General features: G+C 64.4%; 52 protein-coding genes and 3 tRNA genes (1 of these 55 cut by a window edge). 25 read left to right on the top strand and 30 right to left on the bottom strand.

Annotation, left to right across the window (positions count from 1 at the left end; translation table 11 throughout):
• From AC56KL_RS18945 to ybiB, 8 genes are all read right to left on the bottom strand, one after another.
• Positions 1–1,328: the 5' portion of a group II intron reverse transcriptase/maturase gene (locus AC56KL_RS18945; RefSeq protein ID WP_497181720.1), read on the bottom strand. 415 nt of this gene lie to the left of the window's left edge; 1,328 of the gene's 1,743 nt are visible here — the first part of the coding sequence; it begins with the start codon at positions 1,326–1,328; its stop codon lies beyond the left edge, outside the window.
• Between the two features lie 216 nt (positions 1,329–1,544).
• Positions 1,545–1,621, bottom strand: a tRNA-Ile gene (locus tag AC56KL_RS18940).
• 713 nt (positions 1,622–2,334) lie between these two features.
• Entirely contained in the window at positions 2,335–4,527 is a 2,193-nt protein-coding gene (rpoD, locus tag AC56KL_RS18935) for an RNA polymerase sigma factor RpoD (protein ID WP_497181719.1), read from the bottom strand.
• Between the two features lie 287 nt (positions 4,528–4,814).
• Positions 4,815–6,611, bottom strand: coding sequence for a DNA primase (gene dnaG / locus AC56KL_RS18930; RefSeq protein WP_497181718.1), 1,797 nt, complete (start codon positions 6,609–6,611; stop codon positions 4,815–4,817).
• Between the two features lie 220 nt (positions 6,612–6,831).
• The gene (locus AC56KL_RS18925) at positions 6,832–7,281 is read right to left on the bottom strand and encodes a GatB/YqeY domain-containing protein (protein WP_497181717.1); all 450 of its coding nucleotides are present in this window, start codon (positions 7,279–7,281) and stop codon (positions 6,832–6,834) included.
• 135 nt (positions 7,282–7,416) lie between these two features.
• Positions 7,417–7,629: a 30S ribosomal protein S21 gene (gene rpsU, locus AC56KL_RS18920; RefSeq protein WP_005665410.1), complete on the bottom strand. Its 213-nt coding sequence runs from the start codon at positions 7,627–7,629 to the stop codon at positions 7,417–7,419.
• Between the two features lie 100 nt (positions 7,630–7,729).
• On the bottom strand, positions 7,730–8,956 hold the full coding sequence (locus tag AC56KL_RS18915) for a BaiN/RdsA family NAD(P)/FAD-dependent oxidoreductase (RefSeq protein WP_497181716.1): 1,227 nt from the start codon (positions 8,954–8,956) through the stop codon (positions 7,730–7,732).
• 130 nt (positions 8,957–9,086) lie between these two features.
• Positions 9,087–10,046, bottom strand: coding sequence for a DNA-binding protein YbiB (ybiB, locus tag AC56KL_RS18910; RefSeq protein WP_497181715.1), 960 nt, complete (start codon positions 10,044–10,046; stop codon positions 9,087–9,089).
• A 119-nt stretch (positions 10,047–10,165) separates the two neighbouring features.
• Here ybiB and AC56KL_RS18905 point away from each other — a divergent pair, with 119 nt between their 5' ends.
• From AC56KL_RS18905 to AC56KL_RS18895, 3 genes are all read left to right on the top strand, one after another.
• On the top strand, positions 10,166–11,227 hold the full coding sequence (locus AC56KL_RS18905; RefSeq protein ID WP_497181714.1) for a 3-deoxy-7-phosphoheptulonate synthase: 1,062 nt from the start codon (positions 10,166–10,168) through the stop codon (positions 11,225–11,227).
• Positions 11,228–11,487: 260 nt separating this feature from the next.
• Positions 11,488–12,528: a tRNA (adenosine(37)-N6)-threonylcarbamoyltransferase complex transferase subunit TsaD gene (tsaD, locus tag AC56KL_RS18900; protein WP_497181713.1), complete on the top strand. Its 1,041-nt coding sequence runs from the start codon at positions 11,488–11,490 to the stop codon at positions 12,526–12,528.
• A 222-nt stretch (positions 12,529–12,750) separates the two neighbouring features.
• A complete protein-coding gene (locus AC56KL_RS18895; protein ID WP_497181712.1) occupies positions 12,751–13,596 on the top strand; it encodes an endonuclease/exonuclease/phosphatase family protein in 846 nt (281 codons plus the stop codon).
• A 6-nt stretch (positions 13,597–13,602) separates the two neighbouring features.
• On the opposite strand, the gene AC56KL_RS18890 is transcribed toward AC56KL_RS18895, so the two are convergent.
• From AC56KL_RS18890 to ybaK, 3 genes are all read right to left on the bottom strand, one after another.
• Complete coding sequence (locus AC56KL_RS18890) at positions 13,603–14,265, bottom strand: DsbA family oxidoreductase (protein ID WP_497181711.1); 663 nt, start codon at positions 14,263–14,265, stop codon at positions 13,603–13,605.
• A gap of 98 nt (positions 14,266–14,363) precedes the next feature.
• Complete coding sequence (plsY, locus tag AC56KL_RS18885) at positions 14,364–14,984, bottom strand: glycerol-3-phosphate 1-O-acyltransferase PlsY (protein WP_497181710.1); 621 nt, start codon at positions 14,982–14,984, stop codon at positions 14,364–14,366.
• Positions 14,985–15,062: 78 nt separating this feature from the next.
• Positions 15,063–15,554, bottom strand: coding sequence for a Cys-tRNA(Pro) deacylase (ybaK, locus tag AC56KL_RS18880; RefSeq protein ID WP_497181760.1), 492 nt, complete (start codon positions 15,552–15,554; stop codon positions 15,063–15,065).
• A gap of 38 nt (positions 15,555–15,592) precedes the next feature.
• Here ybaK and AC56KL_RS18875 point away from each other — a divergent pair, with 38 nt between their 5' ends.
• Both AC56KL_RS18875 and AC56KL_RS18870 read left to right on the top strand, forming a co-directional pair.
• The gene (locus AC56KL_RS18875; protein ID WP_497181709.1) at positions 15,593–16,567 is read left to right on the top strand and encodes an endonuclease/exonuclease/phosphatase family protein; all 975 of its coding nucleotides are present in this window, start codon (positions 15,593–15,595) and stop codon (positions 16,565–16,567) included.
• Positions 16,568–16,656: 89 nt separating this feature from the next.
• Complete coding sequence (locus AC56KL_RS18870; protein ID WP_497181708.1) at positions 16,657–17,058, top strand: hypothetical protein; 402 nt, start codon at positions 16,657–16,659, stop codon at positions 17,056–17,058.
• Between the two features lie 13 nt (positions 17,059–17,071).
• Here AC56KL_RS18870 and AC56KL_RS18865 read toward each other — a convergent pair whose 3' ends face one another.
• The 5 genes from AC56KL_RS18865 to AC56KL_RS18845 form a co-directional block, all read right to left on the bottom strand.
• Positions 17,072–19,309: a putative bifunctional diguanylate cyclase/phosphodiesterase gene (locus AC56KL_RS18865; RefSeq protein ID WP_497181707.1), complete on the bottom strand. Its 2,238-nt coding sequence runs from the start codon at positions 19,307–19,309 to the stop codon at positions 17,072–17,074.
• Positions 19,310–19,595: 286 nt separating this feature from the next.
• Positions 19,596–19,769, bottom strand: coding sequence for a hypothetical protein (locus tag AC56KL_RS18860; protein ID WP_497181706.1), 174 nt, complete (start codon positions 19,767–19,769; stop codon positions 19,596–19,598).
• Positions 19,770–19,851: 82 nt separating this feature from the next.
• On the bottom strand, positions 19,852–20,757 hold the full coding sequence (gene xerD / locus AC56KL_RS18855) for a site-specific tyrosine recombinase XerD (protein WP_497181705.1): 906 nt from the start codon (positions 20,755–20,757) through the stop codon (positions 19,852–19,854).
• Positions 20,730–21,254 carry a methylated-DNA--[protein]-cysteine S-methyltransferase gene (locus AC56KL_RS18850; RefSeq protein ID WP_497181704.1) on the bottom strand — a complete coding sequence of 175 codons (525 nt, stop codon included), beginning with the start codon at positions 21,252–21,254 and terminating at the stop codon, positions 20,730–20,732. The genes xerD and AC56KL_RS18850 overlap by 28 nt, the downstream gene beginning before the upstream one ends.
• A gap of 366 nt (positions 21,255–21,620) precedes the next feature.
• Positions 21,621–22,616 (bottom strand): TRAP transporter substrate-binding protein, encoded by a 996-nt coding sequence (locus AC56KL_RS18845; RefSeq protein ID WP_497181703.1) that lies wholly within the window; start codon positions 22,614–22,616, stop codon positions 21,621–21,623.
• A 118-nt stretch (positions 22,617–22,734) separates the two neighbouring features.
• Here AC56KL_RS18845 and AC56KL_RS18840 point away from each other — a divergent pair, with 118 nt between their 5' ends.
• From AC56KL_RS18840 to AC56KL_RS18830, 3 genes are all read left to right on the top strand, one after another.
• Positions 22,735–24,765, top strand: a complete 2,031-nt coding sequence (locus tag AC56KL_RS18840) for a two-component system sensor histidine kinase NtrB (RefSeq protein WP_497181702.1) — start codon at positions 22,735–22,737, stop codon at positions 24,763–24,765.
• Positions 24,766–24,805: 40 nt separating this feature from the next.
• Positions 24,806–25,396: a response regulator transcription factor gene (locus tag AC56KL_RS18835; protein ID WP_497181701.1), complete on the top strand. Its 591-nt coding sequence runs from the start codon at positions 24,806–24,808 to the stop codon at positions 25,394–25,396.
• Positions 25,397–25,671: 275 nt separating this feature from the next.
• Entirely contained in the window at positions 25,672–26,049 is a 378-nt protein-coding gene (locus AC56KL_RS18830) for a DUF3052 family protein (protein WP_497181700.1), read from the top strand.
• Here AC56KL_RS18830 and queG read toward each other — a convergent pair.
• On the bottom strand, positions 26,026–27,150 hold the full coding sequence (gene queG, locus AC56KL_RS18825; RefSeq protein WP_497181699.1) for a tRNA epoxyqueuosine(34) reductase QueG: 1,125 nt from the start codon (positions 27,148–27,150) through the stop codon (positions 26,026–26,028). The genes AC56KL_RS18830 and queG overlap by 24 nt on opposite strands.
• 52 nt (positions 27,151–27,202) lie before the next feature.
• Between queG and tsaE the strand changes: the two genes are divergently transcribed.
• The 3 genes from tsaE to AC56KL_RS18810 are packed head-to-tail and all read left to right on the top strand — an operon-like array spanning position 27,203 to position 29,897.
• Positions 27,203–27,691 carry a tRNA (adenosine(37)-N6)-threonylcarbamoyltransferase complex ATPase subunit type 1 TsaE gene (gene tsaE / locus AC56KL_RS18820; protein ID WP_497181698.1) on the top strand — a complete coding sequence of 163 codons (489 nt, stop codon included), beginning with the start codon at positions 27,203–27,205 and terminating at the stop codon, positions 27,689–27,691.
• A complete protein-coding gene (locus AC56KL_RS18815) occupies positions 27,652–29,091 on the top strand; it encodes an N-acetylmuramoyl-L-alanine amidase (RefSeq protein ID WP_497181697.1) in 1,440 nt (479 codons plus the stop codon). Before tsaE ends, AC56KL_RS18815 begins: the two co-directional genes overlap by 40 nt.
• Before the next feature lie 11 nt (positions 29,092–29,102).
• On the top strand, positions 29,103–29,897 hold the full coding sequence (locus tag AC56KL_RS18810) for a D-hexose-6-phosphate mutarotase (RefSeq protein WP_497181696.1): 795 nt from the start codon (positions 29,103–29,105) through the stop codon (positions 29,895–29,897).
• 55 nt (positions 29,898–29,952) lie between these two features.
• Here AC56KL_RS18810 and AC56KL_RS18805 read toward each other — a convergent pair whose 3' ends face one another.
• Together AC56KL_RS18805 and AC56KL_RS18800 are read right to left on the bottom strand one after the other, a co-directional pair.
• The gene (locus tag AC56KL_RS18805) at positions 29,953–31,047 is read right to left on the bottom strand and encodes a carbonic anhydrase (protein WP_497181695.1); all 1,095 of its coding nucleotides are present in this window, start codon (positions 31,045–31,047) and stop codon (positions 29,953–29,955) included.
• Between the two features lie 120 nt (positions 31,048–31,167).
• A complete protein-coding gene (locus tag AC56KL_RS18800) occupies positions 31,168–31,812 on the bottom strand; it encodes a VTT domain-containing protein (RefSeq protein WP_497181694.1) in 645 nt (214 codons plus the stop codon).
• 149 nt (positions 31,813–31,961) lie between these two features.
• Between AC56KL_RS18800 and AC56KL_RS18795 the strand changes: the two genes are divergently transcribed.
• The 5 genes from AC56KL_RS18795 to AC56KL_RS18775 all read left to right on the top strand — a co-directional run bounded on the left by AC56KL_RS18795 (position 31,962) and on the right by AC56KL_RS18775 (position 36,301).
• A complete protein-coding gene (locus AC56KL_RS18795; protein ID WP_497181693.1) occupies positions 31,962–32,912 on the top strand; it encodes a peptidylprolyl isomerase in 951 nt (316 codons plus the stop codon).
• Between the two features lie 143 nt (positions 32,913–33,055).
• A complete protein-coding gene (gene mutL / locus AC56KL_RS18790) occupies positions 33,056–35,038 on the top strand; it encodes a DNA mismatch repair endonuclease MutL (RefSeq protein WP_497181692.1) in 1,983 nt (660 codons plus the stop codon).
• 4 nt (positions 35,039–35,042) lie between these two features.
• Positions 35,043–35,993, top strand: coding sequence for a tRNA (adenosine(37)-N6)-dimethylallyltransferase MiaA (gene miaA / locus AC56KL_RS18785; protein WP_497181691.1), 951 nt, complete (start codon positions 35,043–35,045; stop codon positions 35,991–35,993).
• Between the two features lie 82 nt (positions 35,994–36,075).
• Positions 36,076–36,152, top strand: a tRNA-Met gene (locus AC56KL_RS18780).
• 72 nt (positions 36,153–36,224) lie between these two features.
• Positions 36,225–36,301: transfer RNA gene (locus AC56KL_RS18775), tRNA-Met, on the top strand.
• A gap of 45 nt (positions 36,302–36,346) precedes the next feature.
• Here the strand turns inward: AC56KL_RS18775 and AC56KL_RS18770 are convergent.
• The 7 genes from AC56KL_RS18770 to AC56KL_RS18740 form a co-directional block, all read right to left on the bottom strand.
• The gene (locus tag AC56KL_RS18770; protein ID WP_497181690.1) at positions 36,347–37,153 is read right to left on the bottom strand and encodes a hypothetical protein; all 807 of its coding nucleotides are present in this window, start codon (positions 37,151–37,153) and stop codon (positions 36,347–36,349) included.
• 114 nt (positions 37,154–37,267) lie between these two features.
• A complete protein-coding gene (locus AC56KL_RS18765; RefSeq protein ID WP_497181689.1) occupies positions 37,268–37,426 on the bottom strand; it encodes a hypothetical protein in 159 nt (52 codons plus the stop codon).
• Between the two features lie 94 nt (positions 37,427–37,520).
• Positions 37,521–37,835 carry a putative signal transducing protein gene (locus AC56KL_RS18760; RefSeq protein WP_497181688.1) on the bottom strand — a complete coding sequence of 105 codons (315 nt, stop codon included), beginning with the start codon at positions 37,833–37,835 and terminating at the stop codon, positions 37,521–37,523.
• A gap of 38 nt (positions 37,836–37,873) precedes the next feature.
• Positions 37,874–39,139 (bottom strand): DUF445 domain-containing protein, encoded by a 1,266-nt coding sequence (locus AC56KL_RS18755; protein WP_497181687.1) that lies wholly within the window; start codon positions 39,137–39,139, stop codon positions 37,874–37,876.
• Between the two features lie 127 nt (positions 39,140–39,266).
• A complete protein-coding gene (locus tag AC56KL_RS18750) occupies positions 39,267–40,424 on the bottom strand; it encodes a CaiB/BaiF CoA transferase family protein (protein WP_497181686.1) in 1,158 nt (385 codons plus the stop codon).
• A gap of 19 nt (positions 40,425–40,443) precedes the next feature.
• A complete protein-coding gene (locus AC56KL_RS18745) occupies positions 40,444–41,586 on the bottom strand; it encodes an acyl-CoA dehydrogenase family protein (RefSeq protein WP_497181685.1) in 1,143 nt (380 codons plus the stop codon).
• A gap of 10 nt (positions 41,587–41,596) precedes the next feature.
• A complete protein-coding gene (locus tag AC56KL_RS18740; RefSeq protein WP_497181684.1) occupies positions 41,597–42,778 on the bottom strand; it encodes a lipid-transfer protein in 1,182 nt (393 codons plus the stop codon).
• A gap of 95 nt (positions 42,779–42,873) precedes the next feature.
• Between AC56KL_RS18740 and AC56KL_RS18735 the strand changes: the two genes are divergently transcribed.
• From AC56KL_RS18735 to AC56KL_RS18725, 3 genes are all read left to right on the top strand, one after another.
• Positions 42,874–43,533: a TetR/AcrR family transcriptional regulator gene (locus tag AC56KL_RS18735; protein ID WP_497181683.1), complete on the top strand. Its 660-nt coding sequence runs from the start codon at positions 42,874–42,876 to the stop codon at positions 43,531–43,533.
• Between the two features lie 82 nt (positions 43,534–43,615).
• Positions 43,616–45,310: a cation:proton antiporter domain-containing protein gene (locus tag AC56KL_RS18730; protein WP_497181682.1), complete on the top strand. Its 1,695-nt coding sequence runs from the start codon at positions 43,616–43,618 to the stop codon at positions 45,308–45,310.
• A gap of 180 nt (positions 45,311–45,490) precedes the next feature.
• Complete coding sequence (locus AC56KL_RS18725) at positions 45,491–46,384, top strand: choice-of-anchor L domain-containing protein (RefSeq protein ID WP_497181681.1); 894 nt, start codon at positions 45,491–45,493, stop codon at positions 46,382–46,384.
• Between the two features lie 107 nt (positions 46,385–46,491).
• Here AC56KL_RS18725 and AC56KL_RS18720 read toward each other — a convergent pair whose 3' ends face one another.
• A complete protein-coding gene (locus AC56KL_RS18720; protein ID WP_497181680.1) occupies positions 46,492–48,459 on the bottom strand; it encodes an AAA family ATPase in 1,968 nt (655 codons plus the stop codon).
• Between the two features lie 593 nt (positions 48,460–49,052).
• On the opposite strand from AC56KL_RS18720, the gene AC56KL_RS18715 reads away from it, so the two are divergent.
• A complete protein-coding gene (locus tag AC56KL_RS18715; protein WP_497181679.1) occupies positions 49,053–49,322 on the top strand; it encodes a hypothetical protein in 270 nt (89 codons plus the stop codon).
• An 83-nt stretch (positions 49,323–49,405) separates the two neighbouring features.
• On the opposite strand, the gene AC56KL_RS18710 is transcribed toward AC56KL_RS18715, so the two are convergent.
• Both AC56KL_RS18710 and gstA read right to left on the bottom strand, forming a co-directional pair.
• Positions 49,406–49,951, bottom strand: coding sequence for a DUF1697 domain-containing protein (locus AC56KL_RS18710; RefSeq protein ID WP_497181678.1), 546 nt, complete (start codon positions 49,949–49,951; stop codon positions 49,406–49,408).
• A 58-nt stretch (positions 49,952–50,009) separates the two neighbouring features.
• Positions 50,010–50,615 (bottom strand): glutathione transferase GstA, encoded by a 606-nt coding sequence (gene gstA / locus AC56KL_RS18705; RefSeq protein WP_497181677.1) that lies wholly within the window; start codon positions 50,613–50,615, stop codon positions 50,010–50,012.
• Between the two features lie 174 nt (positions 50,616–50,789).
• On the opposite strand from gstA, the gene AC56KL_RS18700 reads away from it, so the two are divergent.
• Positions 50,790–51,119: a hypothetical protein gene (locus tag AC56KL_RS18700; protein WP_497181676.1), complete on the top strand. Its 330-nt coding sequence runs from the start codon at positions 50,790–50,792 to the stop codon at positions 51,117–51,119.
• Positions 51,116–51,955: an HDOD domain-containing protein gene (locus AC56KL_RS18695; RefSeq protein WP_497181675.1), complete on the top strand. Its 840-nt coding sequence runs from the start codon at positions 51,116–51,118 to the stop codon at positions 51,953–51,955. The genes AC56KL_RS18700 and AC56KL_RS18695 overlap by 4 nt, the downstream gene beginning before the upstream one ends.
• Positions 51,956–52,103: 148 nt before the next feature.
• Here the strand turns inward: AC56KL_RS18695 and AC56KL_RS18690 are convergent, their stop codons facing one another.
• Positions 52,104–52,505 carry a hypothetical protein gene (locus tag AC56KL_RS18690; RefSeq protein WP_497181674.1) on the bottom strand — a complete coding sequence of 134 codons (402 nt, stop codon included), beginning with the start codon at positions 52,503–52,505 and terminating at the stop codon, positions 52,104–52,106.
• A gap of 611 nt (positions 52,506–53,116) precedes the next feature.
• Here AC56KL_RS18690 and miaB point away from each other — a divergent pair.
• From miaB to ybeY, 3 genes are read left to right on the top strand one after another with little or no spacing between them, the layout of a single operon-like run.
• Positions 53,117–54,493 (top strand): tRNA (N6-isopentenyl adenosine(37)-C2)-methylthiotransferase MiaB, encoded by a 1,377-nt coding sequence (gene miaB, locus AC56KL_RS18685; RefSeq protein WP_497181673.1) that lies wholly within the window; start codon positions 53,117–53,119, stop codon positions 54,491–54,493.
• Positions 54,490–55,593 carry a PhoH family protein gene (locus AC56KL_RS18680; protein ID WP_497181672.1) on the top strand — a complete coding sequence of 368 codons (1,104 nt, stop codon included), beginning with the start codon at positions 54,490–54,492 and terminating at the stop codon, positions 55,591–55,593. The genes miaB and AC56KL_RS18680 overlap by 4 nt, the downstream gene beginning before the upstream one ends.
• The gene (gene ybeY / locus AC56KL_RS18675; RefSeq protein WP_497181671.1) at positions 55,574–56,041 is read left to right on the top strand and encodes an rRNA maturation RNase YbeY; all 468 of its coding nucleotides are present in this window, start codon (positions 55,574–55,576) and stop codon (positions 56,039–56,041) included. The genes AC56KL_RS18680 and ybeY overlap by 20 nt, the downstream gene beginning before the upstream one ends.
• Positions 56,042–56,158: the final 117 nt, after the last annotated feature.

The raw sequence follows: 56,158 nt of genomic DNA, 5'->3' as shown, positions 1-56,158 counted from the left end.
TTTCGTACCGAGGTCCTATGTTTCTCCGCTAGGGTCACCGCGGCTGAGAACTTCAGCACATATTGAATCCTGGTAAGCTTGGCATAGTTGTCTGCGAAGCTGTAGTAATTCAGTAGTCCGCGGAGAACTGAGCCGTACATCTGGATGATTTGGTCATCGTCGAGAGGGACCCAGCTCTTCTTTGGCAGTGGATTGCCTTGCATCGTACAGAAACCTTTGGAGCATAACTTGGCAACCAGCTTCGGTACTGGTGCCCATAGTTGAGGTAGCCACCCTGTGACTCGCTTGTCGAACCGTTTCCCGTTACGGACTACGCTTACGACTTTCTGCTGCGAGGACCCAATTTTGATGCGCGTACCGAGGAAAAACGCCTCCTCTGTCTTAGCATGTCTAATGTGAGTCTTTTCGAGGTTTAGCGTTAGACCAAGTTTGTCCGCCATGAAGTCACCTACCTCCCTGCGGATTCGCTCAGCCACTTCCTTAGGGCCATTGATGCCCACACACCAGTCGTCTGCATATCGAACGTACTTAATCCGCACGAACTCCCCGTCGACACTGCTCGAGGGTATGGCTAATTTCGCTTGTTTGACAGCTCTGACTTCTCTGGCTTTCTCAGACCGCTCAGTCGACATGAGAGGTAGCAACTCGATTTCTCGGCGGCATTTCTCAAGGCGCTTCGTAGCCCTGATGTATTCCAGGTTGAGCTTCCTCTTCTCACCTTTGTCCGTCCGCTTAATCAACTCGGCCATGTACTCGTCGAGTTCATGGAGGAAGATGTTGCAAAGGATTGGCGATACGATTGAGCCTTGTGGTGTGCCTATATCACTGTCAACCGGTCTTTTGAACTCGTAGTATCCAGCGGTAAGAGCTTTCCTGATTAGATTGAGGAATCGCTCATCGCTAATCCTTTTTCTAAGACATCCAATCAGAAGGTCATGGTCAATGTTGTCGAAGGCGGCTTTAACGTCTCCCTCTACAATCCATGACACTCCACTCCATTCCGAACGAATGGACTTGAGCGCCGTGTGGCACCCTCTATCAGGTCTGAAACCATGACTGTCGCTGCTGAACGTCGCACCATAGGGGCTCTCGTAGATGCACTCGAGTATTAGTCGAATGACCTCTTGAACAACCTTATCCCTTGGTGGTGCAATGCCTAGCGGGCGAGTTTTACCGTTTGCTTTCGGGATGTGCACTCTGCGGGCTCTCGAAAAGCTGTATTTCTCGGACCGCATTTCGCAAATAGTTCGCTCAATGAGGGCCATTGAGAACTCGTCGAGTGTTGAGCCGTCTGCGCCTGGTGTCATGTTCCCCGGTTTGCTCTTCAATCGCTCGTATGCAACGACGTACAACTCAGGCCGATACATTAGGCGATAAAGGTCACCGTTTACCCAATTTGGGTCGGCGTTTTTAGTACGTAGTATTTCTAGTCTCTCGAGGTTCTTGTAACTCATCCGAGTCAACCCAACTTTTGAATAGAAATCACTTTGCCTGTAGTGCTTCCCTTTATCTTTTCACATTACTGAAAACGTATATAGCGTGTTTGGTAGGCCCGGCAGGATTTGAACCTGCGACCAATCGATTATGAGTCGACTGCTACTGACCCCTGAGCTACGGGCCCATCATCCACACTAACAGGTACTACCACTACTCCGTTGCCGGTCCGATTACTTGTGTTACCACTCGCTTTCGTCCCCGACTGTCATCGACCTTCTGACAACAGACTTCTTAGGAATTGCTTCCCTTAGGCAATCCCTTGGTTAACACACAATCGTGCTCTAGGGTTAGGTGCCCATTTCGTTCATTACTCTCATCTTGAGAGCCCGTACAGACAAGGAACTTTAAGGTATTCATAATCGCTACCATTAACTGTCTGTTCTGGACGTAAATCAGCGTGTCCAGAAGTTGCGAAGATACCCCGGTAGAACTTGGGTTCAAACAATACAGTCTTCACCATACCTAGCCTGGCTGACGGGCCTATTGGAGATGCTGATTACCCCTTACCCGCCTTTTAACAACATGCTGCTTTCCCCTTGGAGCTTTCCCCCTCAGGTGTCCCAGAAGGCTGCATGTTAACACATCGCCTCCCTCCGGTAAGTTGCTGCCTTATCCACGTAGTTCCAGTGGAGTATTTCTAAAATACAACGATTGTGCACCCTATCCAAGGCGCACTTATGAGTCCGCTGCTCTAACCAGGCATGAGCTAGAGGCCCAGAAATCGGGACAGTGGCTAGAAGAACACTCGCCACCTGCTTCAGCGGCGCGGTACCGTGAAGCAGAGTGGCGAGAGGATATTGCTTTTACTGCAGGTCCGTCAAGGGCAGACTACAACAATCAGCTGCTACCCTCGAGGAAGCTCTTCAGCTTGTCCGAACGCGACGGGTGACGCAGCTTGCGCAGCGCCTTCGCCTCGATCTGGCGGATACGCTCGCGGGTCACGTCGAACTGCTTGCCCACCTCTTCCAGCGTGTGGTCGGTCGACATCTCGATGCCGAAGCGCATGCGCAGCACCTTGGCTTCGCGTGGGGTCAGCGAATCGAGCACGTCCTTCACCACGCCGCGCATCGAGGCGTGCAGCGCGGCGTCCGACGGCGCCAGCGTGTTGTTGTCCTCGATGAAGTCGCCCAGGTGTGAATCGTCGTCGTCGCCGATCGGCGTCTCCATCGAAATCGGTTCCTTCGCGATCTTCATGATTTTGCGGATTTTGTCTTCCGGCATCTCCATCTTGATGGCGAGGGTGGCCGGATCAGGCTCAGCGCCGGTCTCCTGCAGGATCTGGCGCGAGATCCGGTTCATCTTGTTGATCGTCTCGATCATGTGCACCGGAATACGGATGGTGCGCGCCTGGTCCGCGATCGAACGGGTAATGGCCTGGCGGATCCACCACGTCGCATACGTGGAGAACTTATAGCCGCGGCGGTACTCGAACTTGTCCACGGCCTTCATCAGGCCGATGTTGCCTTCCTGGATCAGGTCGAGGAACTGCAGGCCGCGGTTGGTGTACTTCTTGGCGATCGAAATCACCAGGCGCAAGTTGGCCTCGGTCATCTCGCGCTTGGCCTTACGGGCCTTCATCTCGCCGGCCGCCATCTGCCGGTTGATGTTGCGCAGGTCCGGCAGCGGCAGCACGACGCGGGCTTGCAGGTCGATCAAACGTTGCTGCAGTTCCTTGATGGTCGGGATGTTACGGCCCAGGATGGCGCTGTAGGCGTGGCCGGCGTTTACTTCGCCGTCCACCCATTCCAGGTTCGTCTCGTTGCCCGGGAAGACCTTGATGAAGTGGGCGCGCGGCATGCCGCAGCGGTTCACGGCCACGTCCAGGATCTGCTTCTCGATGTGGCGCACTTCGTCCACCTGGCCGCGCAGGGTGTCGCACAGCTTCTCGACCACCTTCGCCGTGAAGCGGATGCCCAGCAGCTCGTCGGAGATCGCATCCTGCGCCTTGACGTAGGCCTTGCTGTTGTAGCCGTCCTTCTCAAAGGCCTTGCGCATCCGGTCGAACTGGTCGGCGATGTTGTTGAACTTCGCCAGGGCAGACTGCTTCAGGGCTTCCAGCTGCTCGGCCGAGTAGCCGGCCGCGCCGGAGGCTGCGCCGCCCTCTTCTTCCTCTTCCTCGGCTTCTTCCTCTTCGTTCTCGTCTTCGTCTTCGTCGTCGGTCGACGTCGGCGCGACGGCAGTCGGCGAGGTGTTCTCGTCTCCTTCCGGGTCGACCATGCCGTCGACGATCTCGTCGATCTTGATCTCGTCGCGCTCGATCCTGGCGGCGGCTTCGATGATCTCGGCGATCGTCACCGGGCAGGCGGAGATGGCCTGGATCATGTCCTTCAGGCCGTCTTCGATGCGCTTGGCGATCTCGATCTCGCCCTCGCGGGTCAGCAGCTCGACCGAACCCATCTCGCGCATGTACATGCGCACCGGGTCGGTGGTGCGGCCGAAGTCGGAGTCGACGGTGGAGAGCGCCGCTTCGGCGGCAGCTTCGGCTTCGTCGTCGCTCGTAACGGTGGCGACATTGTCGGACAGCAGCAGGGTTTCGGCGTCAGGGGCGTGCTCGTAGACGGCAATGCCCATGTCGTTGAAGGTGCCGATAATGCCTTCGATCGCTTCCGGATCGACGATGTTGTCCGGCAGGTGGTCGTTGATCTCGGAGTACGTGAGGAAGCCGCGCTCCTTGCCCGACTTGATCAGGGCCTTGAGCTTGTTGCGGCGGATTTCGAGCTCTTCTTCGCTCGCTTCGGTATCCGACGAGAACGCGTCTTTCAGCAGCGCCTTTTCCTTGGCCTTGCGGTCCTTGGCCTTGGCCTTGTCCGCAGCCTTCAGTTCGGCGCGCTCGACCGCGTTCAGGGCGGCGATCTCATCGTTCTCGGGCGTGAATTCCTTGGGCTTGCGACCACGGCGCCCCGGCACCTTGACGGACGGCAGGACGTAGCCCGACGTATCGATCGCAGCCAGTGCGGCCGCGTCGGTCGTCGCATTGACCGGTGCGGGGCTCGCCGTACGAACCTCGGCCGTGTCTTGACCTTTGTCCACCTTGGCGGACGCTCTCGTGGTTTTTGCAGCCACTTTGGTTTCGGGTTTCTTGGTTGGCACAGGCGCTTTCGAAGTCACGACGACTAACTTTACGATGGTTAAAGATAAAGTTTTGTTACCTTACATCACCCTGCAGGCAATTATCTGTTGCCTCGCTAACCCAAACTCCACGCGCGATTGAAACAAAAAATGGTTTCAATGGTTGCAATAGTTAGCGTTTTATTATAGCACGCACCCCTGTTTTTCCAAGTTGCACAAATGACCACAAGCGTGCTCAGCGTGCTGTATTAACGGGGTGTCATTGCGGCAGCGTCTTCACGGTCCAGGAGGTCCTGCTGGGCAACGATCTCGCGATAGCGAGTGCTTACCTGATCTGGGGACAGTCCGGAAGAAAACAACTGGTTAAGTTCTTGTTTTAATGCGTCCTTCTTGATTTGACGTAGCGCACTGAGCAGCCAGATTCGATCCGCGTCGACGTCCGATTCCGGCTCTGCAGCGATTTCCGAGATCAGGCCGTCGTATTCTCCCGTCACTTCCTTTAACTGTTGTGACAAGGCAGCGAAGGTGCCGTATTCGCCCAGGCTTTGTGCCAGTTGCACCAGGTGGCGCAGCGCGTCGGCGGCGTCCTGGCCAAAGTGGTCGAACGAGGCCTGGGCCGCGTCGTCCAGCAGCTGGGCCAGCTGCGGGTGCGAGACCAGGATGCGCAGTATCTGCAATTCCAGCCCCACCGGCTTCGGCCGGCCCTGGCGCGGCGGGGCGCGCCGCACCACCGATACCGGCTTGGACAGTTCGAACAGCGATTCGATTTCGGCAGGGGTAGATTGGGTCAGGCTGGCCAGCCCGCGCACGATCTGCAGGCGCAGCGAGGTCGGCCCCATCGCCTGCAGCATCGGCTTGGCTTCGTGCTGGGCATGCGCCCTGCCCTCTGGCGTGTCGAGGTCGTGTTCGGCGCTCACTTCGCGCAGCAGGAACTGCGATAGCGGCATGGCATCAATGATTTCCTGTTCGAAGGCTTCCGCGCCGCGCTCGCGCACGAAGCTGTCCGGGTCGTGCTCCTGCGGCAGGAACAGGAACTTGATGGTCTTGTCGTCCGTCACTTGCGGCAGGCAGGCTTCCAGGGCGCGGCGGGCGGCGCGGCGGCCGGCCTTGTCGCCGTCGAAGCTGAAGATCACAGTGTCGGTCTGGCGCAGCAACTTTTGCACGTGGGTGCTGGTGCAGGCAGTGCCGAGCGTGGCGACGGCCTGCGGGAAGCCGAGCTGGGCCAGGGCAACCACGTCCATATAGCCTTCCGTCACCAGCACGTAGCCGGCGTCGCGGATACTTTGGCGCGCCTCGAACAGGCCGTACAGCTCCAGGCCTTTCTGGAACAGCGGCGTTTCCGGCGAGTTCAGGTATTTCGGTTCGCCGCCATCGAGCACGCGGCCGCCGAAGCCGATCACCTGACCCTTGGTGTTGCGGATCGGGAACATCACGCGCTCGCGGAAGCGGTCGTAGCGTTTCTTGTTATTACCGTCCTCATCGACCTTGTCGATCACCAGGCCGGATTCGACCAGGGCCAAGGCCTCGTAGTCGGGAAAGACCGAGCGCAGGTTGTCCCAGCCGCCGGGGGCGTAGCCCATGCCGAAGCGAGCGGCCACTTCGCCGGTGAGGCCGCGGTTCTTCAGGTAGGCGATCGCGTTCGGCGCTTCACGCAGCTGGGCGCGGTAGTAGGCGCAGGCCTGGGTGAGCGCCTCGGTCATCGCCAGCGACTGGGCCTGCTGGGCGGCGCGCTGCTGCGGCGGGATCTTGTCGTCCTGGTCCGGCACCACCATGCCCGCCCCCTGGGCCAGGTCCTTGACGGCGTCGACGAAGCCCATGCCGGAGTATTCGATCAGGAAGCCGATCGAGGTGCCATGGGCGCCGCAGCCGAAGCAATGGTAGAACTGCTTGGTCGGGCTGACGGTGAAGCTGGGGGACTTTTCGTTGTGGAATGGGCACAGGCCCATGTAGTTGGCCCCGCCCTTTTTCAGCTGGACGTAACGGCCGACGATGTCGACGATGTCGACACGATTGAGCAAATCGGTAATGAAGGATTGCGGAATCACTAGGAGTACTCAGTGTTTGTCTCAACGCAGACTATACCGCAGCGGTGATTGCAAATTGATTTACGACAAAGCATCCGTTTGGATGGGGTCGTTTGTGGGCAAGCGTCGCGGCCATTTCACAGCCGGTTGAACGCGCGGTCGGCAGAGCCGACCACCCTACGATAGAGCGGTTTTCGTAGGGTGGGCCAGTCCCTTGCCCACGCGTTCAACTACAAGCTGATCAGCCGCCGGTCAGCGCCTTCTTCACTAGCCCCGACACCACGGTCATGTCCGCACGCCCCGCCAGCTTCGGCTTGAGCACGCCCATCACCTTGCCCATGTCCTGCGGACCGGCCGCACCGCTCGACGCCACGGCGGCAGCCACTTCGGCCGCGATTTCCTCGTCCGACAGGCCGGCCGGCATGTAGCCGGACAGGATCGCCAGTTCGGCTTTCTCGATATCGGCCAGGTCGGCGCGGCCGCCGGCTTCGAACTGGGTGATCGAATCCTTGCGCTGCTTGATCATCTTCTCGACGATGGCCAGCGTCTGGGCGTCGTCCAGTTCGATCTGCTCGTCGACTTCCTTGCGCTTGATGTCGGCAAGGATCAGGCGGATGGTGGCCAGGCGCGCGCTTTCCTTGGCGCGCATCGCGGCTTTCATGTCCTCGGTGATTTGTGCTTTCAGGCTCATGGCTTCAGTCCGATAGAGATAAGTAGGATGGTACAAACGACAAAACCCGCCGCGGCAGAACCGGAGCGGGCTTGCGGACGCTCAGCGACTCGCCGGGACCTGAAGTCGCCGGGGCAAGCCGTCAATGCAGTCTGATTAGTACAGCTTCTTCGGCAGCTGCTGGCTGCGGATGCGCTTGTAGTGACGCTTCACTGCGGCGGCCAGCTTGCGCTTGCGCTCTGCAGTTGGCTTCTCGTAGAACTCGCGAGCGCGCAGTTCGGTCAGCAGACCGGTTTTTTCGATAGTGCGCTTGAAGCGACGCATAGCGACTTCGAACGGCTCGTTTTCTTTAAGGCGGATAGTGGTCATGTAAAAATGAAACCGTTGGATTTAAGGAAGAACGAAAGTTTAGCACTATTTGTGCGTCAGTGGAAGCTTTTATGGAGCTGTTCCTTCATTGCCACACCGATCAGACACTGCTACCAGCTACATACCCTGAAGCCCATGCCCACTGGAAGTTATAGCCGCCCAGCCAGCCGGTGACGTCCACGGTCTCGCCGATAAAGTACAGCCCCGGCGCCTTGTTCGCCATCATGGTCTGCTGCGACAGCTCGCGCGTGTCCACGCCACCCAGCGTCACCTCGGCCTTTTTGTAGCCTTCCGACCCGGTCGGGACAATGGCCCAGCGGTTGATGGCGTCGCCCAGCGTGCGCAGCCTGGCGTCGGCCATGTCGGCCAGGCGCGCGTCCGGGGCGAAACCGTTGGCCACCAGCAGGCCGTCGGCCAGGCGCGCCGGCATCCACCCGGCCAGTACGTTGCCGAGCTGCTTCCTGACCGTGGTTTTCATGCCGATGAGTTCCTCGGCCACGTCCATCTCCGGCAGCAGGTCGAGCACGATTGGGGCGCCGGGTTGCCAGTAACTCGAGATCTGCAGGATCGCCGGGCCCGACAGCCCGCGGTGGGTGAACAGCAGGTCTTCACGGAAATGGCCGCGCGGGGTCTTGTCCTTGCCCTTCCCGCTTTTACCTTTTCCTTCGCCGGTGCTCACCTCCACTTCCAGCGCAATGCCGGCCAGCGGCGCGAAGGCTTCCCAGCTGGGGCCGTCGAAGGTCAGCGGCACCAGGCCCGGACGCGGTTCGACGATCTGCAAATCGAACTGCTTCGCGATACGGTAGCCGAGGTCGGTGGCGCCGATCTTCGGGATCGACAGGCCGCCGGTGGCGATCACCAGGCTGTCGCAGGCGATGTCGCCACCTTCCGCGGCGACCAGGAAGCCGGCATCAAGTTTCTCGATCGCGCCGACTTTGCACGGCATGCGCCAGCTGACCTTGCCGAGCTCGCATTCGGCACGCAGCATCTGAATGATCTGTTCGGACGAGTCGTCGCAGAACAGCTGCCCCTTGTGCTTCTCGTGGTAGGCGATGCGGTATTTCTTGACCAGGGCGAGGAAGTCCTGCACGGTATAGCGCGACAGCGCGCTGCGGCAGAAGTGCGGGTTCTGCGACACGAAGTTGGCCGGACCGGCGCCGATGTTGGTGAAATTGCAGCGTCCGCCGCCGGAAATGCGGATCTTCTCGGCCAGGCGCGTGGCGTGGTCGATCAGCACCACGCGCTTGCCGCGCTGGGCGGCCACGGCCGCGCACATCATGCCGGCGGCGCCTGCGCCGATTACTGCTACATCGTAGTGTTTTGCCATGCCTGGGGTGTTCTGCGGATCGCCAAACCGGCCATTGTATACGGTTCAGGTGGGGCGGGGAAAGGTGGATGAGGTGGTGCGGAGACGAGATTCGGCCCCGGCCTGAACGCAGAACGAGCGGAGCGAGGAGTCAGGCGCGCAGTGCGCGCGCCACACGCAGGCAGTGCGCAAGCTGGGCTGCGATCGGCGGCGGGATCGGCACCTCGCCGCGCAGGGCGGCCGCGATCCAGGCCGCCGTGGTGGCCGCGTCGCGCGCTTCCGGCACCTCGGCCAGCAGGTCGGTGGGCGCGTCGCGCTCGACCAGCAGGGTGCGCTCGCCGCCGTGGAACCAGTCGATCCGCTGGGCGCGGTGGGGGTTGGCCACCGTCTCTCCTTCGGTGCCGCGCATCAGGAAGGCGTCGCCGCGCTGGGCCGGGGCGGCCTTGCCGAAGTACTCGCCCAGCGTCTCCAGGTACTCCGGGTGCGTGTAGGACACCAGCCGCAGCGCCGGCCCCTCGAAGGGTTGCAGGATCTTGACCAGGGTATGCGTGGAATTGCGCACGCCGAGGATGCGGCGCAGCGACAGCATGTGCGCCAGCTGCGGCGCCAGCCGCTCGATCGCGATGAAGGCGGGACGGCCGCTGTCCGCCGCCTCGCGGATGTCGGCGCTGGTGCCGGCTTCGGCCAGGCCGAGTTCGAGCAGGATCTCACTCGTGGTGATGCGGCCGGGGTCGTTGCGCACGCCATGCACCAGGGTCGGCACGCCCTCGCGCGCCAGCAGCAGCGCCAGCAGCGGGGTCAGGTTGGCCAGCTTGCGCGCGCCGTTGTAGCTCGGGATCAGGACCGGGGCGAAGTCGCCCGGCGGCGCCGGCAGCGGCGCGAACGAGCTTTCGGCCGCATCCATGAAGCCGGCCAGCTCTTCCACCGATTCGCCCTTGATGCGCATCGCCAGCAGGATGGCGCCCAGTTCGAGGTCGGACACGCGCCCGTCCAGCATGGCCGCGTACAGGGCACGGGCGTCTTCGCGCGACATGCTGCGCGCGCCTTTCACGCCGCGGCCGATTTCCTTGATAAAGGGTGCAGCAGCAAATCGTTCAGTGGTCTGGTCCATGGTGCAAGCATACAACGATGGCGCACCGCCCGTGGGCGCAGCTTGCATTTTTTGCCTCCCATGTGCAATTGCAGCATTTTCGGTCTACACTGGACGGTCCCCTTAGTCACCACAGTGCCATGATCAACACGCCTGCCATTGAAAATACCAACGTCAGTTCGTTCGCGCAGATGCCCACGCCGAACGAACTCCACGCCACGCTGCCGCTGAGCGACCGCGCCTTCGCCACCGTGATGGGGGGCCGCGAAACCCTGCGCAACATCCTCGACCGCAAGGACAAGCGCCTGTTCGTGGTCGTCGGCCCCTGCTCGATCCACGATCCGGAAGCCGGCCTGGACTATGCGCGCCGCCTCAAGAAGCTGCAGTCCGAGGTCGCGGACACCATGGTGCTGGTGATGCGCGTGTATTTCGAGAAGCCGCGCACGACCACCGGCTGGAAGGGCTATATCAACGACCCGTTCATGGACGATTCCTTCCGCGTCGAGGTCGGCATGGAACGCGCGCGCCGCTTCCTGCTCGACGTATGCGAGCTGGGCCTGCCCACCGCCACCGAAGCGCTGGACCCGATCTCGCCGCAATACCTGGGCGACCTGATCGCCTGGACTGCCATCGGCGCGCGCACCACCGAATCGCAGACCCACCGCGAGATGTCGTCGGGCCTGTCGACCCCGGTCGGCTTCAAGAACGGCACCGACGGCGACGTGTCGATTGCCATCAATGCCGTGCTGTCCTCGGCCAATCCGCACGCCTTCCTGGGCATCAATGGCCAGGGCAGCGTCTCGATCGTGCGCACCAGCGGCAACGCCTATGGCCACGTGGTGCTGCGTGGCGGCGGCGGGCGGCCGAACTACGATTCGGTGTCGGTGGCGATCGCCGAGGGCGCGCTGAAGAAAGCCGGGCTGCCGGCCAACTTGGTGGTGGATTGCTCGCACGCCAACAGCTATAAAAAGCCGGAACTGCAGCCGCTGGTGATGTCGGACGTGATCCAGCAGATCAAACACGGCAACTGCTCGCTGGTAGGCGTCATGATCGAATCGAACATCGTCAGCGGAGCGCAATCGATTCCCGAAGACCTGTCGCAGCTGAAGTATGGCTGTTCGGTGACGGATGGCTGCATCGGGTGGGAAGAGACCGAAGAAATGCTGCGCAGCGCGCATGGAGAACTGCTGCAGCGTCCGTAGGGTGGGCGGGTCTTCCCGCCCACGCGGTGATTGTTATCGGCTCCGCTTTCGCGCCGACTGATCTCGCTGCCAACAATCACCACCGCCCACCCTACGATACTGCAAGGACCGTAATCCGTAGGGTGTTCGGCTATGCCGAACGCGCGCTCGACCAGACTGTGAAATAGCGGTATCGCATTTCATACGTGATTTGAACGCGCGGTCGGCGGAGCCGACCACCCTACTGTAAAATCGCGCTTTTCCTCCCTGCTGTTTCCCCCATGATCGTTCTCGGCGTCGAATCCTCCTGCGATGAAACCGGCCTGGCTCTGTACGACACCGAGCGCGGCCTGCTGTCCCATGCCCTGCATTCACAGGTGGCCATGCACGAAGAGTATGGCGGCGTGGTGCCGGAACTCGCGTCGCGCGACCACATCCGCCGCGCCCTGCCGCTGCTGGAAGAAGTCCTGACGCGCGCCGCCATCCCGGCCTCGGGCATCGACGCGATCGCTTACACCCAGGGCCCCGGCCTGGCCGGCGCGCTGCTGGTCGGCTCCTCGGTGGCCTGCTCGCTGGCCCTCGCCCTCGACAAGCCGGTGCTCGGCGTGCACCACCTGGAAGGCCATTTGCTCTCGCCCCTGCTGGCCAGCGAGCGCCCGGACTTCCCCTTCCTGGCCCTGCTCGTCTCGGGCGGCCACACCCAGCTGATGCGCGTGGACGGCGTCGGCCGCTACACCCTGCTGGGCGAGACCCTCGATGATGCCGCCGGCGAAGCCTTCGACAAGTCCGCCAAGCTGCTGGGCCTGGGCTATCCGGGCGGTCCGGCTATTTCTCGCCTGGCCGAGTTCGGCGACCCGGCGGCCTACACACTGCCGCGCCCGATGCTGCACTCGAAGGATTTCAATTTCAGTTTCTCCGGCCTGAAGACCGCCGTGCTCACCGTGGTGAAGAACCATGAAGAGAAGGTGGTGGCCAACATCTGCGAGCAGGACAAGGCCAACATCGCACGCGGCTTCGTCGATGCGATCGTGGAAGTGCTGACGGCCAAGTGCGTGAACGCCCTGCGCCACACAGGCCTGAACCGCCTGGTGATTGCCGGCGGGGTCGGCGCCAACCGCCAGCTGCGCGCATCGCTCGACGCGGCGGCAGCCAGGCGCAGGTTCAGGGTCTATTATCCGGAGCTGGAATTCTGCACGGACAACGGCGCCATGATCGCTTTCGCGGGCGCCATGCGGCTCGAGCGCAACCCGGCGCTGGCCCAGCGCGACTACGCATTCAACGTGCGCCCACGCTGGCCCTTGGACGAATTGGAAGCTGCATGAGCGTCTGACCAAGCCCCCATGGCGGCGTTGCATCGTCTTGCCGTACCAGCGTACTGTCTGCGCCGATGCGCCTTGCCATGGGTGCTTTCTCAAACGCTCCGCAAGGCTTTTTACACTTCCTTTCAACATTGAACTTGCAAGCCTGACATCGATCCTACCGTGTGACCGCCCCTTGCCAAACGGTGGCAATATCCGGCGGTTAAGTTTTACGGAGGTGTCGTGATGCGTGTTGTATGTTGGAACATTCGTTGGGGTTGTGGCAAGGACGGCAGGATCCGCATTCATGCGATCATTGACGTCCTGCGCCGGCTGAATCCGGATGTGGTGTGCCTGCAAGAAGTAGCGGCCAATCACCCGGAGCTCGAAGGCGGCGCCACCGCCAACCAGTTCAAGCAACTGGGCGGCGCCTTCGGCGGCTACCACATGATGGAGCATGCCCCGAGCGAACTCTACAAGAACAATTCGCCCCGCCTGTTCGGCAACCTGATCCTCTCGAAATACCGCATCTCGCAGGTGCACCGCCACCTGCTGCCCTGGCCGGCCGACCCGGACAATCCCGCCGGCATGCCGCGCGGCCTGATCGAAACGGTGATCGATGCGCCGAGCGGCAAGCTGCGCCTGATGACCACCCACCTCGAATACTATTCGGCCCTGCAGCGCATGGCGCAGGTGCGGCGCATCCGCGAACTGCACCAGGAAGCGAGCAGCCGCGCCCGCATCTTCCAGCCGGAACCGAACCTGGACGCACCCTACCAGCTAGGCTTCCGTCCGGCATCGAGCATCCTGTGCGGCGATTTCAATTTTGCGCCGGACGCGGACGACTACCGCGCCCTGCTGGCGCCGATGGAGGACGGGGCGCCGGCCTTCCTGGACGCCTGGCGCGTCGCCCATGGCGGCGTCGCGCGCGCACCGACCACCGGCCTGCACGGCTATTCCTGGCCGGACAGGCCCGAGTGCTACGACTACTTCTTCGTCACCGAAGACCTGGCGCCGCAGGTCGCGACGGTGGACGTACAGTCCGAGACAGCGGCCTCGGACCATCAGCCGATCGTCCTCGACCTCAACTAAGCCGTTTTACTGCGCGGCCTGTTCGCTGTGCGACGCGATGTCGCGCAGCGCCTGCTCGAACACTTCCGGCGGCTGGCCGCCGGAGATCAGGTGGCGCTGGTTGATGATGACGGCCGGTACCGAATGGATGCCGGCGCGCTGGAAGAACTGTTCGCGCTCGCGCACTTCGTCGGCGTATTCGCTGGAGGCGAGAATGGCTGCGGCCCGTTCGCGGTCCAGGCCGACGCGCTCGACGGCGCGCAGCAGGGCCTGATGCTTGCTCGGGTCTTCGCAGTGGGTGAAGTAGGCTTCGAACAGGGCCATCTTGAGGTCGCGCTGGCGCCCTTCTTCCTCGGCCCAGGACAGCAGGCGGTGGGCGTCGAAGGTGTTGTAGATGCGGCCGCGCCGTTCCATGTCGAAGGTGAAGCCCACGTCCGCGCCGCGCTGGCGGATCATCTCGCGGCTGCTGGCCTGCTGCTCGATCGTCGCGCCGTATTTCTCGGTGATGTGCTCGACGATGTCCTGGCCGTCCGGGCCCATGTTCGGATTCAGCTCGAAGGGCTGGAAATGCAGTTCGGCCTCGACCTGGCCTTTGACGCGCGCCAGCGCCAGTTCCAGCGAACTGAGGCCGATCGCGCACCATGGGCAGGAGACATCGGAGACGAAGTCGATGCGGAGTTGTTGGGTCATGGCGCCACCTTTCAGGTTCGTTGCGGCACGGAGGTGCCTGGTGGCGTCATGGTAACGCGATGTACGCGGGCGCGTAGCTTGCAAGCACGCCTGCAGTCTTACTTCTTGCCCGCCCCCTTCGCCTTGCTCCCGATCCGCGACTCCTTCCCCGCAATCAGGTTGCCGATATTGCTGGCGTGGCGCCACAGCAGCAGCCCGCTCATGACGGCGACGGCGAACAGGATCTCGTCCGCCCCGAACAGCAGCCCGTAATAGAACGGCGCGAAGATCGACGCCACCAGCGCCGCCAGCGACGAGTAGCGGAAGGCATAGGCCACGATCAGCCAGGTCGCCAGCGTCGCCAGGCCCAGCCACACGTTAATGCCGAGCAGCACGCCGAGCGCGGTGGCCACGCCCTTGCCGCCGACGAACTTGAAGAACACCGGCCACAGGTGGCCCAGGAATACCGCAATGGCCACCAGCGCAATGCCGCCGTCGTCGAGGCCGTACTGCGGGCCGTAACGCACCGCCAGCCAGACCGCCAGCCAGCCCTTGGCGGCGTCGCCGACCAGGGTCGCGATCGCGGCCTTCTTGCTGCCGCTGCGCAGCACGTTGGTGGCGCCCGGGTTCTTGGAACCGTAGGTGCGCGGGTCGGACAGGCCGAAGGCGCGGCTCATCACGACGGCGAAGGAAATCGAGCCGAGCAGGTAGGCGGCGATGGTGGCGATCAAGGTGTTCATGTCTCTCTCAGGTCTTGTTCTTGTCGGTAGGTGCTGCAGGCGCTGGGACTATACACCATCGACCATGCATTTTGGCAATCACTCGGCCAGCGCGCACTGCACGGCGCGCGCGCCCAGCACCTCGGTCAGCGCGGTCGGCGCGATCCCGACCAGGTAGCCGCGCCGCCCGCCATTGATATAGATTTTATCCAGCGCCAGGACCGATTCCTCGACGTAGACAGGCATCGCCTTGCGCACGCCGAAGGGCGAGGTGCCGCCCACCAGGAAGCCCGAATGGCGCTGCGCCACCTCGGGCTTGCACGGCTCGACCGACTTGCAGGGGATCGCACGCGCCAGGTTCTTGGTCGAGACCTTGCGGTCGCCGTGCATCAGCACGATCAACGGCCGCGCCGCCTCGTCCTGCATCACCAGGGTCTTCACCACATGGTGTTCGGGAACGCCGAGTTCACGCGAGGAAACGGCGGTGCCGCCGTGCTCTTCGTACTCGTAGGGATGCTCGGTAAAAACCACGCCATGCTTGCGCAGGAACTGCGTCGCGGGTGTCTCGGAAACGTGCTCTTTCTTGGCCATGCGTGTTACGCTAAAGACGAACATAAGGGGTTTCTATTATGCAGCAAGAAATTCGCTTTGCCACTTTCAACACCTACAACCTGGCCCCGCCCGGCGTGCGCTGCTACGAGAACCTGCAGCCGTGTTCGCCCGAGGAATACGAGGCCAAGCTGGACTGGACCGCGCACCAGATCGACCTGCTCAATGCCGACGTCATCGGCTTCCAGGAAATCTTCTCGCAGGCCACGCTGAAGGAAGTGCTGGCGCGTACCCGTCGCTACCGCGACGCGACCCACCTCGGCTTCGACCCGGACCCGGAAGCGCCGCGCCTGACGCCCAGCGTGGCCCTGGTGTCGCGCCTGCCGGTGCTGAGCCATCCGCATGCCATGAGCATGTTCCCCGATAACGTGTCGATGCCGCCGGGCAGCCGCGACCCGGACCGCTTCACCCGCGCCCCGCTGCATGCCGAAGTCGAACTGGCGCCGGGCATCGTGATCGACGTCGTGGTGGTGCACCTGAAGTCGCGCCGCCCCGACTACCGCAGCAGCGACACCGGCGAAGACCCGAACCTGTACGCCCTCGCCTGCCTGCGTTCGCTGATCCGGCGCGGCACCGAGGCCACCGCGCTGCGCGTGCTGCTCACCGACATGGCGCGCGAGAAGCAACGGCCGCGCATCGTGCTGGGCGACTTCAACGACGTGGCCGACTCGGTTACCACCGAGATCGTGCTGGGCGAAGGCGCGCCGCTGGGCGAGCGCATGTTCGACGCGGCGCGGCTGCGTCTGAGCCAGGACAACCAGCGCAATGTCGGCTTTTCGATCGTGCACGAGAGCCGCCACTCGACCATCGACCACATCCTGGTGTCGCAGGAATTCAATCCGATGCTGCCGAATGCGATCGGCGAGGTGGTCGACGTGGTCTACCTGAACGACCACCTGAACCTCGGGCTGCGGGAAGCTTCCGACCATGGCCAGGTGCTGGCGCGCATCCGCCTGTATCCGCAGGACGGGCGCTTCGGCGGCGGGCTGGACTGATTTTGCCGGCGTTACATTCCGCGTATTTATCCGGAACGCCAAGCGGCTAGACTTTCCTCCCAAAGAAATAGCTGAGAGGAAAGCAGGTGTTGTCGAAAGATCAAGCCAACCGCATCGCGGACGAATTGCTGGACCAGGCGCGCGCCGCCAGGTTCGGCTTCACGGATCCGTCCGGAATGCCGGTGCCGCCCTTGTACCAGTGCCGCAGCCTGCGACGCCTGCCGCAGGGACTGCAGCTGGAAATCGTGCGCAAGGCAAGCCAGGAGGTCGGGGCCAGCCGCTGGTTCCTGCTGGTGGTGGCGGCCTGGATCGTGGCGCTCGCGCTGGTCTACGCCATCGAGCCCACCCTGCTCGGCATCCGCCTGGTGCCTTCCGCCTTCATGATCGTCGCGCCGCTCGCGCCCCTGCTGCTGCGCGCGCTGCTGGTGCGGCGGGCGGTCAGGCAGATCGCGGACCGGATCACGCCGTGGCCGGTGCCGGTACGGATGTAGCCGGCATTTCGGGTCAGCGCGCCGCAGGATGGAAATCGGGCCGGGCGCTCGCCCCCGCCGCATAGAAACCCTGGTAGACGTCGCAGCCGTGCTGGCGCAGGAAGCGCAGCTGTTCCTCCGTCTCCACGCCCTCGGCCACCACGCGCAGGCGCAGGCTGCGCGCCACCGCGATGATGGCAGGAATCAGGGCCGCATCGACCAGATCGTGCTCGATGTCGCCCACGAAGCTGCGGTCGATCTTGAGCGTCGACAGCGGGAAGCGCCGTAGCGACGACAGGCTCGACAGGCCGGTGCCGAAGCGGTCAATGGTGAGCTGCACGCCACGCCGGCGCAGGGCGGCGGCCGTGCCGTCGAGCCCCTCGTCGCCGCGCATGATGGCGCCTTCCGTGATTTCCAGATCGAGGCAGGCGGGCGCCAGCCCCGAGCTGGCGAGCGCGTCGTCGACCGTCTCCAGCAGGCGGCCGTGCAGGAACTGCCCATCGGACAGGTTCACCGCCACCGTCACCGCATGCCCGTCGTCGCGCCAGGCGCGCGCCCGGGCACAAGCCTCGCCCAGCACCCACGCGCCGATCGGCACGATCAGGCCGCATTCCTCGGCCACCGGCAGGAATTCGTGCGGCAGCAGCAGCCCGCGTTCCGGATGGCGCCAGCGGATCAGCGCCTCCATGCCGATCACCTTGCCGGAGCCGACCTCGAGTTCGGGCTGGTATTCGAGCACGAACTCTCCTTTCGCGAGCGCCTGGCGCAGGCGCCGTTCGAGCTCGCCGCGCTCGATCACGCGGGCGTTCATCTCGGGACTGAAGAAACGGAAGCTGTCGCGGCCGTGCTGCTTGGCGTGGTACATGGCCACGTCGGCGTGGTGCATCAGGGTATCGACATCGCGTCCGTCGGTGGGACAGATGGCGATGCCGATCGAGGCCGACAGCGCCAGCGTCTGCCCGGCCACGTCGATCGGGCGCGCCACCGCCCCCATCACGGCGGCGGCCACGTGCGCCGCCTGGTCGACCCCGCCGATGTCGGCCAGCAGCACCACGAATTCGTCGCCGCCCAGGCGGCTGATGGTGTCGACCCGGCGCACGCAGCCACGCAGGCGCGCGGCCACCTCGCGCAGCACCGCGTCGCCCGCCTGGTGGCCGTTGTTGTCGTTGATGGACTTGAAGCGGTCGAGGTCGAGGAACATGACGGCGAAACTGTCGCGCTGGCGGCGCCAGGTGGCCAGCGCCTGGTGCATGCGGTCGAGGAACAGGGCGCGGTTCGGCAGGCCGGTGAGCGGGTCGTGCTCGGCCTGGTGCCGGACCTGCGCTTCCACGCGCTTGCGCTCGCTGATGTCGGACAGCATGGCCATGGTGTTGCTGGGCTGGCCGTGCGGGTCGCGGATGGTGGTGAGCGCCACCCAGGCCGTGTAGTGCTCGCCGCTCTTGCGGATGGCAGGCACTTCGCCCTGCCAGCGGTCGCGGCCGTCGAGCTGGGACCAGATGCGCTCGTAGAAACCGCTTCCCTCATCTTCGCCATCTGCGCCGTCGCCCCAGGGCAGGCTGGCCAGGGTGGCGCCGACGATGTCGCGGCCCTCGAAGCCGGTGATAACCGTGAAAGCCTGGTTGACCGCCAGCACCCGGTATTCGGCATCCATCACGATAATGGCCTCGTGCGCGTTCTCGAACACGCGCGCTGCCTGCACCAGGTTGTCTTCGACCTGCTTGCGCGCGGTGATGTCGACTTCCATGCAGAACACCTGCTGGGTGGCGCCGTCCCGCTTCACGGGAAAGTGGTTCGAATGCAGCCACAGGCGCCGGCCCGCGGCGGTTTCGACATGCCAGTCGCGCGGGGCCGGTGCAATGCCGTCCTGCCAGATACCGGCGATGAGCGCCTCGAACTCGGCCTGGCGGTCGAGGTGGAAGACCAGTTCGCGGAAGGGCTGGCCCAGCGCATGGCTGGCCGGGATGCCGAACAGCTGGGTGCAGGCATGGTTCCAGAAACGGACGATGCCGGCACTGTCGACCGAATGGACGGCAACCGCCGGCGCCAGCTCGATGGCGGTGACGAAGCGGTACAGCCAGTCGAGCGCCTGGCGGCCGGGACCGTCGGAATCGATCGGGTCGACTGCCGCGCCCGGCGCCGTCGCCGGAGGCGTCGCAAACTGCGCGGCAGACTGCGCGGCGGCCTCCACGGCGAACGGGCCAGGATCGCCAGGCAAGCCCACGCCGACGGACCCGAGGGGCCAGCCGATCGGATCTTGCGGTGGTTCGCTCACGGGTGGGATCCTTTACATACGGAAAGCGTCATGCGGCCGATGACAATCCACCCATTCTTGCCCGCTTTGCGCCATGCCGTTTGCGGACACGCAAAGGCAGGCGCCGCCTGCATTTCATCGCGTTTTTCCGCATTCCAGCCCTGCCGGCTGACCGCCCGTCGCATTCGGCTGGAGGCGTGGCCCGCGCCCCGCTATATTGACACCGTGCGCAAGGCGCTCCACCCTGTTGCCAGGACGGAGACCGAGCGCGAACACATTCCACGCCGGCGCCGGCGCGGACGCGCCTTCAGGCGACGTCTTGCGGCGCCGGTTCTTCGTCCCCGGCCTGCTCCGGCCCGGCCGACCCGCCTTCGGGCGCCTCGCGTTTGGCTTCCTCCTTGCGCCTGGCCTTTTCTTCCGCCTTGCGCTTCTTCTCGAGTTCACGCTGCCGCTTTTCGTACTGGAAGTTCGTCTTTGCCATTTTCACCTCGTGCCAGTGGATGGGAGCTGCTGCATGGTGCTACCGGGCTATTATGGCCGAACAATCGGCGCAGCGGCTTGAATTAACCCCGCGGGTGGTGCTGGGCGTGCAGGTGCTTGAGGCGCTCGCGCGCAACATGCGTATAGATCTGTGTGGTCGAAATGTCGGCGTGCCCCAGCAGCAGTTGTACCACGCGCAGGTCGGCGCCATGGTTCAGCAGGTGGGTGGCGAAGGCATGCCGCAGCGTGTGCGGCGACAGCGGCCCCTGGATGCCTGCTTTTTGCGCATGTTTCTTGATCAGGATCCAGAACATCTGGCGCGTCATCGCCCCGCCGCGGCCGGTGACGAACAGCGCATCGTCGACCTGGCCGTTCAGGATGATGCCGCGCGCATCCTTCAGGTAGCGCTCCAGCCAGGCGCGCGCTTCCCCGCCGAAGGGTACGAGGCGCGTCTTGCTGCCCTTGCCGGTAATACGCAATACGCCGTCGTTCAGGCTGACTTCGACCAGTTTCAACTCCACCAGTTCCGACACTCGCAGCCCGCTCGCATACATCAGTTCCAGCATGGTGCGTTCGCGCAGGCCGAGCGGCGTGGACACGTCGGGCGCCGCCAGCAGCGCCTCGACCTGGCTTTCGCTGAGCGTATGGACGAAGCGCAGCGGCTGCTTGGCGGACGCCATCTTCAGGCAGGGGTCGCGCGGGATCTGGTTGCGGCGCAGCGCGAGCTGATAGAAGCGCTTGAGCACCGACAGGCGCCGGTTGGCGGAGCTGGGCCGGGTGTCCGCATGGCGTTCGGCGAAATAGGCGGCGATGTCCTCGGGCTGGACGGCGAGCAGGCCGGCGTGCTGCGGGCGCCTGGCGTCCAGCCAGCCGGCGAAGAGCCTGAGGTCGCGGCGGTAGGCGTCGAGCGAATTCCTGGCCAGCCCCTGTTCCAGCCAGAGGGTGTCGCAGAACTCGTCGATCAGTCCCAGATCGATTGCTGCTGCCATGGCGATGCGGTGGCGCCTTCGTGCCGCAGCAGCCAGCGCTTGACCGAGAGGTGGAAGCCGTTTTCGTCGTCCTGGTTCGAGAAGCCGCCCAGGCCGCCTGATGCCGTCACCCGGTGGCAAGGGTTTATCAGCGGGAAAGGGTTGGCGCCGCAGGCCTGGCCGACCGCGCGCGGGGCCGAACCGACCTGCCTGGCCAGCTGGCCGTAGGTCTTGACGCTGCCGCGCGGGATGGCGCCGATCGCGCCCCAGACCCGGCGCTGGAAATCGGTGCCGGCCTCATGCAAGGGCAGCTCGAAACGGAAATCGGGGTCGGCCAGGTAGCGCGCGACCTGCTGTGCGGCCAGGGCGGCCACGTCGTTGTCGGCGGTTTTTTCGTCGAACGCGGGCGGCAGGTAGACCAGTTCGCGCACGCGTTCGTCCGTGGTGCGGATCCCGATGGCGCCGAATGCGCTTGGGACGATGGCGTTGAACAGATCACGTGCCTGGTGGGTCTTCATGTCCGCATCTTAAACCCTGGGATGGCGCCCGGCCAGCCCTGCGGACGAAAAAAAAGCGCACCCAAGGTGCGCTCCAATTCGGGTCACGTCCCCGGCCGTTTAGCTGTGCTAACGGCTTCCGTAAAACGTGTGTCTCCTCGATTGTTCTCCGGTATGAATTACCGTGATTTTCTCTATGCTCCCCAAAACCGTGTGTGTTCTGTTCGCGTACGCACCATGTGGGTGCGAGAAGGCCCCATCATAACGCAAGCTCTTTGCGCAAGCGTATCTTTTTGACCACATTACCGAAAATTATTTTGGTTATGCGGAAAACGCATGAGCCTGCGCAGGCCTGTCACCTTCGTGTCATATGCGGCGCGCATGGGCTCAGCGGTTTACCTCGCGGCGGATGGCCTGCACCACATCCTTGCCGATGCGATCTTCCATCTGCGTATACACCGGCTGCATGGCGCGCCGCCACTCGGCCTGCTGCCGGGGGCTGAGCGTGTGGACGGTGGTGGTGCCGGCGCGGCGGATCGATTCCAGCGCGGCGTCGTTGGTGCGCTGGGCGATGGTCTTCTCGTAGGCCGTGGCCTGCTCCATCGCCCGTTCCAGGGTCCTGCGGATGCCGCCCGGCAGCCCGTCCCAGAACTTCTTGTTGACGATGACGGCATAGCCGAGGTAGCCGTGGTTCGACACCGTCAGGTGCTTCTGCGACAGGTGCATGCGCTGGGTGAACATGTTCGAGGGCGTGTTCTCGGTGCCTTCCACTACACCGTCGCGCAGCGCCGGAGCGGTTTCGGAGAAGGCCAGCGCCAGCGGCTGGGCGCCGAGCGCGCGCATCTGCGCGTCCAGCACCTTCGAGGCCTGGATGCGCACCCGCAGGCCGCGAAAGTCCGACGGCAGCAGCAGCGGCCTGTTGGCCGACATCACCTTGAAACCGTTGTCCCAGTAGGCCAGCCCGGTGATGCCCTTCGGCTCCAGCTTGCGCAGCAGGCCGCGCCCGATGCGGCCCTCGGTGACGGCGTACAGCGCCGCCTTGGACGGGAAGATATACGGCAGGTCGAAGGCTTCGAATTCCTTCACGCCCAGCGGCGAGAACTTGGCCAGCGAGGGCGCCAGCATCTGCACCGCGCCCAGCTGCAGGGCCTCGAGTTCCTCGCGGTCCTTGTAGAGCTGGCTGTTCGGGTAGACTTGCACTTTCACCCGCCCCCCGGTCATCACCTCGGCAAGCTGCTTGAAGCGCTCGGCGGCCCGCCCTTTCGGCGTGTCCGGGGCGACCACGTGGCTGAACTTGATGACGATCGGCGCCTGTGCCCGCGCGCCGCCGGCGCAGGCCAGCAGCGCAGCGAAGAGGACGGCGGACGGGACGTTGATCTGCATGGCGGTTCGGTTCATCCTGAGGGCATGGGGGGGTAGAGCCAGTCTGCGGCGTCGGTGTCCACCGCGCCATCGTGGACTTCCACAATAGCCCGACAGTGTAACGAAGTATGGAGAGTCGATGAAATTTCCGTTCGCCCAGCCACCGGCAGTCCAGCGCGCGCGCTCGTGGCGCTGGCTGGTGCCGGTGCTGCTGGTGCTGCTGTTCCTGGCCGTGCTGATCTGGCTGCCGTGGCAGGCGCGCCAGATGGAGGCGACCGAACGCCAGGAGCAGCTGATCGCCGATACGCTCTGGGTCGAGCAGACCCTGCGCTTCGAGCTGGCGCGCAGCGAGGAAGCGCTGGCCGTGCTCGGCGCCGACCTTCTCACTACGGACCGACTATTGCGTCCGCTCCCGGCGCCGGTGCTGCAGGCCCGCCTCAGGCAGATAGTCGACAACGGCCCCGAGCTGGTGCGCGTGGTCTGGTATGGGCCCGACGGCGCGATACTGGCCAGCCACGGCCTGGAAGCGCCCGCCGCCCTGCCCGCGCCGACCCGGCTCGCCCTCGACGTCGCCAACGCGACGCGGCGCGGCCGCTACAGCGAACCCTATGGCGCATCCGGGACCGCGCCCGGCATGCTCGACTACTACCTGCCCTTGTATGCGAATGGTCCTTCGGGCGCCAAACCGGCCGGCAGCCTGGTCGCCACCTACAACCTGCAGATCCTGCTCGACGAAACCGTGCCCTGGTGGTTCGCGCAGGACAACGCCCTGAGCCTGCTCGACCGCGACGAGCGCAGCGTGGCGCGGCGCGCGGCCGGCGGCCCGGGCCGCGGCGTCTACACGCACCGGCGCGAGCTCGACCTGCCGGGCGCGCTGGTGGTGCTGTCCACCGACAGCGTCAAGGGCGCGCCAAAACTCTTGCCCAACCTGCTGGTGGGCTCGGTCATCGTGCTGGCCCTTGGCCTGGTGCTGAGCCTGGGCGCGCTATGGCGCCACATCTCGCGCACGCTGGCCGCCGAAGCCGCGCTGCGCCAGCAGATGGCCTTCCGCACCGCGATGGAAAATTCCCTCATCACCGGCCTGCGCGCCCGCGACCTGGAAGGGCGCGTGACTTACGTCAACCGGGCGTTCTGCGAGATCGTCGGCCTGCCGCCGGAAGAACTGGTGGGCAAGAAGCCGCCCATGCCCTACTGGGCGCCGGAAGTGATGCGCGAATACGAAGAACGCTTCGCCAGCGTGCTGGCGGGGGCCATCACGCCGCAGTTCGAGACCGTGTTCCAGCGCCCCGACGGCGTGCGGGTGCCGGTGCTGGTCTACGAGGCGCCGCTGGTGGACGCGGACGGACGCCAGACCGGCTGGATGAGTTCGGTCCAGGACATCACCGACCGCAAGCGCGCCGAAGAACTCAACCGCCAGCAGCAGGAAAAACTGGAGACCAGCGCGCGCCTGGCCACCATGGGCGAGATGTCCTCGATGCTGGCGCACGAGCTGAACCAGCCGCTGGCGGCGATCTCGAGCTACACGGCCGGCGCCATCAACGTGCTGGAGCGCGGCGACAAGGCCGGTGGGCCGGTCGAGTCAAGCATGTTGCGGCATGCGCTGGAACAGGCGCGCCAGCAGGCCCAGCGCGCTGGGCAGATCATCCGCAGCGTGCACGAATTCGTCAAGAAGCGCGAGCCGCGCCGCGAACCGGTCACGATCGGCAGCGTGGTCGAGGGCGTGCGCGCCCTGGTCGAGCTGCAGGCGCGCCAGGCCGGCGTGCTGCTGCGCGTCGACCTGCCGCCGCAGCTGCCTTCCGTGCTGGCCGACCGGGTGATGCTGGAACAGGTGCTGCTCAACCTCACCCGCAATGCGGTCGAGGCGATGCACGACACGCCGCCGGAGCGGCGCGTGCTGCGCATCGCCGCCGAACACCGCGACCAGGATGGGGAGAACACCGTGGCGGTGTCGGTGATCGACCGCGGCCACGGCATCGCACCGGAAGTGGCGGCCGGGCTGTTCTCGCCCTTCTACTCGACCAAGCTCGACGGCATGGGCATGGGCCTGTCGATCTGCCGCACGGCGATCGAGTTCCACGGCGGCACGCTCACCCATGCGCCAAACCCGGGCGGCGGCACCGTGTTCAGCTTCGCCTTGCCGGCGCAAGCGGCAGGCGGGACGCTGGGCTAAAATCCGCCCATACCAACATGCATTCCACGGAGACAAACCCATGCTGCACATCGTCGACGACGAAGACGTCATCCGCGACGCGCTCGCCTGGCTGGCGCAATCGCGCGGCCTGGAGGCGCGCGGCTATGCGGGCGGCCAGGCCTTCCTCGACGCCGTCGGCGCGCCGGGCGCCCTGGGCGGCGAGGGCGATTGCGTGCTGCTGGACGTGCGCATGCCCGACATGAACGGCATCGCCGTGTTTGACCAGCTGGTCAAACACGGCCTCAGCGGACGCCTGCCCGTGATCTTCCTCACCGGCCACGGCGACGTGCCGATGGCGGTCGACTCGCTCAAGCGCGGCGCCTTCGATTTCTTCGAGAAGCCGTTCAACGACAACGTGCTGATGGACCGGGTGGACGAGGCCCTTGCCGCTTCGCGCAAGGCGCTCGCCGCGGCCGCCGTGCAGGCGCGCCTGGCGACCCTGTCGGCGCGCGAACGCGAAGTGCTGGACCTGATCCTGGCCGGGATGATGAACAAGGTGGTGGCGGACAAGCTCGGGATCAGCATGCGCACGGTCGAGGTGCACCGGGCGCATATCTTCGACAAGATGCAGGTCAAGACGGCGGTGGAGCTGGCCGGGCTCCTGAAGTAGGGTGGTCGGTTTGTGATTCAGGCCACTGGCCTGAATCACTGCCGACCGCGCGTCCAACAAGAGCATGCGTCGTCGAGATGCAGGCCGGAGTTGAACGCGCGGTCGGCAGAGCCGACCACCCTACTTGCATCTGTCGGCCTCGCCCTCAACTGCCCTCTGTTCTCCTTCTGTTGCAGGCCATCAAACGTTCCTGCCATTCGAAGGAAGCCTTGTAAAATGAACCGGAACGCGCCACGGTGGCCCGCGCCGTAGTGCTCTTGCATTTAGGAATTCCCATGAGCGAAAAGACAGTTGCAGACAAGATGTTCCTGAGGACGGCGAAATCGATGCTGATCCTGAATGGGCAAGCCAACCCGGGCGTGGTGGCGCAGATGCCCGCGGGGCTCGTCAAGGAAGGCGACGGCCCCTTCGACGTGGTCCTGATGTTCGCGCTCAACCGCAAGGAACTCGAGCAAACCCTGCCGGTGGCCAAGGAACGCCTCGGCGACAAGGGCTCGCTCTGGATCGCCTACCTGAAACAGACGGCATCCAAGGCCACCGACATCAACCGTGATTCGATCAATGCCTATGCCAAGGAAAACGGCATCACGGGCGTGGCGATGATCTCGATCGACGGCGACTGGTCCGGGCTACGCCTCAAGCGGATCGAATAACACGCCGTGACGGCCGAGCGCCCAGGCCACGTGCTCGCGTACCAGGGCCGAGGGATGTGCGGCGCGCGCCCACAGGGCCGCGACAATCGCCGGATCGCCCTTGCCGGCCGCGCCGGCGGCGGCATTGCCCAGTCCCACCGCCAGGTTGCGCAGCCAGCGCTCGTGGCCGATGCGCCGGATCGGACTGCCTTCCATGCGGCGGTTGAATTCTTCCTCTTCCCACCCGAACAGTTCGACCATTCCAGTATCGCCGAGGCCGTTCCTCTCGTCGAAATCCGGGAGTGTCGCCCGTTGCGCGAACTTGTTCCACGGGCAGGCCAGCTGGCAGTCGTCGCAGCCGTAGATGCGGTTGCCGATCAAGGGGCGAAGTTCCTCCGGAATGCTGCCCTTGAGCTCGATGGTCAGGTAGGAAATGCAGCGCCGCGCATCCAGGCGCCCGGGCCCGAGGATGGCCTGGGTCGGGCAGACCTCGATGCAGGCCTCGCATTGCCCGCAGTGGGCGCCAGTGGGCGGATCTGGCGGCAAGGGCAGGTCGACCAGGATTTCACCGATGAAGAAGGTCGAGCCGGCCGCGCGCGACAGCAGCAGCGTGTGCTTGCCGCGCCAGCCCAGGCCCGCCTTTTCCGCCAGCGGCAGTTCCATCACCGGGGCCGAATCCGTGAACACCCGGTAGCCGAGTTCGCCCACGGCCGCCTTCACGCGCTCGGCCAGGGCCTGCAGGCGGTTGCGCAGCACCTTGTGGTAGTCGCGGCCGCGCGCATACACCGAGACCACGGCCGCGCCGGGCTCCAGCTGGCGGGTGCGTTCCTCGTCGCGCCAGTCGTCGGCGCGGGACATCGGCAGGTAGTCCATGCGCGCCACGATGGCGCGCACCGTGCCCGGCACCAGTTCGGCGGGCCGCGCACGCTTCATGCCGTGGCTTGCCATATAATCCATCTCGCCATGGCAGCCGGCGTCCAGCCAGGCCTGCAGGCCGGCTTCCGCATGCGCCAGGTCGACGTCCGCGATGCGCACGTCGGCAAAACCGAGCTCCGCGCCCCATCCCTTGATGGTGCGCGCAAGCTCGTGCAGGTCGGTGGAATGGAGGGAAGCGGTCGGCATGGCAGGATGAACAACGCGGCAACAGGTGTCGCCCAACCCGGTATTTTATTCGATGCAGCCCTTCAAAGCCTACTTGCCCGACGAATCCGCCACCACCGCCCTGGGGCAGGCGCTGGCCCGGGCGCTCCAGCCCGGCCTGGTGATCTACCTGCACGGCGACCTGGGCGCGGGCAAGACGGCGCTCACGCGCGCCCTGATCCAGGCGGCGGGCCACCGGGGCACGGTCAAGAGCCCGACCTATACGCTCTCGGAACCCTATCGCGTGGAAGTGGACGGCCAGCCCGTCGACATCATCCACTACGACCTGTACCGCATGTCGAGTCCGGAGGAATTCCTCGACGCCGGTTTTCGCGAGGACTTCGACGGCAGGAACATCTGCATCGTCGAATGGCCCGAAAAGGGCGAGCCGGTGTTGCCGGCGCCCGACGTCCGTGTAGTGCTTGACGTCAGCGGACTCGGGCGTGAGGTAGAATTGCAGCCGTTGTCTCAATTAGGCCTGCTATGCCTCGACCGTCTCGCCTACACTCCGCCGACACCCTGATTCCCACCTCGCCGCGCCGCCGCACCCTGCTCAAGGCCGGCGGCACGCTGCTGCTGTCCGTGGCCGGCACGCAGCCGGCCGGCGCCGCGCAGATCCTGGCCGTCCGTGTCTGGCCGGCGCCGGACTATACCCGCGTGACGCTGGAAAACGACAGCGCGCTCAAGACCCAGCATTTCCTGGTGGCCGACCCGCCGCGGCTGGTCGTCGACATCGACGGGCTGGGCCTGAACAGCACCCTGAAAAGCCTGGTCGCCAAGATCGAGGCGAACGACCCCTACATCAAGCAGGTGCGCGTGGGCCAGAACCGGCCGAACGTGGTGCGCCTGGTCTTCGACCTGAAGGAAGAGATCAAGCCGCAGGTGTTCACGCTGGCGCCGGTGGCCGGCTACCAGCACCGCCTGATCTTCGACCTCTACCCTACCCGTCCGGTGGACCCGATCGCCGCCCTGATCCAGAAGGGCGACTGGATGACCGAAGACACCGCCCAGGCAGCCGCGAACAGCGCCAACCCGGCCTCGCCGCTGCCAGCCACGCCGCCGGCCCAGACCGAAGCGGCGCCGGACGCCATCGCCAAGCTCGAATCCGAAATGGCGGCCCAGGGTGGCACGCCGCCGCCGCACGCGCTGCAGCCGACGCCGTCCAAGGGCGAGGCCCGGAGCCCCGCCCCTGCGCCGGGCGCGCAAAAGGTGGTGCGCATGGTGACCATCGCGCTCGACCCGGGCCATGGCGGCGAAGACCCCGGCGCGATCGGCGCCAACGGCAGCCGCGAGAAGGACATCGTGCTGGCCGTGGCCAAGCGCCTGAAGGCCAGGCTCGAGGGACTGCCCAATACCCGCGTGATGCTCACCCGCGACGGCGACTACTTCGTGCCGCTCGGCCAGCGGGTGCAGAAGGCGCGCAAGGTGCAGGCCGACCTGTTCGTGTCGATCCACGCGGACGCCTGGATTTCGCCGACCGCGCGCGGCTCCTCGGTGTTCGTGCTGTCGGAAAAAGGCGCCAGCTCGAGCGCGGCGCGCTGGCTGGCGAACGACCAGAACAAGGCCGACCTGATCGGCGGCGCCAACTTCGCGGTGCAGGACAAGCAGATCGCCAGCGTGCTGCTCGACCTGTCGACCACGGCCCAGATCAACGACAGCCTCAAGCTCGGCAAGGCCGTGCTCACCGAGATCGGCGGCATCAACCGGCTGCACAAGGCCGCCGTCGAGCAGGCCGGCTTCGCAGTGCTGAAGGCGCCTGACATTCCATCGATTCTGGTGGAAACTGCATTCATCTCGAACCCCGACGAAGAAGCCAGGCTGCGCGACGAGGGCTACCAGAACCAGCTGGCCGAGGCCATCACCAAAGGCATCAAGCGCTACTTCGCCGACAACCCGCCGATGGCCAAGAGCCGTCAGACCTGAGTACACACACCATGACCCTGGCGACCCACACCAGCTTCGGGCAGCTGCCCGCGATCCGTATCCAGGCGCCCGACGGCGCCGAGGCCATCGTCACCCTGTACGGCGCCCACCTGGTGTCGTGGAAGGGCGCGGACGGCGTTGAGCGCATGTTCATGAGCGAGAAATCGGTCCTCGACGGCAGCAAGGCGCTCCGCGGCGGCGTGCCGGTGATCTTCCCGCAGTTCGCCGAGCGCGGCGCCGGCATGCGCCACGGCTTTGCCCGGGTGAGCACCTGGCGCCTGGAGGACAGCGGCCTGGACGGCGATACCGCCTGGGCCAGCTTCGACCTGGCGGCGGGCGACCTGCCCACCAGCGTGGCCGACGCCTGGCCCCACACCTTCGCCTTGTGCCTGCGCGTGGCGCTGCGCGCCAATGAACTCGCCATGGCGCTCACGGTGCGCAACCTGGGCGCGGCGCCTTTCTCCTTCTCGGCCGCACTGCATACCTATCACCTGGTGCCGGATGTGTGCGACGTGCGCATCGAGGGCATCTCGTCGGACGAGATCTCGATCGTCGACAAGCTCGACGAGGTGTATCCGCACGTGTCGGGCCGGGCCCAGCTCGCCACCGGCGCGGGGACCCTGGTGCTGGAGCAGAGCGGATTTACCGATGCGGTGGTGTGGAACCCGGGGGCGGTGGATGCGGCGGCGCTGCCGGACATGGAAAACGGCGAGTACCAGCGCTTCGTGTGCATCGAGCCGGCGCTGCTCGATCCCTTGACGCTTGAAGCGGGCCAATCCTGGACGGGGACTTACCGCATCAGTTAACGAAGAAGCCGGGCGCTGCCCGGCTTTTTTTTCGCTGGTGGTGCGCTACCACCCGTCAGTTCGACTCCTTCACCATCCTCCCATTACTCGGCTGCACCGGCCGCGCATTCAGCGGATACAAGCGCGAGAACAGCGCCATCTGCGCCGGCGAGGCCTGCATCGGCTGCTTCATGACGATCCACAGCACGTCCTCCGTGCACGGCGGCTCGGTCAGCGAACCCATGTAGGTGAAGTATTCGCGCTTCTCCGGCAGCCCTTCGTTCGGATCGAGCACGATCGAGGGCGACACGGTCTGGTGCTTTTCCAGCGGCAGGTGGTTCCACACGGTCTGGATCAGCGGGTTGGCCTTGCCGCGCTCGAGCAGCACGGCCAGCACCAGCAGCTTGCCGTCGTAGCTGCGGTGCACGAAGTGGATCACCATCTCGGTGCCCCTGCCGTTGATGCGCTCTTCCGACGGGCGGTGGAAGTGGAACTGCTGCAGCTCGTAGGTCGTGTTGCCGACCGTGAGGAAGTTGCCGCCTCCGACCGTTACCTGGATGGTGTGGCCATTGTCGATCTCGCTGAATGAGCTCGGACGGTAGTCGAAGGCGATCTGCTCGAGGTCGACCTTGATGCCGTCGCGCAGGTCGATCGGCGACTGGCGGTTGCCGGTGCTGCACTTGGCCCAGTTCGAATTGATGTTGGACCAGTTGGCCGGGCCGTACTCGCCCTCGTAGGACCAGTGGGTGCCGTTCTTCGGCTTGCTGGCGGCCGCGATCGCGGCCTCGGCTTCCTTGCGGCGCTTGGCCTCGGCGATACGCTTCGCCTTGGCGGCCGCGGCGGCGCGGGCGGTCTGCTGCTCGCGCAGCTGGGCCAGGCGCTCGGCGATGCGCACCGACAGGTCGACTTCGGCCTGCTCTTCATTGGCGGCGGCCGGGGCCGCAGCACGCGGGGAGGCTGCGGCCGGGGCCACGGCCGGGACGGCCGGACGAGCGTCCGCTGCGGCGGCCAGGGCCCTGATGTCCGGCTTGATCGAGCCGGGCGCGGGCTTACCTTCGAGAATAGCCTTGACGTTGGCCGACCTGCCGTCGGCCGGCTTGGGAGCGGGGTCGCTCGCGCTTGCCGACGCCATGACAAGGCTGCAAGCGAACAGGGCGATGAGGTGGCGCATGAGAATCCAGGGAGTGTCTGTCCTCATGCTTATCGGCAATAAAGACGCCGAACTTGAGTGCGCCACCGCAAAGGCAGCGTGAAAAATCCGCGTGCTGCCAGGATGACAAGCCTTGTCAGCTCACCGGCTGAGCATGCGCCGGCCGAATTTGTAGAGCCCGCCGATCGCCAGCGGCACCATGGCCGCCGAGATGCCGACCAGGACGATCTCGGTCAGGTGCTCCTTCACTACCGGAACGTTGCCGAACAGGTAACCGGAGGTGACCAGGCTGCCCACCCACAGCACCGCCCCGGTGACGTTGAACATCTGGAAGCGCGTGTGGGTCATCTCGGACACGCCGGCCACCAGCGGCGCGAAGCTGCGCACCACCGGCACGAAACGCGCCACGATGATGGTCTTGCCGCCATGCTTTTCGAAGAAATCGTGTGTGCGCCGCAGCGCGTCCTTGTTGAGCCAGCGGTAGTTGTGAGTAAACACCCGGTGCCCGATGGCCCGTCCGATGCTGTAGTTCAGGGTATTGCCCGTGACCGCCGCCGTAATCAAGAGGGTCATCAAGAGCGGAAAGTTCATCTGGCCGGTGGCGCAGAAGGCGCCGGCGATGAACAGCAGGGTGTCGCCGGGAAGGAAGAAGAACAGGACCAGGCCGGTTTCGCAAAATACGATCGCGAACAGCACGATGTAGACATAGGTTCCGTATTGTGCCAGCAGCGTGCCCAGCGTCTTGTCGACATGCAGGATCATGTCGAACAGTTGCATCAGATCCATAATTTTCCCAAGGCTTAGCCAAACATCATACCATTTCCAGCCGTTCTCCCCGCCGGGCGGCCCAGCTCGCGCGGATGCCATGCGGCGCGGCTTTACCTGGTGAAGACATTGCCGCACAATCGAACGGATAACACACCACTGGAGACTGCATGACCGCCTCGATTACCGCCGTGCCTGCCCGCGCCTGCCTTGCCATGGCCGCCCTCACCCTGCTCGCTGCCGGCGCCGTATCCGCCTCATCCGCCGCAGTTGCCAAGGCCACGAAGGAACTGCCGCCCAAGCCGTCGTTGGCCGATGTCGTCAAGGCTTCCAAACCGGCCGACTGGCGCCCGCTGGACCCGGAAAACACCCTGTACATGGACCTGCCGACTGGGCGCGTGATCATCGAACTGGCGCCGGGCTTCGCGCCGAACACGGCCGCCAACATCCGCGCCCTGGTGCGCGAAAAATACTTCGACGACCTGTTCATCATCCGCTCGCAGGACGGCTTCGTGGTGCAGTGGGGCGACCCGGACGAGGAAAACCCGAAGCTCTTCAAGGCCGCCAAGACGGTGAAGGCCGAGTTCACCGCGCCGATCAAGTCGGTGGGCAGCTTCACCCGCCTGAAGGATGGCGACGTCTATGCGCCCCAGGTCGGCCACGTGAACGGCTTCCCGAGCGCGCGCGACCCGAGCAGCGGCCAGGCCTGGCTGGTGCATTGCCCCGCGATGATCGGCGTGGCGCGCGACACCGGCGCGGATAGCGGCAACGGTTCGCAGCTCTACGTGGTCACCGGCCATGCCCCGCGTCACCTCGACCGTAACATCACGGTGGTGGGGCGCGTCGTGCAGGGCATGCCGCTGCTGTCCGCGCAGCCGCGCGGCACGGGGGCGGCGGGCTTCTACGAGAAGCCGGAACAGCGCATGCCGCTCAAGCTGGTGCGCATGGCGGCCGACGTACCGGAAGCCGAGCGCAGCCGTTTTGAGGTGATGCGCACCGACAGCGCCACTTACCAGGCCGTCGTCGAGGCCCAGCGCAACCGCGGCGGCCCGTGGACCAAGGTCGCGGCAGGCAAGATCGACCTGTGCAATGCGCCGATTCCGGTGCGCGAGCGGAAGTAAAACTCACGCCGTTGTAGGGTGGTCGGCTAGGCCGACCGCGCGGTGATAGTTATCAGTAGAACTAACCCCGGCGAGTGATCGGAGAGTTGTTGAACGCGCGGTCGGCGGAGCCGACCACCCTACAGCAAGCTATAATCGTTCGCATGAACGCGCCCGTCCCTAGTCCTGCCACTGCGCCTGCCACTGCGCCTGCCACTGCGCCTGCCACTGCGCCTGCCACTGCGCCTGCCACTGCGCACCGCCCGATCCAGCAGCTTCCCGACCAGCTCATCTCCCAGATCGCCGCCGGCGAAGTGGTCGAGCGGCCATCTGCCGTCGTCAAGGAACTGCTGGAAAACGCGCTCGATGCGGGCGCGACCCAGATCACCGTGCGCCTGGAAGAAGGCGGTGTCAAGCGCATCGCCATCACCGACAACGGCCGCGGCATCGAACCAGGCCAGCTGCCGCTGGCCCTGGCGCGCCACGCCACCTCCAAGATCGCCTCGCTGCACGACCTGGAACACGTGGGCACCCTGGGTTTTCGCGGCGAGGCGCTGGCCTCGATCGCCTCGGTGGCCGCCGTGCGCATCGCCTCGCGCACGCCGGGCGCAGCGCACGCCTTTGAAATCGCCGGCTCGCACGAGGGATTGGTGTCGCCTTCATCGGGCGCCTTCGGCACCACCATCGACGTGCAGGACCTGTATTTCAACACCCCGGCGCGCCGCAAGTTCCTGAAGTCCGAACAGACCGAGTACGGCCACTGCGCCGAAGTCGTGCGCCGCATCGCCTTGTCCCGCCCCGACGTCTCGTTCAGCCTCACGCACAACGGCCGCACCATCGACCACTGGAACGTGAGCGAGGCGGCCAAACGCAGCGCCCAGATCCTCGGCAACGACTTCGCCGATGCGCGCCTGGCGCTCGACGAAGCGGCCGGCCCGCTGCGCCTGCACGGCTACGTCGGCCTGCCGACCGCCTCCAAGGCGCGCGCCGACGGCCAGTTCTTCTACGTGAACGGGCGTTTCGTCCGCGACAAGCTGCTGGTGCACGCGGTGCGCGCGGCCTACCAGGACGTGCTGCACGGCGACCGCTTTCCCTGCTATGTGCTGTCGCTCGACCTCGACCCGGCGCTGGTCGACGTCAACGTGCACCCCTCCAAGATCGAAGTGCGCTTCCGCGACAGCCGCGCGGTGCACCAGTTCGTGTTCCACGCGGTGCAGCGCACCCTGGCGCAAACCTCGGCGACCTCCCACGGCAACGCGCCGGCGCCGATCTCGGCCGCCGAAGTGAAACCTACCGGCACGCCGGTGTGGGCGCCGCGTCCGCACGAACAAACCTCGTTCGGATCGCAGCTGGCGCCGAGCTTCTCGCCCTCGCCGTTCGCGCCGGGCAGCCGCTGGGACGATCAGCGGCCCCAGGCTTCCAACGGCGGCGTGGCGCAGCGTACCGAAGCCTACGGCGCCCTGTTCGCCGCCGGCGCACCGGCCAGGGCCGAGGCCGCGGCCGCGGCCAGCGTGCCCTTGTCAGGCTCGGAGCGCCCGCTGTCGAACGAGGACTTCCCGCTTGGCTTCGCGCTGGCCCAGCTGCACGGCATCTATATCCTGGCCCAGAACACGAAGGGCCTGGTGCTGGTCGACATGCATGCCGCCCACGAGCGCATTCTCTACGAGCAGATCAAGAACGCGCTCGATGCACGCCTCGAGGGCGAAGAACTGCAGGTGCAGCAAATGCTGATCCCGGTGACTTTCTACGCCGACGCCATCGAGGTGGCGACCGCCCAGGACCACGGGGAGACCCTCAAGACGCTCGGCTTCGACATCGCCGCGCTGTCGCCCACCACGCTGGCGGTGCGCACCGTGCCGGCGCTGTTGAAGAACGCCGACGCCCAGACGCTGGCGCGCGACGTGCTGCGCGACGTACGCGAGTACGGCGGTTCGCGCGTGCTGATCGAGCGCCGCAACGAGCTGCTCGGCACCCTCGCCTGCCACACGGCGGTGCGCGCCAACCGCATCCTGTCGATGCAGGAAATGAACGCGCTGCTGCGCCAGATGGAAATCACCGAGCGTTCCGACCAGTGCAACCACGGCCGCCCGACCTGGGTCCAGCTCGAGATCGCCGCACTCGACAAACTTTTCCTGCGCGGCCAGTAAGCGTATGAGTCACAAGAAACCGTTGGCGGTGGCCATCATGGGCCCGACCGCGTCCGGCAAGACCGCAGCCGCGCTGGCGATCGCGCACAGCCGTCCGGTCGAGATCATCTCGGTCGACTCGGCCCTGGTCTACCGCGGCATGGACATCGGCACCGCCAAGCCGAGTCCCGAGGAACTGGCGGCCGTGCCGCACCACCTCATCGACATCATCGACCCGCTCGATGCCTACTCGGTGGCCCAGTTCCGCGCAGACGCCATCCGCCTGGCGGGCGAAATCAGCGCACGCGGCGCGCTGCCCCTGCTGGTGGGCGGCACGATGATGTATTTCAAGGGACTGACGGACAGCCTGGACGAGCTGCCGACTGCCGATCCCGCCCTGCGTGCGCAGCTCGATGCGGAAGCGGCCGTTATCGGCTGGCCCGGCATGCATGCCAGGCTGCGCACTCTCGACCCTGTCACGGCCGAGCGCCTGAAACCGAACGACGCCCAACGCATCAACCGCGCGCTCGAGATCATCGCCCTGACCGGCAAGCCGATGTCCGAACTGCTGGGCAAACGCGAGAAGCCCGAACTGCCCTTCGATCTGCTGTCGTTCTCGCTCGAACCCTCCGACCGCGCCGTGCTGCACCGGCGCATCGCGCTGCGCTTCGACGGCATGCTGGGCCAGCGCGACGACGAAGGCCTGGTGGCGGAAGTGGCGCGCCTGCGCGCACGCGGCGACCTGTCCCCCAGCCTGCCGTCGATCCGCTGCGTCGGCTACCGCCAGACCTGGGACTACCTGGACGGCAAGATCGACCGCGCCGAGCTGCGCGAACTGGGCATCATCGCCACGCGCCAGCTGGCCAAGCGCCAGATCACCTGGCTGCGCGCGATGCCGGAGCGGATCGTGATAGACTGCCTGGGTGCGGACCCGACGGGGGAGCTGATGGCTCGGCTGAACCAGTTGGAAAAATGACATTGGCGCGAGATTTTTGTGCCCGGTGCGCTAGTGCAGCCTTGACAGGCGACGCGCCGCCCCCGATAATGCCTGCCGTTGCGGTGATATAGCTCAGCTGGTTAGAGCACAGCACTCATAATGCTGGGGTCGGTGGTTCAAGTCCACCTATCACCACCACAGAATTCCAAGCGGATGGCTTGACTCTCCAGGGTCAAGCCATTTTGCTTTGCCCGTTTCGGTGCGAATTTCGGTGATATAGCTCAGCTGGTTAGAGCACAGCACTCATAATGCTGGGGTCGGTGGTTCAAGTCCACCTATCACCACCACGACAGCAGCCCGCTTTCTCTCCGGAGATCGCGGGCTTTTGTTTTTCAGCGCAGCGCGAATCGACTGTCGAGGCCGAACGCCTCCATCTTCGGATGGCTCGTTACGTAGGCCCATACCTCCTCGCGCGTCTTGAGCGGCGCATGGCCATACACCTTGTCCAGCGCCTCCAGCGTGACGACGACGAGCTGGTTCTTGCAATAGGTCTGGATCGCCGGCGAGGCAAGATAGCGTTCACGCTGCAGTTGCCCCAGCAACCAGAGCACGGGACGCCACCAGTCATAGGCAAAGTCGCAGTGCTTGATCACGGTGGCCGACGATTCGCGCTGGGCCAGCATGGCAAAAAAGTTCAGCATATTGTCGAGCATGAGGCGATCGGCCCGGTCCGCGTGGACAATGTCCTGATCGGCCTTGTCGCGCTTGGCCTCGTCCAGTTCCCGCAGGATGGGCAAGCTGCTGGCAGGAAGCGCAAGCTGTTCGACCACGAACAGGCGGCTGGCCAGGAATTCCGCATATTCCCGGTTCTTGACCGCCGCCAGCAGGCAGCGGAACGAACTGTCCTTCACATGCTGGAAATCGAGGCTGGTAAAGGTCTGGAACAGCTCGAAGATCGAGCGCTCCACCTCTTCGCGCCGCGCAATGCGCGATTCCTCGGCCTGGAACAGCAGGGTGACCACCACGCCGCCGAACGCCAGTGCGGTGAACAGCACATTCAGGCCGTTGTACACCTTCTCGAGCGGATCCTGGAAGGCGCCTTGCGGCAGGTGTTTCGCGATGGGGTAGGCAGTCAGCCAGACCAGCACGATCAACAGCATGATCGTGAACGCCAGGTACGCAGGACGGGAAAACCGCATGATCGATCCTTGTTATGGTGACAAGAACGATGATAGGCACATTCCCAAATAATTTCCATGCGTAAAAAATGAAAAGGCCAGCGCATGGCTGGCCTGCCCGCATCGCATGGATGCTCAGTGCTTCTTGCCGCCGCCCGATATCTTGTTCTCGGTGGCCCAGGCGCGCCGCTCCGCTTCCTTCTTCGGCACACCTTTTTTCTCGTAGCCCTGCTCGATATGCCGGGCCTGACGCTTCTGCTTGTCCGTGTAGGACGATTTATCACCTTGAGGCATGTTGATTCTCCTGTCGATGGTGGGATGGTCCACACACTCAGGTTACGCCCGCGTTCGCCACTGATACGTTCGTTATTTCACGCACGACCGCGATCTACTCATCCGTAAACGATTCGTCCAGCGCATAGTCGCCGCGCGCCAGTCCTGCAAGCACGGCCCCGGCCTGCTGCAGGTATTCCGAGGGCACGAGGATGCGCACGCCGCCCAGCGCAGGCGCCAGCAGCAGGTCGGTCTGCATCAGGTGGGCGTCCGCCAGCACGGCCGGGATGCCCGCCGCGACCAGGCAGCCCTGGGCCAGGGTCGCTTCCAGCGGGACCAGGTATTTGGCGACGACGAACAGGTCGCGCCCCGGAATCTGCACGACTTCCGGATTCGCCGCCAGCCAGGCGTTCAATGCAAGTTGTTCCATGCGGCCGCTCCTGGTGTTCCGGTTGTTTACCGGGTTGGTCAAAACAGCGTGGGCGCCTGCGACAGCAGGTACAGGGTCACCCCGATGAGGCCACCGACGATGGTGCCGTTGATGCGAATGTACTGCAAATCCTTGCCGATATTGAGTTCGATCTGCTGCGACATCTCGCGGTCGTCCCACTGCTTGACCGTGTCGGCGATATGCCTGGTCAGGAAGCCCGCGAACTCGGGCGCGACGCCGCGCGCGGCCGACTCCAGCGATTCGCTGAGCGAAGCGCGCAGCTGCGGATCTTCCGCCAGCACCTTGCCGACCCAGGCGCCGGTGGCCACCAGGCGGCGGCGCAGGCTGGAATCCTCGTCGTGCAGGTCCTGCTTGAGCCAGCCTTTCAGTTCGTTCCACAGCGAGGCCAGGTAGCCGTTGAGCGTCTCGTCGCCCAGCAGGTAGGCCTTGATCTCTTCCGCCCTGGCGGCAAATTCGGGGTCCGCCTTCAGGCGCTCGATGAACTCCGCGGTGAAGGTGTCGAAACGCTGGCGCAGCGGGTGCTGCGGATCGGCGGCGACCTTGTTCAAGATGCTGGACGCCAGGCGCACGGCCAGGCCGGCGCCCTTGCGTCCGATCAGCTCCGACGGCAGCATGCTTTCGATGAAAGCATAGTCCTCCTTGAGCCACTCGACGATGCCATGCGAGATGGTCGCCTGGGTGTCGGCATTGTCGAGCAGGTGCGCCAATTGGGTGATGCCTTCGTTGAGCAGCTCCTGGTGGCGCTGGTTGCGCGTCAGGCTTTCCAGGATGGTGCCGGCCGATTTCGACAGGTCGACGCTGTCCACCATCGCATGCACGGCGCGCCGGATGAAGCCCTGCACCGCCGAGTCTTCGATGAAGTCGAGCATCCAGATCCCGACCCGCACCAGGTGCTGTCCCAGCAGCTCGGTATTGGCCGGCTTGACCAGCCAGTCGGCCACCTTCTGCACCGGATCGTGGCGGCGAATCAGCCGGATGATGGATTCCGTGTCGAGGAATTTTTCGTGCACGAACAGCGCCAGGTTGTCGGCGATGCGCTCCTTGTTCTTCGGGATGATCTCGGTATGGCGCGACACGATGGGAATCGGCACCCGCCTGAACAGCGCCACCACGGCGAACCAGTCGGCCAGTGCGCCGACCATGGCGGCCTCGGAGAACGCGCGCAGCAGGCCAGTCCACCAGTTCTGCGGCAGGAACAGGGTCAGCACGAACAGCGAGGCCGCGCCCGCGAAAAACGCGAGCGCGAGCAGTTTTGAACGTCGTAGTTCCGTCTCTTTCGTCATAAGTCCCTGAACTGTAGGGTGGACGGCTATGCCGTTCGCGCGTTCAAGCAACGGATGAATGATCGTGGCGCGACGAAGCACACAGGATTTGAACGCGCGGCCGGCAAAGCCGGCCACCCTACAAATGCTATATGACTTTGGCGCTTCTCAGCGCTTCGATTGACTCGGCCGTGAAGCCCCAGCCGGCCAGGATCGCTTCGCTGTCCGCGCCCGGCTGCGGGGGCGCTGCGGGCGTGCCCGGCGCGGTGCGGGAAAAGCGCGGCGCGGGCGCCGGCTGGGTCACGCCGTCGATCTCCACGAACGTGCGGCGCGCGGCATTGTGGGGGTGGCGCGGCGCCTCTTCCATGTCGAGCACGGGCGCGAAGCAGACCTCGGTGCCTTCCAGCAGCCGGCACCATTCATCGCGGTTGCGGGTGGCGAACAGCGCCGCGAAGCGTTCCTTCAGCTCGGGCCAGTGCGCCTTGTTCCAGCGCTTCGTGAACAGCGGATCGCCCTGGCCGGTGAGGCTCAGGAGGGTGGAGAAGAACTGCGGCTCGATGGCGCCGACCGCGATGAACTTGCCATCCAGGCAGGCATAGGTGTCGTAGAAGGGCGCGCCGCCGTCGAGCAGGTTGGCCTCGCGCCGGCCGCTCCAGCTGCCGGCAGCGCGCAGGCCGTACGTCATGGCGCCGAGCAGCGCCGCACCGTCGGTCATGGCCGCATCCACCACCTGGCCCTGGCCGGAACTGCGTGCTTCCAGCACCGCGCACACGACGCCGAAGGCCAGCATCATGCCGCCGCCGCCGAAGTCGCCCACCAGGTTCAGGGGCGGGGCAGGCGGGCTGTCGGCACGCCCCATCGCATGCAGCATGCCCGACAGTGCCAGGTAGTTGATGTCGTGGCCGGCCGCCTGCGCCAGCGGCCCGGTCTGACCCCAGCCGGTCACGCGGCCGTACACCAGCTTCGGGTTGCGTTCCAGGCAGAGGTCCGGGCCCAGCCCCAGGCGCTCCATCACGCCTGGCCGGAAGCCTTCCAGCAGCACGTCGGCCCTTTCCACCAGGCGCAGCGCTGCCTGGCGCCCGGCTGGGTTCTTCAGGTCGAGCCCAAGCGAGCGGCGTCCGCGCGCCATCACGTCGTGGCGCGTGCCGAGTACCGGATAGGGATTGTCCTCACCCGGCCTGGCCGCAGCCTTCCTGTCGATGCGGATCACTTCCGCCCCCATGTCCGCCAGCATCATCGCGGCGAACGGGCAAGGGCCGATGCCCACCATTTCGACCACCCGCACTCCTGACAAGGGTCCTGTCATGGGTTCTCCTTCATCCGGCTCAGAGCGAGCGCGCGATGATTTCTTTCATGATCTCGTTGGCGCCGCCGTAGATGCGCTGCACGCGCGCGTCCACGTACATCTGGGCGATCGGGTATTCCAGCATGTAGCCGTAGCCGCCGAACAGCTGCACGCACTGGTCCACCACCTTGCATTGCAGGTCGGAGATCCAGTACTTGGCCATCGAGGCGCGCACGGTGTTCATGCGGCCCGCGATCATGTCCTCGATGCAGCGGTCGATGAAGATGCGCGCCACCGTAGCCTCGGTCTTGATTTCGGCCAGCACGAAGCGGGTGTTCTGCATCTCGATCAGGGCCTGGCCGAAGGCCTTGCGCTCGCGCGTGTGCTCGACCGTCAGCCGCAGCGCGCGCTCGATGGCGGCCACGCCGCACACGCCCAGGATGGTGCGCTCGTAGGGCAGCTCGGTCATCAGTTGGGCGAAGCCCCTGCCCTCCTCGCCTCCCAGCACGTTCTCCAGCGGGACCAGCGCGTCGTCGAAGAACAGCTCGCAGGTGTCCTGGCCCTTCTGCCCGACCTTGTCCAGGATGCGGCCGACGCGAAAGCCCGGGTTGTCCTTGGTCTCGAGCAGCAGCAGCGACACGCCCCTGGCGCCCGCGCTTGGGTCGGTCTTGGCCACCACCAGCACCAGGTCGGCCAGGTAGCCGTTCGAGATGAAGGTCTTGGAACCGCTCACACGGTAGCCATCGGGGCCGCGCGCAGCCAGCGTGCGGATGCCCTTCAGGTCCGAGCCGGCGCCCGGCTCGCTCATGGCGATCGCCGCGACCATCTCGCCGCTGGCCAGGCGCGGCAGGTATTTCTTCTTCTGCTCCTCGGTGCCCTGGTTCAGCAGGTAGTGGGCGACGATGGCGTGCACGTGGATGCCGAAGGCGGTGTCGCCGCCATAGGACAGCTCTTCGAACACCACCGCTATGTGGGCGAAGCTGCCGCCGGCCCCGCCGTACTCTTCAGGGATGTCGGCCAGCAGCAGGCCCATCTCGCCGGCCTTGCGCCACAGGTCGCGGTCGACGTGCTGCTGCTCCCGCCAGGCCTGCTGGTGCGGCGTGATCTCGCCCGCCACGAAGCGGCGCACGGCGTCGCGAAAGGCAACCAGTTCCTCGTTCATCCAGGGGGAGGTCAACTCCATCTGTTCCTCCTCAGTCGTTGCGGTACATGGTGACGACACAGGCGCCGCCCAGGCCCAGGTTGTGCTGCAGCGCCACGCGCGCGTTCGCGACCTGGCGCGCTTCGGCCGTGCCGCGCAGCTGGTGGGTCAGCTCGTAGCACTGGGCCAGGCCGGTCGCGCCCAGCGGATGGCCTTTCGAGAGCAGGCCGCCGGACGGATTGGTGACCACGCGCCCGCCGTAGGTGTTGTCGCCGTCGAGGATGAACTTGTCGGCGCCTCCTTCCGGGCACAGGCCCAGGGCTTCGTAGGTAATGAGTTCGTTGTGCGCGAAGCAGTCGTGCAGCTCGACCACGTCGATGTCTTCCGGGCCGAGCCCGGACTGTTCATACACCTTGGTGGCGGCGGCGCGGCTCATGTCGTATCCCACCAGGCGCATCATGTCGCCGGCGGCGAAGGTGCCGGGGCGGTCGGTGGTCATCGCCTGGGCGGCGATGTGCACGTCGCGGCGCAGGCCGTGGCGCAAGGCGAAGGCTTCCGATACGAGGACGCTTGCTGCCGCGCCGCAGGTCGGCGGGCAGGCCATCAGGCGGGTCATCACGCCCGGCCAGATGGCCGGCGCATCGAGCACGTCCTGGGCGCTGACTTCCTTGCGGAACAGCGCCAGCGGATTGTTCGCGGCGTGGCGGCTGGCCTTGGCGCGGATGCGGGCGAAGGCCTCCAGGGGCGTGCCGTACTTCTCCATGTGCGCGAGGCCGGCGCCGCCGAAGTAGCGCAGCGCCAGCGGGATTTCCGGCTTGCCGACCAGGCGGTCGGTCACTTCGTCGAAGGCGTCGAACGGGGTTGGGCGGTCGGTGAAGACGGAGCCGAGCGCGCCGGGACTCATCTGCTCGAAGCCGAGCACCAGCACGCACTCGGCGGCGCCGCTGGCGATGGCCTGGCGGCCCAGGAACAGCGCGGTCGAGCCGGTCGAGCAGTTGTTGTTGACGTTGACGATCGGGATGCCGGTCATGCCGACCGCGTACAAGGCCTTCTGGCCGCTGGTGGAGTCGCCGTAGACGTAGCCGGCATAGGCCTGCTCGACCAAATCGTACGATATGCCGGCATCGTCCAGCGCCGCGCGCGCCGCCTGCGCGCCCATCTCATGATAGGGGGCGCTCGCCCCCGGCTTGGCGAAGGGGATCATCCCGACGCCGCTCACGTACACCTTGTTCATCCTGCCTCCCGGGTTCGATTAGGTCGCGCGACCTACTGCCGCTTGATTATAGGTCAGATGTACTATTTTTTGTATGTCTCTGCGATAATCGGGTAATGACGCACATCGACGCCCGCTCCCCCCAGCATGCCTTGGACAACACGCTGCGCCGCAAGCCTTCGACCACCACCGAGAAAGGGCTCGGGCGCGCGCGCGACATCCTGCTGGCGGCGCGCGCGCTGCTCGCCGCCGAAGGTTACGCAGGGCTGTCGATGCGGCGGGTGGCCCAGGACGCCGGCATGAGCCTGTCGAACGTCCAGCACTACTACGGCAGCAAGGAGCAACTGCTGGAAGCGCTGCTGCTCAGCACCATGGACGAATTCCAGGCCAAGATGGACCGCATCGCCGAGGCGATGGCGGGCCGGCCGCAGGTCGAGCGCTTCCTGTCCACGGTCGACATGTTCCTCGACGAGATTACCGAACCGGTGACCCATGCGATCTTCTTCGAGATCTGGGCGCTGGCATCGCGCCACCCTTTCGCTTCCGATTTGATGGGCAAGATGATGGGGCGCGAGCGCAAGGCGATTTACGGCCTGATCCGCGGCCTGAATCCTGCCATCGGCGACGACGAAACCATGCAGCGCGCGGTGCTGATGGTGGCGCAGATCGAGGGCCTGATGCTGTTTCGCCTGGACCGCCGCGCGCGTCCCGCCCAGTTTTACTCAGTGCGCGCATCGGTGCATAAAGTGCTGCTAACTCTTGCGACCGTGCCGTGATCTTGCGGTAAAAAATGTTCGGCTGCTCGGCCGTGGTGACTTATACTCGTGGGGTTAACAATCTGCCACGGAGGCCGCACGGATGCACCATGAACTCAGCCTGATCACCACCATCGCCGCCGCACTGGGCTTCGGCCTCCTGTTCGGCATGCTCGCCATTCGCCTGAAACTGCCCGCCCTGGTCGGCTACCTGGCCGCCGGTGTCCTGATCGGCCCCGCCACACCGGGCTTCGTCGCGGACGTGCAGCTGGCTTCGCAGTTGGCGGAAATCGGGGTGATGCTGCTGATGTTCGGCGTCGGCCTGCACTTCTCGCTGCGCGACCTGCTCGACGTGAAGAAGATCGCCCTGCCCGGCGCACTGCTGCAGATCGGGGTGGCCACGGGGATGGGCATCGGCCTGGCCCATTGGTGGGGCTGGGGCCTGGGCGCCGGCCTGGTGTTCGGGCTGGCCTTGTCGGTAGCCAGCACCGTGGTGCTGCTGCGCGCACTGGAAGCGCGTGGTGAACTCGACTCGATGAACGGACGCATCGCCGTCGGCTGGCTGGTGGTGGAAGACCTGGTGATGGTGCTGGTGCTGGTGATGCTGCCGGCCCTGGCGGGCCCGCTCGGCGGCAAGGGCGATGCCGGCGCGGAGCTGTGGCCTGCGCTGGGCAAGACCCTGCTGCAGGTCGGCGCTTTTGTTGCCTTCATGCTGATCGTCGGCCGCAAGCTCTTTCCGTGGTTCCTCTGGAAAGTCGCCAAGACCAACTCGCGCGAACTGTTTACGCTGGCAGTGATCGCCGCGGCGGTCGGCATCGCCTACGGCTCATCGGCCCTGTTCGGGGTGTCCTTCGCGCTGGGCGCCTTTTTCGCGGGCATGGTGCTGCGCGAATCGGAACTGAGCCACCGCGCCGCCGAGGAATCGCTGCCGCTGCGCGACGCGTTCTCGGTGCTGTTCTTCGTCTCGGTGGGCATGCTGTTCGACCCGATGGTGCTGGTGGCGTATCCGCTGCAGGTGCTGGCCGTGGTGGCGATCATCCTGATCGGCAAATCGCTGGCGGCCTTCGTCCTGGTGCTGGCGCTGCGCTACCCGATCAACACCGCCGTCACGGTCTCGGCCAGCCTGGCGCAGATCGGCGAATTCTCCTTCATCCTGGCGGCGCTGGGCATGCAGCTGGAACTGTTGCCGGTACTCGGCCAGAACCTGATCCTGGCCGGCGCCATCATCTCGATCGCGGTCAATCCCCTGATGTTCAGCCTTGCCGCGCCACTGGAAAAATGGCTGCACTCCAAGCCGGATCTTGCGCGCAAGCTGGAACGTCCGGCCGACCCGCTGGCCGAGCTGCCGATGGAGACGGCGCGCGAAAAACTCAGCGGCCAGGTGGTGCTGGTGGGCTTCGGGCGCGTCGGCCGCCGCATCGCCGACGAGCTGGCGGCGCGCGGCGTGCACTACGTGGTGGCGGAACAGAACCGCGAGATCGTCGAGCAGCTGCGTGGGCACGGCATTGCGGCGGTGGTGGGCAATGCGACCGAGCCGGCGGTGCTGATCCAGGCCCACATCACGCATGCGGCGCTGCTGGTCATCGCGACGCCCGACACCTTCCACGTGCGCCGGATAGTGGAGATCGCGCGCATGCTCAACCCCTCGGTCAGGGTCGTGGTGCGCAGCCACAACGAGAGCGAAGCCGCGCTGCTGCGCGCGGACACCGGCGGCAAGGTGTTCGTGGGCGAGCAGGAGCTGGCGGCGAGCATGACGCGGCATGTGATGGAGACGCTTCAGGAGCGGGCGGCCCATTGAAGGCAGCCGGTGCGCTCCGTGAAGCGGAGCGCTGTTTCGCTGTCGAAAATCTTTACACTCGCAAATTCCTCCGGCAGGCCCATTTTTGCAAGTGTTTGAATATGAAAAATATTTTTCCTTGATGCATTATTGGCATATTTCTTGCTTATAGGAACTAGTTCGTCAATACTAGGGAAAATAATGAAAAATCCAGTCAAACTGAGCATCGCACTGTTGCTTGCCTCGCTGTCCTTCAGCGCATCGGCACTGACCATTAGCACGATCAATACGACTGCGGGTACCGGCAACCTGCTGGCCAATGCCCTGCTGGCGCAGAACAGCGGCATCTCCATTGCCGGCAACGTCGATTACCGCGGCGCCAACGACGCCAACCTGCAACAAAGCGGCACCTATACCGGCTTCACGTTGGCGCCGGCCAACGGCGACGCGCCGACCCTGGCCATGGGCGACGGCATCGTGCTGACGACGGGTTCCGCCAACGTGGTGCGCAATAACACCCTGAATAACTTCAGCTCGATCACCAACAGCGGCGCCGACGGCGATTTGACTGCCCTGCATGGCAGTACCGTCTACGACGCGAACGTGCTTGGTTTTAACTTCACGGTTGCTGCTGGCGTGAAGTCGGTGTCCGCCCAGTTTGTATTCGGCTCGGAAGAATTTCCGAGCCAGGACGTTACCGACATCTTCGGCTTCTTCGTCGATGGCGTGAACTACGCGATCTTCCCTGACGGAACGAAGATTTCGAACAGCGGCGACGCTTCCCATTTCATCGACAATCCGATCCACACCGGCCGCTTCGGCGTCGAGTACAACGGCCTGACCAAGGTATACACGGTGACCGGCCTGCTCAACAGCAGCCTGTCGACCCACACGATCAGTATCGGCGTCGCCGACACCTCCGATGCCAGCTTCGACAGCGGAGTATTCATTTCGTCGCTGCAGGCAGGCGCCGCCGACCAGGGTGGCATCGGCGGTGACGTGCCGGAGCCGGCTACGGCGTCCCTGCTCGGCCTCGGCCTGGCGGGGGTTGCGGCAATGCGCCACCGCCGCGCACGCCGCGCGCGTCGCGCTTGACGCACTCCCGGACGCCGGCCCGCGTCCGGGAGTAAAAAAACCCGCCGGCTCACGCACGGCGGGTTCAAGAACAGCAAGGAAAAAACCTCAATCCTGGATTGCCGGCCTCACGCCGCAACCTCCTCCACGCACAGCTTCAGGTTCGCGTGGCGCCCGTGCAGCTGCGAATGGATCAGTTCGCTACGCTCCTCGAGCAAGTCGAATACCGCATCCTTCGACAGCACATACTCTTCCATCAAGGTGTCCTTGAGCGACTCGATCACCAGCTTGTAGTCGCGGATCGCATTCAGGGTATAGCTGTACAGCTCGTCCGCCTTCTCTTCCACCAGGCGCAGCGTATGCTCGCCGCCCAGGTCCTTCTGCAGCTGGGTGTAGTCCAGCTTGGAGCGCGAGTACATCGACAGGCGGCTCACCATCAGGTTGAGCATCTTGGTGATCTTCTCGATGTCGTTCTGGCTGCCTACCGAGATGCCGCGCGGGCCGTAGAACAGTTCTTCCGCGGCCACGCCGCCGTACAGGCCGATCACGTCGCGCTCCAGTTCTTCCAGCGTGCGCAGCGACATGTCCTCGCCCGACTGCAGCACGTAGCCCAATGCACCGATCTTGGACACCGCTTCGGTGCTGATCTTCAGCAGGTGCGACTTTTCCTTCACCTCGGCCAGGCTGAGCCCAGCGCGCAGCCACGGGTCGATCTGCATGAAGAAGTGACCCAGTTCGTGCAGGGCGATGCGCTCGCGCTGCTTGGTTTTTTCATGCGTGGTCGCGCGGTCGGTCAGGCCGATGGTGGCGCGCTCGTAGGCCCGGAACAGCAGGTTGGTGTTGATGATCGCCTTTTCCTGGATCGATAGCATGCTGGCGCGCTCGACCACGGTTTCCAGCAGCGCCGGGCTCAGGTTCTGCGTGATTTCCGCCACCTGGTCCAGGTTGGTGTCCGCCCAGTCGACCAGGCCCGCTTTCTTGCGGCCGAGGAAACTGCGCAAGAGTTCCTTGCGCTCGCCCTTGTTCGGCAGGCGGAAGTTGATCTTGACCGAGAATCGGCGCAGCATCGCTTCGTCCATCTCGGTGCTCGCGTCGTCGAAGTTGGAGGCGACCACCCAGATCACGCCCTGGCCCTTGTCGCTCTTCACGCCGTCCAGCAGGCCCAGCAGGGTGTTGGCCGTGTCGTCCTCCCATTTCTTTTCGCTGCGGCCGCGCGGCATGAACAGGGTCTGCGCCTCGTCCAGGAAGATGATGCACTTGCCCTTGGCGCAGGCCTTGCGGTACAGCGCGTTCAGCGCCTTCGAGCCGCCGCCGACGTAACCGGATTCCAGCGCCGAGCCCGAAGCCGAGATCAGCGGCAGGTTCAGGCGCTTGGCCAGGTAGCCGACCAGCTTGGTCTTGCCGGTACCCGCGGGACCGGTCAGCATCACGTTGAACGGCTTGTCGATGTTGTGCGACTGGTATTCGGCGCGGTTGCGGATCATGTCTTCCAGGTGCAGCACTTCCTGCTTGATGTCGTCCATGCCGATCAGGTCGTCCATGCTGCCCTTGAGCTTGTCCGGGGTGATGACCGACGCGCTCATGCCCATGCCCGGCACGCCGAACTTCAGCAGGTACAGGACAAGCAGCAGCACGCCGATGGTCAGCCCATGGTTCTTCAGGAAGGCGCCGGCCGTGTCGAGGGCGGTGGCGCCCTCGTCCATCACGGCCTTGTGGCTGGCCAGGTAGTCGTCCTTGGCGATCGAGTACGGAATGGCGTTCTTCAGCAGCACTTCGCGCTCGAGCGACAGGTGCGAGGTGCTCGGCACCTTCACCACGTGCAGCGAAGCGGCATCCTTGAACTTATAGATGTAACGAGGCGACTCCGACAGCGGCTTGGCGATCAACAGGTATTCCAGGCGGCCCTTCTTGGCAGCCAACTCGGTGATCTCGGCAATGTTTTGCGAATGCACGACCGGGCTCGGGTCCTGCGGCACGTTCGACTTCCAGATTGCCACCGCCGCGATCACGCCGAGCAGCGCCGCCAGGGCGATGCGCACGTAGATACTCTTGAACGCGTTTTTGAAAGCAACTTGGAGCTGGGCGAAATTCGGCATCGTCTGATCTCTGGCAAAGTTTGGGCGGACAGCAATACTTCCGGGGTGCCGTGCCGGCGTGGTCTCGCGGGATCGGCTGCGGCGCATGGTGGCCGCTCAGGGCCTGACGCCCTGTCCAAACGTGTGCGTTTGGTATTGTTTTGATGCCCGAAGGCAATGGGATAAGGAGACTATACCTGTAAAAAAAACCGACGTGTATACCGTGCGCCGAAAAAAATGACGATCACAACGATAGTAGAAAGATGAATAAGCGATTTAATTGGCAGAGTATCAGCAAAGATTATCGAACTTTTAAATATATCCAACTTCTTTGCTAAACAGACATGACTGATCAAGCATCAAATTGCAATAATGCTAGTAATAGCGTGAGTCTGATACGCGACACTGCAACAACTTTGATTGAACGCAACATGTACTGATCTGTCAGCATCCTGATGACTTCTTTATGCAACTCAACAGCTCAATTGAACGCAGCCATTGGATTGATTTTGGTATGCTGAATCCATTCACGCACCATTGCGCGACCTCTTCCACATGAGGTTGCGCGGACCGAATGCAAGTCGGAAGAAGCGCAACAGCAAGAGGAAACGGCTATGAAAAGATATGCATTGGCAGCAGCATTGGCGATCTGCCTCGGCAGTCCCACGCAAGCTGCCGTCATCGATCTCGCTACCGGCAACCAGGCCGCAGTTCGGGTGCACCAACCGGTGCGCAACCTGTCCGTCACCCAGCGCCAGGACATCGTGGCGCCGCCGGCGAACATGTCGGAACTGCCCGAACCGGAAGTGTTCGCAATGATGTTGCTGGGACTGATCCTGATCGGCTACAAGGCAGGGCGCGACAGCAGCGAAAAGTTCAAGTAAGTTGCGCTACGCAGGGCAAGGCCGGGTCCCTGCCCGGTCACGCGCAGCACGCCGGCACGGCAGCCTCGGCACGCCGCGCGGCCTCAGGTTTCACTGCACAGCGCGTGCAGCTTCAGCACCGTGTTCCAGTTCCTGGACGTGCACCCATCCCCGAGCAGCTTTCCGATAGACGTCGCCGCAGCGCTATCCAGCATCCCCTCCGGACACCAGACATAGACCGCCCGCTTGCCCAGCGCCAGTTGCTCGCCGCCCCAGTCCTGCCCGCCGAGCGTGGCCAGTTGCTCGCGCTGGACAGCCTCTCCCAGCAGGAACACGAACAGCCGTGAATAGTTCTTCGCCACGCCGAGCAGCGGATTGCCCGCGACGATGGCGCTCAAGGCATGCTGGTCGAGCACGAACACGCGTGCGGCCACGCCGAGCTTGAGCACGAGCGCTTCCTCGATCGCCCCGGCGGCTTCCTGCGCCGTGACACCGGCAGCATGGAACACCACGTTACCGCTGTTGAGCACGGTGCGAACGCGGGTGTAGCCCAGGCCTTCGACCAGCACGCGCAGGTCCGCCATGGCGATTCGCTTGGCGCGTCCCACATTGATCCCTCGCAGGAATGCGATGTAGCACTGCCTGGTCATGGGGCGATCCTGGTTGATGGTTGTCGGCGTGGCGCATGCATTGGTCGTGCCCGCCGCTTCAGGCCAGGCCTTCCGCGCGCATCGCCTCCTGCACGGCCGGAATCGCCGCGACACGCGCCTGGTAGGCCTGCAGGGATGGCCAGTCGTTCAGGTCGAACCTGGCGAACAGCGCCCAGTTCAGCACCGTGAACAGGTAGGCGTCGGCGATGGTGAACCGGCTGCCCGTGAGGAATTCGCCGCCGTCCAGCTTGTCCGCAAGATATCCCAGCGGACGCGCCAGCGCTGCCCATGCCGCAGTGCGGCCTTCGTCGGTGCAGCCCGGGGTGAAGATCGGCGTGAAGCGCTTGTGCAGTTCGGTGGCGATATAGTTCAGCCAGGCCATGAGCTGGTAGCGCTCGAAGGTCCCGGCCGCCGGGGCCAGGTTTGCCGCCGGCGCCAGGTCGGCAATGTACTGCAGCAGGACGGCCGCCTCGGTCAGCACCTTGCCGTCGTCCAGTTGCAGGGCCGGCACCGAGCCCTTGTCGTTGATGTCGCGGAAGTCGCCGCCGCCGGCGATGGCTTTGGTCTTCAGGCTCACGCGTTCTACCGAGAACGGCAGGCCGGCGGCGATCAGGGCGATGTGGGGCGCCAGCGAGCAGGCGCCTGGGCTGATATACAGTTTCATGCTTTCCTTTACTAGTCAAAGTACGAGGCAACGAGCGTCGCAAGATTGCAAGCCTACAACACTTCGCAGGTGCGCTGCATGGATGCCACAGTTCCTGCGCCAGGCCGGACGCCACCTGCATCCTGGGTGTTAAGATAACTCGGCAATTAATTACAGGAAATGAGGGGAGGAAACGTGAACGAGAACGATGAACTCGTGCCACTGGCCCACCTGTTCCCGGGCATGGTGCTCGCCGATGTGCTACTCGATGCACAGGGGAACATGCTTCTGGCCCAAGGCGCAGTACTGAGCGAGGCGATCATCCTGTCGCTGGCCCGGCACGGCATCGCGGCGGCGCCGATCGTGCGCGCCGCCGCCGTGAGCGAACCCGACCTGGATGCGGTCCAGCAACGCCTCGACTACCTGTTCCGCCGCAATGAGCGCGATGACCATGGCGACTGGGCGACCGGCCTGCTGCGCCGCTACGTCGAGGACTACCGGCTGCGCCGCGAGGTGGCGCCATGAGCAGCGCCCAGCTGGACCTGCTGGGCGGCGTCGAGGACCTGCCTTCCCTGCCGGCCGTCGTGATGGAACTGCTGGGCAGTATCGAGCAGGAAGACATCGACATCGCCGTGCTGGCGAAAAAGGTGGCAAGCGACCCGGCGCTGACCGCCAAGACCCTGCGCCTGGCCAATTCCTCAGCCTTCGGGCTGCAGGTCAAGGCCACCACCATCCAGCAGGCCATGACCTTCCTCGGCTTCCAGGCCACGCGCAACCTGATCACGGCGGCGGCGCTGACCGGCTGCTTCCCGGCCGGACGCTGTCCGGGCTTTAACGACAAGGCATTCTGGCGCCATTCAATCGCGACCGCCGCCTGCGCCCGTGCGCTGGCGCGGCGCGTGCGATTCAATGCGGATGTCGCCTTCACGGCCGGCCTGCTGCACGATATCGGTCGGCTGGTGCTGGTCGCGCGCTTTCCGGAACGCTACCAGGCGGCGCTGTCGCTGCGCGACAAGCACGACGGCGAGCTGATCGACGCCGAGCGCGCCCTGCTGGGCGCCGATCACGTCGACGCCGGGGTGGCGCTGGCAGAACACTGGCAGTTCTCCGACACCATGCGCCAAGCCATTGCTTTCCACCATGCGCCGGAAGCGCCGGGGGCGGGCTTCCTGGCGACCATCGTGCACGTGGCGAGCGCCGTCGTGCATGCGCTGGACCTGGCCGGCAATCCGGACGAGCTGACGCCGCGGGTGTCGGCAGTTGCCTGGACAGCGCTGGGCATGACGGAACAAGCGTGGCTGCAGGTCTTCCACGAAACCGAACTGCAGTATGGGGAAATGTCGGCCATCCTGATGGCCTGAACAACGGGAAAATGCGCAACAGAAAGATGCGCAAAGAAAGATGCAGAAGAGCGAGGCCGGTCCGGCCGGCGCGGCACGCGCTCAGGGCGCGGTGCCGCAGCCCGCTGGTACCGAAGGCATGACAGGCGCGGCTGTCATGCCCACGGCATCAGTGAGCATAATTGCCGGTCGACGGGTTTGCTTCGTTACCTTGCTGCTGTTGCGGCTGCTGCTGTTGCTGGGCTGCCGCTGCGGCGGCTGCCTGGGCTGCCTTCTCTTCTGGCTTCGGGCGGCCCTGGGCATCCGACAGGCGATACTTGGTGCGGCGGTCGCCCATCAGGTCGCGCAGGTCGCGGATGCTCATGCCCGTGACTTCGTGCATGCGGATCAGCAGCGAGGCGCCGACCGGCAGGCGGTGGTGACGGATCTTGCTGATGACCGGTGGAGCGACTTCGAGCATGCGCGACAGCGCAGCGTCGTTCTTCAATTGCATTTTGCCGAGCAGGATGTCCAGCAGGTGGTTCGGGTTGTAGCTTTCCTGCGAAGACAAAGCATGATGTTGTTGTGCCATGATGTTTACCTCTTTAGTTGGTTAAAATAGTTCCTTCACGAACTTTTGTTAAAGACAACCTCGTCAACATAAGTTCCCGGACTACCTTTGGGAAATTAAACAGGTCCAGCCTGAAGAACTCCTTAAGAAACTGTCCGCCTTGCATGCCTCCGCGTACCCTTCCCGCATGTGCACTTGTCTTTCAAACAAATTATCAGGCTCATACGCCCTCAGTACATCCGAGCGGCGCATGTGACTCCTTGTCGGAAATCAAGCTATCGTGCGGAAAGCTTGTCACATAGGCATTTCAGCACATGGGGATTATTTGTGGCGCACGCAAGAGATTTCTGCAATAAATTTTCCCAGTAAGAAGTTGGACCGAAGCCTTTGATTTACAAGAAGAAATACTTCGATTCCACGTGACATTTTTCAAGTCATCCGGCAATTTTGTGAGCCAATCTACATTTAACAAAATGATCAGAGTATCAATGACTTTGATTTAAGAAACGTATCATTCCTGAAAGAATCGAATTTGCCTGTCTCCTCGCCGATTCCGGGGCTGTTGGGCGATTTACGGTAAACTAGACACTTCTTTTGCTTCAGCATCAGTTCTCCTTCCAACACAACACGCCATGCAGAAAAAAGTATTCATCAAGACCTTCGGCTGCCAAATGAACGAATACGATTCGGACAAGATGGCGGATGTCCTTGGCGCCTCCGATGGACTGGTCCGTACCGACTCGCCGGAAGATGCCGACGTCATCCTGCTGAACACCTGTTCGGTACGCGAAAAGGCGCAGGAAAAAGTGTTTTCCGATCTGGGGCGCTTCAAGGCGCTCAAGCGCGCCAAGCCGGAACTGGTCATCGGCGTGGGCGGCTGCGTGGCCTCGCAGGAGGGGGAAGCCATCGTCAAGCGCGCCCCGCACGTGGACGTCGTGTTCGGGCCGCAGACCCTGCATCGCCTGCCGCAACTGATCCGCGAACGCCGCAGCAGTGGCGCGGCCCAGGTCGACATCACTTTCCCGGAAATCGAGAAGTTCGACCACCTGCCGCCGGCCAAGGTCGACGGCCCGGTCGCCTATGTATCGATCATGGAAGGCTGCAGCAAATATTGCAGCTACTGCGTGGTGCCCTATACCCGCGGCGAGGAAGTCTCGCGTCCTTTCGAGGACGTGCTGACCGAGTGCGCCGGCCTGGCCGCCCAGGGCGTGAAGGAAATCATGCTGCTGGGCCAGAATGTGAATGCCTTCCGTGGAGCGATGGGGTCGGGCAGCATGGCCGACGGCGAAAGCGCCGACTTCGCCCTGCTGCTGGAATATATCGCCGACATCCCCGGCATCGAGCGCCTGCGCTACGTCACCAGCCATCCCAAGGAGTTCACCCAGCGCCTGATTGACGCCTACGCCAGGATCCCGCAACTGGTGAACCACATCTACCTGCCGGTGCAGCACGGCTCCGACCGCGTGCTCGGCGCCATGAAACGCGGCTATACGGCCCTCGAATACAAGTCGATCATCCGCCGCATCCGCGCTGTGCGTCCGGAAATGGCCTTCTCGTCCGACTTCATCGTCGGCTTCCCCGGCGAAACCGACACCGACTTCGAGGCCATGATGAAACTGGTCGAGGACGTCGGCTTCGACAACAGCTTCAGCTTCATTTTCAGCAAGCGCCCGGGCACCCCGGCAGCGAACCTCGAGGACGACACGCCGCACGAGGTCAAGCTGGCGCGCCTGCAGCGCCTGCAAGCCCTGATCGACGCGAATACCCGCAAATACAGCGCGGCCATGGTCGGCAGCGTCCAGCGCGTGCTGGTCGAAGGGCCGTCCAGGAAGGATCCCGATGTCTTGCAGGGCCGCACCGAAAACAATCGTGTGGTCAATTTCGCGCCAGATGAGACAGGATTGTCCTTAACGGGCCAGTTGGTCGATGTGCGCATCACCGCCAGCCACGACTACTTCCTACGCGGCGAACTCGTCGCCAACCTCGATACGATTGCCAAAGCCAGTTGAAAAACACACCTACCCAGCCTTCGTACTTCATTCCCGAGCCGCTCGACAACACGCGGCTTGCCCACCTGTGCGGCCCCCTCGACGAGAACCTGCGCCAGATCTCGGCCGCGCTTGACGTCACCATCTTCCGGCGCGGCGAGAAATTCATCGTCAGCGGCAGCAATGCCGGGCGCGCGGTGGAACTGCTGGAGCGTTTCTACGCGGTCGCCAACAAGGTCGTGCCGATCGAGGAAGTGCAACTGGCCCTGGTGGAACAGCGCACCGGCCTGAAGCCGCGCACGGCGGGCGACGCCGGCGCTGTGGAAGCAGCCGCCGCCGATGCCAAGGAAGACAAGGACGGTGGCGACACTGCTCCAGCGGGCGACGACCCGTCCGAGCTGGTCAGCCCGACGCTCAAGACCCGCCGCAGCGACCTGCGTGGCCGCACCCCGCACCAGATCCAGTACCTGAAGGCCGTGCTCGAGCACGACATCAGCTTCGGCGTCGGTCCGGCCGGCACCGGCAAGACCTACCTTGCCGTGGCCTGCGCGGTCGATGCGCTTGAGCGCGACGCGGTCAAGCGCATCATCCTGACCCGCCCCGCGGTGGAAGCGGGCGAGCGCCTCGGCTTCCTGCCGGGCGACCTCAGCCAGAAGGTCGACCCTTACCTGCGTCCGCTCTACGACGCACTGTACGACCTGCTCGGCTTCGACCGTACCCAGAAACTGTTCGAGAAACAGGTGATCGAGATCGCTCCCCTGGCCTACATGCGCGGGCGCACGCTGAACCACGCCTTCGTGATCCTGGACGAAGCCCAGAACACGACGGTCGAGCAGATGAAGATGTTCCTGACCCGCATCGGCTTCGGCAGCAAGGCCGTGATCACCGGCGACGTCACCCAGGTCGACCTGCACAAGTCGCAGCGTTCTGGCCTGGTGGACGCCGTTCACGTGCTGAAAAACGTGCGCGGCATCGCCTTCACCCATTTCGCGAGCGAGGACGTGGTGCGCCACCCGGTGGTGGCGCGCATCATCGACGCCTACGAAAAGAATGCCTCGATCGAGGACCTGGCCGCCCTGCCCAAACCGACCCCCGTGAAAAATGCAAGAAAAAAAACATAAGCTCGACCTCGAAGTCCAGTACGCCGACACCCGCCTCGAGAAGGAAGTGACGGAAGACATGCTGCAGCGCTGGGTGGAAGCCACCCTGCTCGGCCCGGCCGAACTGTCGATCCGCTTCGTCGACGCGGAAGAAGGCCAGGCCCTGAACCGCCAGTACCGCGGCAAGGACTACGCGACCAATGTGCTGACCTTCGCCTACAACGAAGGCGAGGAACTGGGCGAGGACGACCCGACCCAGGCCGACATCGTCCTGTGCACCGACGTCTTGCTGCGCGAAGCGCAGGAACAGGGCAAGACGGTCGAGGAGCATGCGGCCCACCTGGTGGTGCACGGCGTACTGCATGCCCAGGGCTACGACCACGAGCACGACGAGGAGGCCGATGAGATGGAGCAGTTCGAGCGCGACATCATGGAAGTGCTTGGGTATCCCGACCCGTACGCGGAATGATTTCGTAGGGTGTGTAAAGGCAAAGTTGAAATGTCCGCTTCTGGCAAAGTTGAAATGTCCGCTTGGTTGCCCAGGTTAGCGCGAGCTAACGCGCTTTTGAGCGGACATTTTCTTTGC

The organism is Telluria sp. ZB4P34 (assembly GCF_059686055.1).
Note: the sequence above shows the minus strand (reverse complement) of the source record. Positions and strands in the feature narration are given on the sequence as shown.

Excerpts from the sequence above, each read along its gene's own strand:
- AC56KL_RS18800 (WP_497181694.1), bottom strand. The coding sequence starts at position 31,812 with ATGGATCTGATGCAACTGTTCGACATGATCCTGCATGTCGACAAGACG.
- ybaK (WP_497181760.1), bottom strand. The coding sequence starts at position 15,554 with ATGGCCAAGAAAGAGCACGTTTCCGAGACACCCGCGACGCAGTTCCTG.
- AC56KL_RS18715 (WP_497181679.1), top strand. The coding sequence starts at position 49,053 with ATGAAAAGATATGCATTGGCAGCAGCATTGGCGATCTGCCTCGGCAGT.
- AC56KL_RS18890 (WP_497181711.1), bottom strand. The coding sequence starts at position 14,265 with ATGACCCAACAACTCCGCATCGACTTCGTCTCCGATGTCTCCTGCCCA.
- AC56KL_RS18730 (WP_497181682.1), top strand. The coding sequence starts at position 43,616 with ATGCACCATGAACTCAGCCTGATCACCACCATCGCCGCCGCACTGGGC.
- AC56KL_RS18875 (WP_497181709.1), top strand. The coding sequence starts at position 15,593 with ATGCAGCAAGAAATTCGCTTTGCCACTTTCAACACCTACAACCTGGCC.
- miaA (WP_497181691.1), top strand. The coding sequence starts at position 35,043 with ATGAGTCACAAGAAACCGTTGGCGGTGGCCATCATGGGCCCGACCGCG.
- AC56KL_RS18810 (WP_497181696.1), top strand. The coding sequence starts at position 29,103 with ATGACCCTGGCGACCCACACCAGCTTCGGGCAGCTGCCCGCGATCCGT.
- AC56KL_RS18835 (WP_497181701.1), top strand. The coding sequence starts at position 24,806 with ATGCTGCACATCGTCGACGACGAAGACGTCATCCGCGACGCGCTCGCC.
- AC56KL_RS18925 (WP_497181717.1), bottom strand. The coding sequence starts at position 7,281 with ATGAGCCTGAAAGCACAAATCACCGAGGACATGAAAGCCGCGATGCGC.
- AC56KL_RS18895 (WP_497181712.1), top strand. The coding sequence starts at position 12,751 with ATGCGTGTTGTATGTTGGAACATTCGTTGGGGTTGTGGCAAGGACGGC.
- AC56KL_RS18915 (WP_497181716.1), bottom strand. The coding sequence starts at position 8,956 with ATGGCAAAACACTACGATGTAGCAGTAATCGGCGCAGGCGCCGCCGGC.
- AC56KL_RS18850 (WP_497181704.1), bottom strand. The coding sequence starts at position 21,254 with ATGAAGACCCACCAGGCACGTGATCTGTTCAACGCCATCGTCCCAAGC.
- AC56KL_RS18840 (WP_497181702.1), top strand. The coding sequence starts at position 22,735 with ATGAAATTTCCGTTCGCCCAGCCACCGGCAGTCCAGCGCGCGCGCTCG.
- ybiB (WP_497181715.1), bottom strand. The coding sequence starts at position 10,046 with ATGGACCAGACCACTGAACGATTTGCTGCTGCACCCTTTATCAAGGAA.
- gstA (WP_497181677.1), bottom strand. The coding sequence starts at position 50,615 with ATGAAACTGTATATCAGCCCAGGCGCCTGCTCGCTGGCGCCCCACATC.
- AC56KL_RS18760 (WP_497181688.1), bottom strand. The coding sequence starts at position 37,835 with ATGGAACAACTTGCATTGAACGCCTGGCTGGCGGCGAATCCGGAAGTC.
- AC56KL_RS18745 (WP_497181685.1), bottom strand. The coding sequence starts at position 41,586 with ATGGAGTTGACCTCCCCCTGGATGAACGAGGAACTGGTTGCCTTTCGC.
- plsY (WP_497181710.1), bottom strand. The coding sequence starts at position 14,984 with ATGAACACCTTGATCGCCACCATCGCCGCCTACCTGCTCGGCTCGATT.
- AC56KL_RS18845 (WP_497181703.1), bottom strand. The coding sequence starts at position 22,616 with ATGCAGATCAACGTCCCGTCCGCCGTCCTCTTCGCTGCGCTGCTGGCC.
- AC56KL_RS18695 (WP_497181675.1), top strand. The coding sequence starts at position 51,116 with ATGAGCAGCGCCCAGCTGGACCTGCTGGGCGGCGTCGAGGACCTGCCT.
- rpsU (WP_005665410.1), bottom strand. The coding sequence starts at position 7,629 with ATGACCACTATCCGCCTTAAAGAAAACGAGCCGTTCGAAGTCGCTATG.
- AC56KL_RS18905 (WP_497181714.1), top strand. The coding sequence starts at position 10,166 with ATGATCAACACGCCTGCCATTGAAAATACCAACGTCAGTTCGTTCGCG.
- AC56KL_RS18725 (WP_497181681.1), top strand. The coding sequence starts at position 45,491 with ATGAAAAATCCAGTCAAACTGAGCATCGCACTGTTGCTTGCCTCGCTG.
- AC56KL_RS18805 (WP_497181695.1), bottom strand. The coding sequence starts at position 31,047 with ATGCGCCACCTCATCGCCCTGTTCGCTTGCAGCCTTGTCATGGCGTCG.
- AC56KL_RS18720 (WP_497181680.1), bottom strand. The coding sequence starts at position 48,459 with ATGCCGAATTTCGCCCAGCTCCAAGTTGCTTTCAAAAACGCGTTCAAG.
- tsaE (WP_497181698.1), top strand. The coding sequence starts at position 27,203 with ATGCAGCCCTTCAAAGCCTACTTGCCCGACGAATCCGCCACCACCGCC.
- ybeY (WP_497181671.1), top strand. The coding sequence starts at position 55,574 with ATGCAAGAAAAAAAACATAAGCTCGACCTCGAAGTCCAGTACGCCGAC.
- AC56KL_RS18830 (WP_497181700.1), top strand. The coding sequence starts at position 25,672 with ATGAGCGAAAAGACAGTTGCAGACAAGATGTTCCTGAGGACGGCGAAA.
- AC56KL_RS18770 (WP_497181690.1), bottom strand. The coding sequence starts at position 37,153 with ATGCGGTTTTCCCGTCCTGCGTACCTGGCGTTCACGATCATGCTGTTG.
- AC56KL_RS18765 (WP_497181689.1), bottom strand. The coding sequence starts at position 37,426 with ATGCCTCAAGGTGATAAATCGTCCTACACGGACAAGCAGAAGCGTCAG.
- miaB (WP_497181673.1), top strand. The coding sequence starts at position 53,117 with ATGCAGAAAAAAGTATTCATCAAGACCTTCGGCTGCCAAATGAACGAA.
- queG (WP_497181699.1), bottom strand. The coding sequence starts at position 27,150 with ATGCCGACCGCTTCCCTCCATTCCACCGACCTGCACGAGCTTGCGCGC.
- AC56KL_RS18755 (WP_497181687.1), bottom strand. The coding sequence starts at position 39,139 with ATGACGAAAGAGACGGAACTACGACGTTCAAAACTGCTCGCGCTCGCG.
- tsaD (WP_497181713.1), top strand. The coding sequence starts at position 11,488 with ATGATCGTTCTCGGCGTCGAATCCTCCTGCGATGAAACCGGCCTGGCT.
- AC56KL_RS18815 (WP_497181697.1), top strand. The coding sequence starts at position 27,652 with ATGCCTCGACCGTCTCGCCTACACTCCGCCGACACCCTGATTCCCACC.
- AC56KL_RS18740 (WP_497181684.1), bottom strand. The coding sequence starts at position 42,778 with ATGAACAAGGTGTACGTGAGCGGCGTCGGGATGATCCCCTTCGCCAAG.
- AC56KL_RS18710 (WP_497181678.1), bottom strand. The coding sequence starts at position 49,951 with ATGACCAGGCAGTGCTACATCGCATTCCTGCGAGGGATCAATGTGGGA.
- xerD (WP_497181705.1), bottom strand. The coding sequence starts at position 20,757 with ATGGCAGCAGCAATCGATCTGGGACTGATCGACGAGTTCTGCGACACC.
- AC56KL_RS18795 (WP_497181693.1), top strand. The coding sequence starts at position 31,962 with ATGACCGCCTCGATTACCGCCGTGCCTGCCCGCGCCTGCCTTGCCATG.
- AC56KL_RS18690 (WP_497181674.1), bottom strand. The coding sequence starts at position 52,505 with ATGGCACAACAACATCATGCTTTGTCTTCGCAGGAAAGCTACAACCCG.
- mutL (WP_497181692.1), top strand. The coding sequence starts at position 33,056 with ATGAACGCGCCCGTCCCTAGTCCTGCCACTGCGCCTGCCACTGCGCCT.
- AC56KL_RS18735 (WP_497181683.1), top strand. The coding sequence starts at position 42,874 with ATGACGCACATCGACGCCCGCTCCCCCCAGCATGCCTTGGACAACACG.
- AC56KL_RS18860 (WP_497181706.1), bottom strand. The coding sequence starts at position 19,769 with ATGGCAAAGACGAACTTCCAGTACGAAAAGCGGCAGCGTGAACTCGAG.
- AC56KL_RS18750 (WP_497181686.1), bottom strand. The coding sequence starts at position 40,424 with ATGACAGGACCCTTGTCAGGAGTGCGGGTGGTCGAAATGGTGGGCATC.